Below are 48,790 nucleotides of genomic sequence, written 5' to 3'. Positions count from 1 at the left end.
TGGTGGGCGATGATGATCGACATCGAAGTGCATCGGCTGCGGGAACTGCGTGCGGGCCTGCAAGACGGAGAACGACGTTCCCCTCGGGCCGGAGTACTTCAGGACCTGGGTCGAGCGTTACCACGTGCCGGAAGGCGTCTCGGAGCACCCGGACGTCGACTCGCCGAACGGCGGCTACGACGGCTTCCCGGAGCGATACCGTTCGGGCGACGGAGCCAAGAGTTTCTTCGTGCCGAAGCTGTGCAATCATTGCGCGCATTCTCCGTGCACCCAGGTCTGTCCGGTCAGGCGACCTTCGACAGCCCCGACGGCGTCGTCCTCGTCGACCAGACCTACGCTCGGCTGCCGCTACTGCGTCCAGGCTTGCCCGTATGGCTGCCGCTTCATCGACCCGCGGATGAACACGGTCGGCAAATGCACCCTCTGCTACCACCGGATCACGAAGGGGCTCACGACGGCGTGCTGCGAGACGTGCCCGACCGGCTCGCGCAGCTGGGCGACCTGCAATCCCGAAGGACCCCATCCACGAGTTCTTCGACGCACGTTCAGGTGCTCAAACCCCAGATGGCCACAGGCTCGGAAGACCTGGTACGCGGTCTCGACGGGTCGCGTGGTGAGGGAGGCGGCCGTGCACGAAAGGTCTGACGAGCCTGATGGAAGGCTTCATGTATCCCAACGAGGTCGAAGCCCAGTGGAGCGTCCTCATCGTTCTCTACCCGTACATCACCGGTCCGTTGCCGGGGCGTTCATCCTCGCGTCCCTCGAAGGGGTCTTCCGCGTCGAGGCCGTGAAACCGACCCTACCGCCTCGCGCTCTGGCGGCGCTCGCCTTCCTCATCGTCCCGCCGCTGCCTCTCCAGCTCCACCTCCACCACCCGAGCGCTCGTTCTCGATGTACCCTACGCCAATCCGTCGTCGGCGATGGCGATGTTCGGATTCGTCTACCTCGGTAAACCTGATGGCCGTCCTCGTCCTCGAGATCTGGCTCAGCCTACCGGGCCGAGATCGTCCAGACGGCGAGGGAGTCGACCGGACTGAAGAGGCTTCTCTATCGCGCGATGGCCCTCTGGAGCGACGACCTGAGCGAGGAGTCGCGCCGCCTCGACGACAGGGTCGGGTACATCCTCACGATCATCGGCATTCCGTCGGCGTTCCTCCTCCACGGCTACGTCGGGTTCATCTTCGGTTCGATCAAGGCGAACCCCTGGTGTCGACGCCCCCTCATGCGCGATCGGGTCTTCCTCTCCTCGGCGATCGTCTCGGGGATCGCGCTCGTTCTCCTGATGTACATGGCGACCTGCGCCGCGAAGCGGATCTCCATCGACATGCGCTGCGTCGACACGCTCGCCAGGTACCTCTTCTACGCCTTCATCATCGACTTCCTGCGGAGGGATCGATCCTCCACCGGATGTACGAGGCGGACGAGTCTTTCAAGAGCCTCGACTTCATGGTGAAGACCAAGCTCTTCGTCTCGCAGATCGTCCTGCAGATCGTCCTCGGAGGACTGGTCCCGATCGTTCTCCTCGCCGTGACCCAGGTCGTCAAGCTCTCGGACCAGGCACGGAAGGGGATCTACGCCCTCTCGGCGGCGCTCACGCTCGTCGGTATCCTCGCGATGCGCTGGAACGTCGTGATCGGGGGCCAGCTCTTCTCGAAGAGCTTCCTCGGCTACACGACCTACAAGATGGACTTCGCCACCGCGAGGGCTTCTCCCGGCGATCCTCCTGATGATCCTGCCGTTCGTCATCCTGGCGATCCTGGTGAAGCTCCTTCCGCCCTGGCACGACCCGGAGGCGGAATTACGGCCTGGCTGACTCCCGAAGGAAACGCGGAGGTGACGAGATGACGGACCGCGTCGACCTCCTGGAAGAGCGGGTGGCTTCTCTGGCGTCTGCTGTCGCGAGGCTCGAGGCCCGCCTCGCGCGTTTCGAAGGCCCGGTTGAAGCTGTCGGGAAGGCCGGCGCGGAGTGGGAGGAAGGGGCCGCGCCTGGAGGCAGGTCCGACGCCACTCCGGCGCCCGCCGAGGCCGTGGGCTCCCTTCCTGCGGCTCTGGCCGGCCGGGTCTTCCTCGGCATCGGCGGCGCATTCCTCTTCCGCGCGCTCACGGAGGCCGGGACCCTGCCGCACCTCGTCGGTGTTGCTCTCGGTCTGGCGTACGCGGGGGCGTGGGTCCTCGCGGCGGAATGGAGCGGAAGGTCCGGACGCCGGACGGACGCCGCCGTTCACGGGCTCCTCTCCCTCGCGGTCTCTCTCCCGCTCCTCTGGGAAACGACGGTGCGGATGCGGGCGGTGCCGCCGCTCGCGGCGGCCGGGCTCCTCGGCGCGGTCGGGGTGGCCGTGTTCGTCGTCGCGTGGCGGCACGACCTTGCGAGCGTGGCGTGGGCGGCCACCCTGGGCGCCGCCGGGACCGCCTGGGGCCTCCTCCTGGCCACGACGCGGATCGAGCTCTTCACGATCCTCCTCATCGCGTTCGGTGCCGCCACGCTCTGGGCGACGTACGGCCGCCGCTGGCACGGCCTGCGCTGGCCGGCCGCGCTCGCGGCCGACCTGGCGGTCCTGACGCTCGTCCACCTCGCAGGCCGTCCGGGCGGGCCGCCCGAGGCGTACGCCGGCCTCTCTGCCGGGGAGGCCGTGTTCGTCGCTCTCCTCCTCTTCGTCGTCTATGCCGGGAGCTTCGCGGCGAGGACCCTGGCGCGGCGACGGGACGTGAATGTCTTCGAGGTCTTCCAGACGGCAGCGGGTTCTCGCGGCCGGGTACGGAGGGGGCGGTGCGCCTCTCGAATGCGGCCGGAACGGGAGAAGGCCCCTCGGAGTGGCGGCACTCGTGCTCTCCGCTCTCGGCTACGCCGCGGCTTTCGGCTTCGTGGAGCGCGATGCGGCCGGCGGCAGGAACTTCCTCTTCTTCTCGTCGCTCGGCCTCGTCCTCGCGCTGACCGGCGGGGGGCTGCTCGCCTCCGGACCTGCTCTCGCGTTCGCATGGATCCTGTTCGGGCTCGCCGCGGGCATTCTCGGAGCGAAGTCCGGCCGGCGTTCCCTCGTCGCGCACGGTGCGCTCTACCTCGTCGCGGCGTGCTTCCCATCCGGGCTCCTCCAGGTCGCCGCATCGGCGTTCGCTCGGTCCGACGGAGCCGATCCCGCTCGGATGAGCGCCGCCGCCGCGTCGGTCGCGCTCGTCGCCGGAATCTCGTGGATCCTGACGGTACGCTGGCGGGGTTACGAGCCGGCGGGCTCGCGGTCACGTCTCGCGGCGCTGGCCCTCCTGGCAGTCGCAGCTGCCGGGGCAGGGGTCTGCGGCGGTCGAGACCCTCGTGGCGGTTCTCCCGGCCGGCTCGGCGGTCCCGGTGCGGACGGCGGTCCTGGCGGCAGCCGCCGTGGGACTGGCGGCTCTTCGCGTCCGGACGGGCGTGGAGGAGGTGGGCTGGCTGGCCTGGGGCGTCCTCGTCGGAACGGCCATCAAGCTCTTCCTGCAGGACCTTCCGCAGGGACGGCCCGCTTCGCTCTTTGCGGCGTTCGTTCTCTGCGGGCTGGCGCTCCTCGCCGTGTCGAGGCTCGGGAGGCGGGTCGTCGCCCTGAACCCCTGACCGGCTGAGAGACGGGATTGAGAGTTGAATGGGGTGGCTCTTCGCTGCCGCATTGCGGCAAAATTCGCTGTGGTCGCAGGGAGCACCTGCAACCGAACGTACAGACAGGAGGACGTTCGATGAGTCTCTGGAAACGGACTTCGGCTCTGGCCCTGACCGCGTTCGTCGCAATGAACCTCACGGGATGTGGTGGCAAGAAGGGGCGCCTGCCGGGGGAAGCGAACCGGCCCCGGCCGTGGGAGCGCCCGCAGAAGCCGCGGCCCCGCGGCGAAGAGCAGATCAGCCTCCCGAAGGGCTGGGCGATGCTGGACGCCATCTCGGCCGCTGACGTCGGCGCCATCACCGGCGAGACGATGACCTACTTCCCGGAGGCCGGGAGCAAGGCCCAGGAGGGGAGACCGTCGGCCGGCTTCACCGTGGCCGGGAAGGACTTCTCAAGATCACCTTTACGCCGTCGTCGGAGGAGGCGAGAAGGAGTTCGAGGCACGAATGGCTTCGCCGCTCCCGGCTCGGTCGTCGACGTCCCAGGATCGGCGACAGGGCCTACATGTGCGACTTCGTCACGGGGGCGACCGTCATCGTCGTCCTGAGGGGCCAGGACGTCGTTCGCGTCGACTGGCAACCGAAGACGTACGACAAGCACGACAAGGTCGAGCTCGGCAAGAAGCTCGCCGGAAAGCTCCTCGAGAACCTGTACAAGTAGAGCCGCGGCGCAGAGAAGGCGCTCCCCGAGGGTGGCATCGGGCCGTCCTCGGGGCCGGCCGTCTCGTGAGTTGGTGGAATCCGAGAAGGCCCCGGAGAAGCCGAGTCCGGACGGATCGTCGGTGCTACTCCCTCAGGCTCTCGGCGATCGCCGAGATCGCCGCCTCGGCCTCCATCGCGAAAGAGGCAGGGAAGACGAAGGAGAGAACGACCTTGTCGCCGGCCTTCTTCGTCGCAACGTAGACCTCGGCGATCGAAGGCGACGGGATCTTCTTCTCGAGCGCCCGCCCTTGGCCTTCTTCCCGAGGAGCGTCCGCTCTACGGGCTTCCCGGTGTCCGACGTCGCGAGAAAAGTCGTCGTCACGTAGTCGAGGAGCTCCGTGTCGGCCATGCCAGAGTCCTTCGGGAAAGCGACCGCGGTGAGGCTCAGCTTCTCCCCCCCGGCCTTCGCGTCGGCAGGGTGGACGACGAGAAGGGCGCCCTGGGCCGGCGTTCTCCGGGGCGGAGAAGGGACAGGGAGCGGCTTTCAGACCGTGGAGCTCGATCGCCGCGGGCGTGGCGGCGACGGTCGGCCAGGCCGCGGCGGCGAGGACGGCGAGGGTCGAGAGGAGAAGGGCACCATCCGACTCGGCATCTTCTTTCCCTCCGTCGGGTAGATCTCGGGTCGCGATGTCACTTCACCACCGTTGCGACGAACGAGCCCTTGAACGGGCCGTCCTGGCCGGTGACGTCGAAGGTCCCGCAGACGCGTGCGTCGGTCACCTCGACGAGCGTCGCCCTGCCGGACTTCAGCCCGGGCCGTAGACGACGGGCGTCCCGTCGTCCTTTCCGAAGCCGAGGTCCCCGCGGACGTTCATCGGGTCCCAGACGTTCGCGCGGACCGCGTACTCGCCCGCGACGATCGGCTTCGACGCGTTCACGAACGTGATCGCCAGGGAGACCTGCCCCTTCCCCTTCACGGGGGACGTGTCGAGGCGCGCGGCCGCCGCCTTCGCGTCGAACTCGGCGTTCGTGACGAAGACAGTGAGGCCGAAGGCGCTCTTCGTCGCCTTCGCCTTCGTCAGGGCCTTCAGCTCGAAGGGGGCCACGGGCTTGTAGGCCGTGTTCCTCGACAGCTTCTCGACGGTGGTCGCCTTCGGGCAGTCCGCGGCGGACCCCGGGAGGGGGGCGAGCGCGAGACCGAGGACGAGGGGGACAAACGCCTTCTTCATGTCTACTTCTCCTCCCGGCACTCGAGCGCGTCGCGCTCGAGGAGGCCGGCCGTGGTCTCTTCTTCCCGACGTACCGCACGAGGGAGCCATCCCGGCGTCCCTTCGTTCACGAGGCCGACGGCCTCTACGACGTTCCCCTTCACGACGTACCCCTTCCGCTGCTCGGGCGAAGGTGCCGCGGTGAGGAAGTGCGCCTTCGGGGCGACGACCGTGCAATTGAACGCGGGCTTCCATCCGTCCTTCGTGAATGTCACCGGGCCAGTTGGCGCCGCAGAATGAGGCGATCCGTTCGTCGTCTGCATGGTCACCTTTCCGCCCTTCGTCGTGAAGGTGACAGTTCCCTGTTCATCTGCGTGCTCCCACGTCCCGTCGCCGGCGAATCCCGCGACGCCGATCCCGTCGCAGATGTGGGCGGTCGCGCCGAAGACGCCGGAGTAGGAGAAGGTGAGCGTGTCGCCGGCCCGCATCAAGGCGAGCGGGCCGTGCTGGCCGTACCAGACGCCGGTCGGGTCGAAGCCGCGGCCGTCCGGCGTCTGGGCTCCTGCAGAGCTGCAGGCGAGCAGGGCGAGGAGGAGCAGGGCCCACGGGGGCTTCATCGATGCCTCCTTCTGTCTGGCCTCACCAGAGCAGGAAGTCGTAGGTCTCGCCGGCGTTGAGGTGGTAGGTCCCTTCGATTCGCCAACTGCCATCTGCATCGCTCGCCTTCGCGTACTCCCTCTCCGTTCGCCCGGGATAAGTGAGCTCGTAGAGGAGATGGAGCTCGCGAGTCTTCGAAAAGAGGTTGCGGGTGAGGGTCGGCGCGAAGGAGCCGGCAGCCGCCGAGCGCGCCCACCTCCGCCGCTTCTCGTGCGCCGCTGCGAACTTCTCACGCGGCACCTCGTCCCGGTAGCTCGCGGAAAGGCATTTCTCCCACGCCTCCGCGTAGAGGCCCTCGCCGACGAGGCGGCAGTAGTCGGTCATCACGCCCCGGTCGATCTCGGTGGCGACCTCCCAATCCTTCCCCTGGCCCCGGATCGCCGCCCAGACGACGACGCCGATCACGGCAGCGATTGCGAGACCGACGAGGGGCCCGCCGGCGGAGTCGTCTTCCACGTTCCCTCCTTCCCGGCCGGGGCACAATTGCCGACGCCGCCCCGCGAGACCGTGTCACCGCGCCCCGCTCCGCACGGCCGGATCCGCATCGAACAGGATACCTCCCGACGTCGGGGATTGGCGAACTCGGGAATCGGGACGGGCCGGGTCCCGATCGCCCCACCGGGACGGCGTGCGGTGTAACGTAGCAAGAGCGTCGCCCCCAGGCCAAGGAGGTCCGCCTTGAGGAGAGCGATCCCCGCCGCCCTGCTCGTCCCGTTGCTCCTCCCGCGCGCCGAGGCGGCGGGAGGGCGGAGATGAACCCGGCCGCGGCCGGGGAGGCCCGAAGGGAGGGCGCCGCATCGCCGGCGGGGCGCAACCCGGTGCGTACCGTCGCCACCGTGATTGCGATCGTGGGCGCGCTCACGGGGCCGGTCTCCTTCCTCTCCTTCCCCGGCTTCGGCGCCTGGAAGGGCGAGGACCTGCAGGGCGCCTGGGTCCTCCTGCTCGCATCTCTCTTCATGGCGAGCCCGTTCGCGCCGTTCCTCTCGCGGCCCGCCTCTCGAAGACGAAGGCCGGCGCGGCCGTCGTCGCCGCCCTCGCCCTCGTGGCCGTCCTCTTCGGGGCGCTCATCGACGTCGACGCGGCGCTCCGGAAGGACTTCGTCCTCCTCGTCGTGTCGGTCGGGGTCCCCGGGGTCCAGTGGCTCATGGCGCTGCCGGCCGTCGTCGCGGCGCTCGTCCTGCGGCCGAAGAAGACCTCCGCGCCTCGCTGAGGGCCCGCCCGCCCGCTCGAGCCGTTACCATGGGTCGGTCGGGCCCGGGCAGGCAGGATAGGGCTGCTGGAACGCCATGCTCCGGCCCGGCTTCCGCCGGCTCTCGGACTGCATCCCGAACGACTTCGAGCCCCAGAACCGGTCGCACGGGCCGCCGAGGAAGACGGTGACCGTGCTCCCCTTCCGGTCGACCATCCCCGCGTGCTGGGCCGCGTCGCAGACGCTCGAGCCGATGTAGTAGACGCGCGTACCCCAGAGCGACCCCTCCCGGTACCGGGTGTACTCACAGGTGCAGTCGAATGTGGACCCCTCGGGCATCGCCTCGAGCTCCTTGCTGAAGAGCGTCGGGCAGGGCTTGAGGTCCGCGGTCGCGCTCGGTGGCGGCGGGCACGGGGGCGGCTCGGCCGTGAAAGAGAAGGTCGCCGTCGGCGAGGCCCCGTTCTTCGAGACGACGTCGTTCGCCGCGGAGCCCCAGAGGCGTGGGCAGTCGGGCTGACGCCAGAAGGTCACGACGTCGCCCGGGCGGCTGAGGACGCCGGCGTGTCGGGCCGCCACGCAGAGGTCCGACGACGGCGAGTAGCGCCCCGACCCGAAGATGTTGAGGCCGGTCATGTCGGTGCAGACGCAGGACCGCGACTCTCCGACCGCCATCTCGCCGGCCTTCTCGAAAGAGGAAGGGCACACCGGGAGCATCCCGGAGGAGGTCGGCGCCGACGGCGCAACCGGCCCGTCGCGGTACGCTGCGATCCGGCTGATCGGTCCGCCGGCCTTTCCCTCGAACTGGACCCGAACCCGGACCGGCCACCGCGCCCCGTCGGCCTTCCTCGGCGTCGCGAGCCCGAGGACGGCCTTCGGCTCGCCGGAGGCCGGGGAGAGCTCGAGCTTCCCGAGCTGCTGCTCGACCACGGACGTCTTCGCGGAGAGCGGCGGGTCGAAGAGCCACTCGACCTCGCGCGCCGCCCCCGTGCCCGGGCTCTTGGCGACGACGATCCGCGCCCCCTTCGGGACCTTCGCGACGGCGCGAAGGCTCGTGTCGTCCTCGGACTCGACCGAGCCGAGGTACCCCGTGAAGCCAAACAGGTCGAGTGTGCTCGCGGCCGGCAGCTCGGCGACCTGGAGGTTCTGCGCGGTGACGTCGACGTGGTGGAGCACCTCGCGCACCTCGGCGACGCTCCCGGGACCCCGGCTCGGCCGGCACGACTTCTGCGCGACGACGATGACCCCCGCGATCGCGGCAATCACGAGGGACGTGACGAGCATCGTGCCGAGGGCGAGGGCGCCGGGATTGACGGCGAAGCCCATGCGCCGCACCGAGTCGACCTGCTGCTCGAGGCGGGTCGGGGCAACGGGCTTCTCCGGCGGAGGCACGCGCTCGGCGACCTCGGCAATCGCGACGAGCGCGTCGGCCCAGTCCTTCACCTGCGCCTGCGAGGGGATCCAGTTCATGAAGGCCGTCGAGAGGTGGAACGTGACGTTGAGCGCCCCGGGTCGCAGGACGAGCTGCCTGCGGGCGAACGGCCCCTTGAACCTCAGGAGCCTTCCGAGGAGCGCCGGGACGCCGGGTTCGGCAAGGACGCGGCGCACCCACGCCTCCTCCTCGCCAAAGACGTCGAGCCCGTCGAAAGCGGCGACGGCGAACCGGATCGGCTTCTCGCCCGCCAGCGCCGCGAGGAGCTTCGTGTCGCCCGAGCCCGCCGTTATGCCGAACCTCGTCCAGACGGCCAGGTCGGCCTCGAGGGCGAGGCGCGGGCCGCGCGAGAAGAAGCCCTGGAGGCGGCGTCCTCCGTACGCCCCTTCGTACCGGCGGTACTGGACCGCGTACGGGAAGGCGGCAAGGCCGAGGGAGCCGAACAACCTGTCGAACGTCGCGTTGCGCGAGCGCGTGGCGAAGTACGCGAGGATCGCCGGCAGGACCATCAGGAAGAAGGCCCCGATCCCGATCGGCAGAAAGATCTCCTTCGGATCGGAGCCCGGCGTGCGATGCATCCTCCCGAGCGGGAGCAGGAAGGACCCGATGAAGATCGCGAAGACGTAGATCGCGGCGAGGCCGCTGACGAGGCAGCCGCGGACGTACGACATCGCGACGGACTGGACGATTCGACCCATCACGGCCTCCACGGGACGGCGACGTGCAAAAGGGGCGGACGTTCCGCCAAAGAGCAATTTTACGCCGCGCTTCGCGGCTTCTTTCCGTTCGGATCGCGCTACGATGCCCGGCCGTGACCGACTTCACATTCCTCTGCAACGAATGCGGCACCCGGTACCCCGAGGATCGCGCCCTCTACGTCTGTACCTCCTGCGCCCGTCTCCAGGCGCCGGGAGGGTTCACTCGGGGCGTCCTCAGGGTCGAGCTGGCGGAGAGGGAGCTCCCGCGCCGCTGGCCGGACGCCCCGCTCGCTTCGCCGGTTGGCCTCTCGCCCTTTCTCCCGGTACGGGGGCCCTCCTCGTTCTTCTCCTTCGCCGCCGGAGGAACGCCGCTCCTTCCGGTGCCGCGCCTGCGAGAGGCGCTCGGCATGCCGCGCCTTTGGCTGAAGGACGACACCCGGAACCCCTCGGGCTCCACGAAAGACCGTGCCTCGCACCTGGTCGTCGCCAAGGCGATCGAGTACGGGTACGAGACGGTCGCCGCGGCCTCGACCGGAAACGCCGCGACGGCGCTCTCGGCAGCTGGCGCGGCCGCGGGGATCAAGACGGTCGTCTTCGTCCCGGCCTCGGCTCCTCCGGCCAAGCTGGTCCAGATGGCGAGCTACGGGGCGACGCTCGTCCCGGTCGCTGGGACGTACGACCAGGCTTTCGAGCTTTCGCTCGCGGCCTGTGCGCGCTTCGGCTGGTACAACCGGAATACCGCTCTCAACCCCTTCACGGTCGAGGGGAAGAAGACGGCCGCGCTCGAGATCGCGCGGGACCTCGCGCCCGAGGCGCCGGACGCCGTCGTCGTCCCGACGGGGGACGGCGTGATCATCGCGGGGATCGCGAAGGGTTTCGCCGATCTCGTCCGCTGCGGTCTCCTGCCGCGCGTGCCCCGCCTCGTCGCCGTCCAGCCGGAGCGGTCGGGAGCCATCGCGCGTGCCCTCCGCTCGGGCGCGGCGGAGATCACGCCCGAGCCGGACGCGGGGAGCGTCGCCGACAGCCTCACGGTGTCGGCCCCCCGCAACGCGGTGATGGCGCTGAAGGACATCCGCGCCTCGGGCGGCAGCGGCATCCTCGTCTCCGAGGAGGCCATCCTCGACGCGATCCCGCGCCTCGCGATCGCGACGGCTGTCTTCGCCGAGCCCGCGGCGGCGATCGCACTCGCCGGGCTCGAGATCGCGGTCGCCGAGGGCTCGTTTCCCGGTCGAGCGCGTCGTCCTCCTCGTCACGGGGACGGGACTGAGGACGTTCCCTCGGCGGCGCGCCGAGTGACCGTGCCGGTGCCGGTGGCCCCGACGCTCGAGGCGGTGGAGGCTCTCCTCGCCGGGTGACGAGGCCGGTCAGGGCCTCGTACCTCGTCTCGAGCGCGAGACGAGGTGGCCGGTCAGGTCCGTGAGGGTGTGGAAGGGGTTGGGGATGCGTTCGCGCGTGCGGCGCCGACCGTGACATCGAGGCTCACGGGCGGGTGCGCGGACTCCGGGCTCGCCGACGTGGGCGTCAACGTGACTCGAGCCGTTCCGGGCTTCGACGCTTCGAGCTCGTAGTGATGGGTCGTCACCCCGCCGTCGACATCGGGGGGCGGCTTCTCGATCTGCAGCCGGAGAAAACGAACGGCGTCGCCGTGGATCGCCGGAGAGGCAGGCCACTCGAACTGGTGCTCGCGCGGAACCGCGACCGGTCGCGTGACGACGAGGTCGATCACCGTCCCGGGAGCGACTTCAACGGCTTTCTGATTTCGTACGACGAGCATGGCTGGTCGGCCTTTCCTTTCCGCTCGGGCGCCACTCTCCGCAGGGTTCGTAGGAGGGCCCGCGGCGCCGCCCGCGCGGGCGCAGCCGGCGGCCGTCAGCAGGAAAAGGGACGGCGAAAGGGCCTCGAAGAACCTTCCGGGTCTTCTCACGCCGGGGAAAGCTATCACCGCGTGTGCCGCATTGCCGCCGGCAGTGACGTGCCCCCGGGCGCACAGTACGGGATCAGGGGTCCCACCCTGCCTGCCGCGATATCCTCTCGCCGCCCGTCCTCGCGGCGCGGCGGGAGGTTCTCGATGCCCGAAGTCGACGTCAAGCAGAAGGTCCTCGCGGCCAACCAGGCGGCTGCGGCGGCGCTCCGCGAGTCGTTCCGCGACCAGCGGACGCTCGTCGTGAACCTCATCTCCTCGCCCGGATCCGGGAAGACGACTCTCCTCGAGGCGACGGTGGCGCGGCTCTCCGGGAAGCTGAAGATGGGCGGCCTCGACGGCGACATCGCGACCGAGCGGGACGCCGACCGACTGCGGAAGGCCGGAATCCCGGCGCGGCAGATCCTGACAGGTGGCGCCTGCCATCTCGACGCACGGCAGGTCGACGCGGCGCTCGGGGAGGAAGGGGAGAAGCTCCGCGGTCTCGACATTCTGTTCATCGAGAACGTCGGGAACCTCATCTGTCCGACCTCCTACGACCTCGGGGAGGACTTCAAGATCGTCCTCCTCTCGACGGCGGAGGGGGACGACAAGCCGTTCAAGTACCCGGCAATCTTCTCGAGAGCGAAGGTGACGGTCCTGACGAAGGTCGATCTCCTTCCGTACGTCGATTTCGACGTCGCGGCCGTGAAGCGGCAGGTCGCGACACTGAACCCCGGCGCGCGGCTGCTCGAGGTCTCGGCGCGCAAGGGAGACGGCATGGACGACTGGTGCGCCCTGCTCGAGGGCGCGCTGGCGAGCAAGAGGGCGTCGTGAACCGCAACCAGATCCTCTGGCTCATCGCGATCGCGGGCGTGGCCATCTGGCTCTGGAAGAGCGGGAAGATCTCGAAGGACCCTGGCTCGTCGACGGCGCCGGCCGCGCCGGTCGCGTCCAGCGGCACCGCCCCGGGCTTTGCCGGCGAAGCGTGCCTGACGGCCGTGGAACAGGCGAGCCGGCGCGTGCAGGAGGCGGCGACGGTCTTTGCGCGAGCCCCGATCGATCCGGCCGCGTTCTCTTCGGAGGCGGAGGGCGCCTCGTCCGCGATCTCCGCGGCCGATGGGAAGTGCGGCGGGGGGGGCTCGACGGCCGAGCAGAGGGCGATGGAGGAGGCAAGGGGAGCGCTCTCCGAGATGCGTGCGCTCCTGTCGGACTTCTCGGGCGCCTTGTCTGGTAACGGAAGCGCCTCGGACGCCCCGCGGAGGCAGGAGTCGATCGAGAGGCACCTGGGCGCCGCGCGACTGGCGCTCCGGGGCTGAGGCCGGGTCCTCAGTCCGGCGCGTCGCCGAGCAGTCTCGACTGGTAGCGGCGGCTGACGCGCACCTGGATGCCGTTGCGCAGGACGGCGACGTAGTCGCCGTGCGACCAGGGAGGAGCTCGCGGACCGCCTCGATGGCGAGGATCTCGGACCGGTGGACCCGTGCGAAACGCCGGGGATCCAGGCGCTCCTCGAGGCGGGCGAGGGTCTCGCGCACGAGGTGACTCCCCTCGCCCGTGTGAACGCGGACGTAGTTCCCCTCCGCCTCGAGGCGAAGGACGGAACGCGCCGGCACGAGGAGGACCTTCTCGCCGTCGCGGACGACGAAGCGGTCGAGGTGGCGGGGGCGGAGCGCAGCGACGAGCCGCTCGAGCGACGCCGCCGGGCCTGGTCCGGCGAGGCGCCGGCGGGCGCGTTCCATCGCCGTCCGGAATCTCTCGGCGTCGTAGGGCTTCAGGAGGTAGTCGACGGCCTCGAGGTCGAACGCGCGGACGGCGTACTCGTCGTACGCGGTGACGAAGACGACTGGCGGCATCGCGGCGGGGCCGACCGTCTCGACAACGTCGATTCCGGTGAGGCCGGGCATCTGAATGTCGAGGAAGACCAGGTCGGGAGAGAGGCTCCCGATCTTCTCGACCGCTTCGAGGCCGTTCGCCGCCTCGCCCGCGATCTCGACTCCGGGCTCCTCGCCCAGGTGGGCCGCGAGCTTGCGCCGCGCGGGGGGCTCGTCGTCGGCCAGGAGGACGCGGATCGTCACGCCGCCTCCCTCCACGGCACCTCGACCGTGACGACAAGGCCGCCGTCGGGGCCGGCCGAGAGGTCGAGCCGCTGGTCGTCGGCGTGAAGGGCGCGCAGGCGCTGCACGGTGTTCGAGAGGCCGGTCCCGCGCGCCAGGGCGTCGGCGGGCGAGCCGTCGAGGCCCGGCCCCGAGTCGGAGACGACGAGCCGGAGGCGCTCGCCGCACCTCTCGGCCCTCACGCGGACGCGCATCGGCCCGAGGCCCGCGCCGTGCCGTACGGCATTCTCGACGAGCGGCTGGAGGACGAGGTGCGGGACGAGGACGCCGAGCGCCTCGGGCGGGACGTCGACCGCCACGTCGAGGCGGTCCTCGAAGCGGGCCTTCATGATCGCGAGCCACGACGAGAGGAACTCCAGCTCCCTGCCGAGGGGGACCTCGACGGCGTCGGCGTGGCGGAGGGTCTCTCGGAGGAAGGCGCTCAGGTGGCCGATCATCGCTTCCGCCCGCGCGGGGTCCTCGCGGACGAACGCCGAAACGGTGTTGAGCGCGTTGAAGAGGAAGTGGGGCGCGAGCTGCCGCTTCAATGCGGCAAGCCGAGCCTCGGTCAGCTGGCGCGAGAGCTCCGAGGCGCGCAGCTCCGACTCGCGGCTCCGCCTGAGCCAGGCGACGAAGCGGACGAGCCCGTAGACGAGGACGTAGACGGCGGCCTGCTTCAGGTACTCCATGGGGAAGCGGAAGCGCATGTCCCCGTAGTCGTACGGGCCCCAGCCGAGAAGGGGGAAGACCGCGCTCCGGACCCCCCACATAAGGAGCGTATGCGCGGCCCCGACGGCGAGGGAGAGCCCCGCGTGCAGGAGGAGCCGCGCCGGCCACCGGGCGCCCTCGACGGGCCGGCGCCTCATGAAGGGGATCGCCGGGAGGAGGGCGAGGAGGATCGTCCAGGCGCCCGTCAGCTCGGTCACCACCGCCTTCGCGACGTCGGCGCGGTGGCCCTCGGCGAGATCCGCCGTGACGACGATTCCCGCGCTCAGGAGCCCGGCGACGGTCACGGCGAGGAAGAGGAGACCGGTCCTGGCGGGGAAGGCCTCTGTGGGGTTAGGCGCGGAAGGCTTCTCGGCCATGACCCGGCAATGATGGGGCCGAAGGGGCCTCGAGACGAGGCTGGCGGGACGGGCGGGCCGCCGGCGGGATGGGCGGGGCGTGGCATCGGCGGCGGCCTCGCGCTCGTCGCAGTCGTGAAGCTCCTCGCGCACCTCCTGACGACCGGCGCTTTCGGCTACGGCTTCTTCGTCGACGAGCTCTACTACCTCGCCCTGTCGAAGCACCTTGCCTTCGGTTTCGTCGACATGCCGCCCCTCTTCCCGGCCCTCACGGCGGGCGTCCGGGCCCTCCTCGGCGAGTCGCTCCTCGCCGTCCGGCTGGTGCCGGCGCTCGCCGGTGCGGCGCTCGTGGTGATGACCGGCCTTTTCGCCAGGGAGCTCGGTGGGGGGCGGCTGGCGTCCTTTCTCGCCGGGCTCGCCGTCCTCGTGGCGCCGATCTACCTGCTGATGAGCAGCCTCCACACGATGAACGCGCTCGACCCGCTCTTCTGGACGGGCGCGGCGTGGCTTCTCCTGAGGCTCGTGAAAGGAGGCGGGCCGCGCGCCGCCCTGGCGCTCGGCCTCGTCGCGGGGCTGGCGCTCCTGAACAAGCACGCCTTCGCCTTCCAGGGACTCGCGCTCCTCGCGGGCCTCATCGCGACGACCGAGCGGCGGCTCCTGGGGCGCCGCGAGGCCTGGATCGCGGCGGGGACGGCCTTCCTCGTCTTCCTTCCCAACCTCGCCTGGAACGTCGCTCACGGCTTCCCTCACCTCGCGCACCTGGCAGCAGGTCCGGGCCGACGGGCGCGACGTGGCGCTCTCTCCCATCTCGTTCCTCGGCCAGCAGGTCCAGATGCTCCATCCGCTCGCCGTCCTCCTCTGGGGGGGCGGGCTCATCTTCCTCCTCCTCCACCCGTCCGTCCGGAGGGCGCGCTTCCTCGGCGTGGCTTTCCTCGTCCTGATCGGCCTGATGCTCCTCCTGAACGGCCGGGCCTATTACCCGGCTCCGGCGTACCCGGTCCTCCTCGCCGCGGGCGGCGTGGCGGCGGAGCGATTCGCTTCGACGGTCTGGCGGCTCAGGACCGTCGCGGCGTACACCGCGCTCCTCCTCGTGACCGGGATGGTGCTCGCACCGCTGTTTCTGCCCTGCCTGCCGCCCGAGGTCTTCATGCGCTACGCCGCAGTGACGGGCCTGGAGCAGCCGCGCATCGAGACCCATCGGCTCGGTCCGCTTCCTCAGCTCCATGCGGACCGCTTCGGCTGGGAGGAGATGGCGCGCGAGGTGGCGCGCGTCTACGACGCGCTCCCGCCCGTGGACCGGGCTCGCGCGGGCGTCTTCGGCCAGAACTACGGCCAGGCAGGAGCGATCGACCTCTACGGCCCGGCGCTGGGCCTTCCGCCGGCTCTGAGCGGCCACCTCGCGTACCACGACTGGGGGCCCCGCGGCTTCACCGGCGAGGTCCTCATCGTTCTCGACGACGACAAGGCCACTCTCGAGAGCCACTTCGAGAGCGTCGAGTGGGCGGGACACGTCGAGCACCGCTGGTCGATGCCGCACCAGCACTTCGACGTCTGGGTCTGCCGCGGCATGAAGCGGCCGCTCGCGAAGGTCTGGCCGGGGTTGAGGAAGCTCGGGTGAGGCGGAGCCCGGTTCGGGCGTCGCGGCGGGGGGCGGCAGGTTGCCGCCGTGCCGGGTTGTTCCTATCCTCGGCCGGGAGCGGCCGCTTCCGAGGAGCTGAAAGTTGAGCGAAGAGAAGAAGCCCGGCGAAGGTCTGAAGGTCGTCATCCGTCTGCGCATGTCGAGCCACGACGCGCACTACGGCGGGAATCTCGTCGACGGGGCGCGGATGCTCGGCCTCTTCGGCGACGTGGCGACCGAGCTGCTGATCCGCCTCGACGGCGACGAGGGGCTCTTCCGCGCCTACGACTCGGTCGACTTCCTCGCGCCCGTCTACGCCGGCGACTACATCGAGGCCGAGGGCGTGATCACGGCCGTCGGAAACACGAGCCGGAAGATGGCGTTCGAGGCGCGCAAGGTCGTCCGCTCGGCGCCGGAGATCAACGACTCCGCCGCCGAGGTTCTCGACCCGCCGGTCGTGGTCTGCCGCGCGACGGGGACCTGCGTGACGCCGAAGGACAGGCAGCGGAAGAGCTGAACACCGGGAGGACCGGCCGCCGCATCGGGAATGCGAGGACCGGTCGCGGCGATCAGTGGCAGTTCCGGCAGAGCTGACCCTTCTCGTTCCGCATTGCGAGGTAGTAGGTCCGATGCTCCGAGGGCCTGCGCGCGATGCGCTCGAACAGGCTCGTCGAGGCCCACGGCGCACGGTCTGCGCGCGGCCGCGTGGTGTCGTGGCACGTGACGCAGGTGTTCGTCCCGGCCTTCGTCAGGAGGAGGGGTTCCGGCACCGCGCGCGGGATCGACACGCCGACCGGGTGGTGCCCGTCGCGGAACTCGTGGCAGGAGGCGCAGAGCGTCCGGCAGGGCCGGCGGACGCGCAGGAGATCGCGGACGCCTCCTCCGCGCGGTGGCAAGAGAGGCAGCTCTCGGCGGTCCAGGAGGGGTGACCGCCGGCGGCGCGGTTCCCCTCGGATGCGAGGGCGGCGCCAGGAGCGGCGCGTACGCAGAGGGAGAGAAGCAGCGCAGCGGTTCTTACCTTCGGCATGGAGGTTCTCCTGGGCTTTCCGGGGCCCCGCGGCCCCGACCCATAGGCTGGTCTTGCGCATCGGCCCCTAGAAAGAGACGACGACCTGGGCGAGGAACGAGTCCCGGTGGAACTCCTCCTCCGCCTCGACGGCGGGCGGCGCGGAGAGGGTCCGCTGGTATTCGAGCTTCAGGGACACGATGTCGAAGAAGAGGCCGTTCAGGCCTGCCGAAAGACGCTCCGTGCGGCCCCACGCCTCCTCGCCCAGGGAGTTCCTGCGCCCCGAGGGTTCCTCCTGGCCGTGTCGTAGCGCGCGTACGGCGTCAGCGGGACGCCAGCCGGCGCGCCGGCGTCGAACGTCGCCGTCACGTGGAAGCCCGAGCGGACCAGGCGCTCCTCACGTCCCTCGACGGGGCGCAGGTCCCGCCGCAGGTATTCCGCTCGGAGCCGGCCGCGCGGGCCGCGGAGCTCGGAGTCGACGGCGAAGGAGGTCGATTCGGTCCCGCCGCCGCCGTCGAAGTCGTGGAGTGCGGAGACGCCGAGCTCGACCGCCCGCACCCGCCCGCGGAGCCGGTAGGGGTTGTCGAACGGCATGAGGCCGAGACGTCCGCCAACGAGCGTGCCTTTTCCTCCGCCGCGCAGCCAGTACGCCGACCAGGAGAGGCTCCCGGTCCCACCGAGGAGGCGGAGGCCGACGTCGTTGTAGCCGCCGTCCATCACGATCTCGGTCGTGAGCGGGGCGGAGAGCTCGGGCCGGTCTTTCGCGGCGAAGTACTGCCAGTCGCCCCCGAACGGGACGTCGAACCGGCCGATCTGGAAACGGAAGCCCTTCTCGACGGGGAGGCGGCCGCGCGGCGCGACCGGAGCCCCGAGTACGTGGACGTCGACGAAGCCGACCGCGAGCTCGGCCCCCTCGTCGTTCACGACGAGGGCCGCGGCGATCTGGACTTTCCTGCCGATCTCGCGGGCGAGGTCGAGCTCGAAGTCACCCATCGAGAAGACGTTCGGGTCGGTCCGCGTGTCGGCGGCGCGGACGTCGAAGAAGCCGGAAAGGCCGAGCCCCTCGCGGATCTCCTCGAGTGTGGCCTTGAGGCTTTCGAGCTCGGACGGGTGAGCGGCCACAGGGTCGGGCGTCTCCTCCGCGACGGACGGGCGGGACGGGAACGCGACGGCAGTGGCCGCCATGGCGATGCGGAGAACGAGGCTCCCGAGTCGCGCAGGGATGCCAAGAGAGAGCGGCATCGCTTCAGCCTCTCCTCTCGGAGCGGGAAGGGAGAGGGATCCCGGTGGCGGCTCCGGCCCGCGGGATGGCCGCGTCCGAGCCCTCCGGACAGGAAGAGGCCGCCGGACGAAGGTCGCGGCTCCCGGCGCAGCCGGCACAGCTTCCCGCGCAGGAGGCCGCCTTCGCGGTTGCGCGGCGCCAGGCCCGCAGGCCCGCCCAGGCGGCGGCGGCGGCAACGATGGCGATCGTGATGAGCGTGTCCAAGGGGCGGTTCTCCTTCAGGCGACGAGCCGGCCGCCCTGGTAGACGAGGAACGAGACGAGCCAGGCGATGGCCGTCAGGCCGAAGAGCTGCAGGAGCGCCCAGCGCCAGCGGCCCGACTCGCGCTTCGTCACGGCGATCGTCGCCATGCAGGGGGCGGAGATGAGGAGGAAGAGAATCAGGCTGACGCCGACGAGAGGTGAGTAGTCGCGGGCGAGGCGGGCGCGGAGCCCTTCCGCGCCCTCCTCCGGGTCGGCGATGGAGTAGACGATCCCCATCTGCGCGACGAAGACCTCCTTCGCCGCGAAGGCGCCGATCATGGCCGTCACCATCTTCCAGTCGAAGCCGAGAGGAGCGAACGCCGGCTCCAGGAACCGTCCGGCCCGGCCCGCGACGGAGAACTCGAGCTCTTCGGCAGCGCGCGCGGCGGCGACGTCGGTCGCTGCGACGGCCTCGCCGGCGGCGACGCGCCCGTCGATGAGGTACGACGACGGTTTCGGGAACGACGTCGCGGCCCAGAGGAGGATCGAGATCCCGAGGATCACCGTTCCCGCCTTGCTCAGGTAGAGGCGGGCGCGGTCGAGCATCTTGAGGACGACGCTCCGGAACGTGGGCATGCGATACGGGGGCAGCTCCATGACGAACGGCGCGTCCTCGCCCTTCAGGAGCGTCCGGCGGAGGAGGAGCGCGAGGCCGAGCGCGAGGGCGACGCCCGCCGCGTAGATGAGCCAGAGCGCGGGCGCCCGCCAGGCGGGCGGGAAGAACGCGGGGACGAGGAGCATCCAGATCGGCAGGCGCGCCCCGCACGACATGAGCGGCAGGACGAGCATCGTCGTCAGCCGGTCGCGCTCGTTCTCGAGGGTCCGTGTCGCGAGGATCCCGGGGACCGAGCAGCCGAAGCCGGTCATCATCGGGAGGAAGCTCTTGCCGTGAAGGCCGAAGCGGTGCATCGCCCGGTCGGTCAGGAAGGCGGCGCGGGCCATGTACCCGGAGTCCTCGAGGAGGGCGAGGCCGAGGAAGAGAAGGAGGATGTTCGGGAGGAAGACGAGGACGCCTCCGACCCCGGCGATGATTCCGTCGACGAGGAGCGACCTCAGAAGCGACTCCGAGCCCGCTGGCCAGAAGCCCGTCACGAGCTCCCCGAGCGACCCGACGCCCGCCTCGATCCATCCCATCGGAGCCTCGCCGACGGTGAAGGTGAGCCAGAAGATCCCGTAGAGGACGGCGCCGAAGATCGGCAGGCCGAGGTACCGGTGGGCGATCACGTCGTCGAGCCGGTCGGAGAGGACGCGAGTGTCGATCCGCGGCGGCGGCGTCCGGGTTTCCCGCAGCAGGCCGTCGACGAAGCCGAACGTCCTCTCCGCCACGAAGACCGAGATCGCCCTGCCGGTCTCGGATTCGAGGCGAGTCCGCTGGCGGCGGGCCTCGGCGACGGCGGTCTCGCCCGTAGGAACTGCCGCGAGCCGGCTGGCGACGGCGTCGTCGTCGAGGAGGAGTCGCAGGGCTGTCCACTCGCGGCTGAGCCCGGAACGCGGTCCCAGCGGAAGCCGGGCCGCGATGGCACCGAGCGCGCCGTCCAGCTGTTCGCCGAGTACGACGCGGTGCCCGGTGAGAGGGGCCTCGGCCGCGCGGCGGAGGGCGTCGAGGAGCTCCGGGAGACCCTGGCCGCGGCTCGCCACCGTCTCGACGACTGGGATCCCGAGGAGCTTCTCCATCATCGGGACGTCGAGCTTCTGGCCCGCCGCGCGCGCTTCGTCGGCCATGTTCAGGCAGAGGACCGGGTTCGCTCCGGCGAGGAGGACCTGCGCGAGGAGGACGAGGTTCCTCTGGAGCTGCATCGAGTCGGCGACGACGACGACGACGTCGGGGCCGCTCGCGAGCTCGTCCTCGGCGACGCGCTCCTCGGGAGAAAAGGCGCTCAGGCTGTACGTCCCGGGGAGGTCGACGACGTCTGCCATCTCTCCGTCGATCTCGAACGCCCCGGTCCGCTTCTCGACGGTCACGCCGGGGTAGTTCGCGACGTGCTGCCGGGCGCCGGTGAGGGCGTTGAAGAGGGAGGTCTTCCCGCAGTTGGGGTTCCCCGCGAGGGCGACTCGGAGGCGCCGGGGTTTCGCCGCGGAGTCGGTTGTCGTTGCGGGCGCTATCGACGTTAGAGTCATCTAATACTCCGGCGAAAAAAGGGGACGCGATCAGGCGGGCCGACGGACGAGGATGCTCGACGCCTCGGCGCGCCGGAGGGCGAGCCGTGCGCCCTGGCAGCGGATCCAGAGCGGGTGGCCGCCGGGGCCAGAACGCTCGACGTCGATCGGAGTCTCGGGGAGGATCCCCATGTCGAGGAGCCGCTGGCGCAGGGCGCCCGTCGCCGTGATCTGGGTGACGATCGCGCTCTGCCCGGGCTTCATGCTGGCGATGCTCATGGAGCTCTCCTGGAGGTTGAGGCTGCAACGGGCGCAGTCGGGGGAGGAGGTGCCGCAGGGGTGCTCGTCGCCGGGACGGGCCCCTGCCGGGCACTGCCCGAAGGCCTTCACGACCGAAGGGCAGGTCCCGAGGAACTCGAAGAAGCGGACCATCCGGTCCATCGCCTCGTCGGTGAGGACGTGCTCCATGGCGCACGCCTGCTCGCTCGCGGCGTGTGCCGACATGCCGAGGACCTCCTCGAAGAAACGCGTCAGGAGGCGGTGCCGGGTCAGTACGCGGCGCGCGGCCTCCTCGCCCTTCTCCGTCAGGCCGATGTACTCGCGTCGGACGTAGTTCACGAGCTCGGCCTCGGCGAGCTTTCGCAGCGCGATCGAGACGGTCGCGGCCTTGACGTCGCGGGCTTTCGCGATGTCCTTCACCCGGGCGAAGCCGTGCTCCTGGACGAGGAGGTAGATGGTCTCGAGGTAGTCCTCGAGGGGCTCGCTCATGGGGACCGGAGGAGCGTTTGGAACGAGCATCATCGTTAGAGCAGTCTAACAAACGGCGGGGCGGCGTCAACGCCGGTTCTTCTCGCGCCGTTCACCTCTCGGGAGCGGCGTCGCACCGGGAGCCAGCCGGTCGCGGAGGCGGGCCGGGGCGTAGTAAGATTTCTGCGGACGTAATAACGGAGGCGGCATGGAGCTCGAACGGATCAGCCTCGCGATCGAACCGGACCTCCTCCGGAAGTTCGACCGGATTCTCGCCGAGAGCGGCGTCGCGAACCGCTCGGAGGCGGTGCGGGACCTCATCCGCAAGCGGCTCGTCGAAGAGGAGGAGGACCCGAAGGCCGAGTCGGCGGCGACCCTCACCCTCGTCTACGACCACGACACGCGGGAGCTGGCGGACAGGCTCGTCGAGATCGGGCACGAGCACCACGCGAGCATTCTCTCGACGCTTCACGTTCACCTCGACCACGACCTCTGCCTCGAGGTGATGGCGCTGCGGGGGAGACGCCGCGACCTGCGGCGGCTCGCCGGACAGGTCCTCGGCCTGAAGGGCGTCCTCCACGGGGGCCTCGTTCTCAGCTCGCTCGACGTGCTGACCGAGGTGACACGGTGATCCGGAGGGCGGCTCTTCTCGGTGCGTTTCTTCTGACTCTCCCTGCTGCCGCCGTCCGGGCCGCGGAGACCGTCCCACCCGACGTTCCGGCCTCCACGGCGGCCGGAGAGGCGGCGGAGTCGCCGGCGCCCCCCGTCGCCGCGAAGGTGACGGTCACGGCGCATCCCGTCCTCGAGGAGATCCGTTACGACCCGATCGCGGGCGCGGTGACGACGATGGGCGCGCAGCAGATCGAGGACCTCAACGCCGGCGACCCGGCGGCGGCGCTCCGGCGCGTGCCGGGGCTCGTCGTCTCGCGTTACAACATCGTCGGGAGCTACGGGGGAGGAGACGGGGGGGCGGTCTTCGCCCGCGGCCAGGGACCGGGCGGCCCGGCTCCGAGATCGCGTTCTCGGTCGACGGCATCCCGAAGTTCAACGGGGTCTTCTCGCACCCGCTCCTCGACAACGTCTCGGTCGACCTTGCCGAGGAGATCGACGTCTACAAGGGGTCTCAGCCCGTTCTCTTCGGAAACATGGCCTTCGCCTCGATCGACGTCATCAGCCGCAGGAGGGCCGATGAGGGGTTCGGCGGGCGAGCGAGCGCCGCGTACGGGAGCTTCTCGAACTCCGCCCTGACGGCGGAAGCGAGCGGGCGGACAGGGGCGTTCGACGTCCTCGTCTCCGCGAGCCAGAGGCAGAGCGACGGGCACCGCGAGGGCTCGGACGGGCGAACGCGGGCCTTCTTCGCCCGCGCCGGGTACGACCTCGGCGGCGGCTGGGCGCTCGGTCTCACGGGAGACTTCACGTCCGGCCGGGCGAGCGATCCGGGAATCGCCGGAGCGCCGCGACCGCCCGTGACGCCGCAGTTCGAGACGGACGACGCGATGGGAGTGCTGACCCTCTCTCGGGCGCACGGCGGGAAGACGGGCTTCGTGAAGCTCTACGTCGACGACGGCGCCATCGACTGGCTCCAGTGGGACGGCGCGAGAAGAGTCGTTCAGGACTCTCACCGACTGGACGAACTGGGGACTGAAGGCCCGCGACTCCTTCGCGGTCCTGGGCCGCGGCGAGCTGACGGTCGGACTCGACGTCGACAGCTACGGCGGGACGTCGCGGGAGGAGCGGCCGGCGGGCGAGGTGCCGCTCGGCGACTTCCAGTTCGGCAACGTCGCTCCCTACGCGGCCGTCTCTTACACCTTCGGCGACGCGGTGAAGGTGACCCCGTCCGCCGGGGTCCGCTACAACGACTCGAAGGACTTCGGAGGAGTCTGGGGCGCGCAGGCCGGCGTCATCGTGTCGACACCGCTCGGCGAAGCGCACGCGCGCTACGCGCGGGCCTTCAACCTTCCCGGCGTCTGGGCGGCCGTCTTCTACCAGGGCTACGGCCGGGGCGACCAGTGGAAGAGCCTCGAGCCCGAGCTGATGGACCACTACGAAGTGGGCTTCGCGCCGAGGCTCGGCTCGAAGGTCAGGCTCGACGTGACGTTCTTCTACGACGACGTGAAGGACGCCCTTCGCTTCGTTCCGCCGCCGCCGCCTCCGCCGAGCTGGCGCAACACCGGCGCCTACGAGGCGCGCGGTGCCGAGGTCTCGGTCTCGGTCGCGCCGATCCCGGCCCTCGGCCTCTACGCGGGGGCGGCGTACACCGAGACGACGCCCGACGCGATTCCCTTCACGCCGAAGTGGACCTTCTCGGGTGGCGCCGTGGCGACCGTCTCGCTCTTCCGGATCTCCCTCGACGCGCAGTGGGTGGACGACCGGGTCGCCGGCAACCTCCGCTTTCCGGGGGCCCTTACGACCGTGGACGCCTACTTCCTCCTGAACGGAAAGGTCTCGGCGAGGCTCGAGCGTCTCGTCCCGGGTCTCGAAGTCTTCGTCGCGGGAGAGAACCTGACGGATTCCGACTACGCCTACCGGCCCGGGTACCCGATGCCGGGAGCCTCCGCGAGCTTCGGCGCGAGCGTGAGGTTCTGAGGGTGGGGGACGAGGCCGCGACCGCCCCGGCCCTCGACCTGAAGGCGATCAGCCGCGCAGCGCTCGTCACGGCGCTCGCGATTGCGCTTCCGCCCGTGTTCCACGCGGTGAAGCTCGGTTCGGTCTTCCTCCCGATGTACCTGCCGATCCTGGCGGGGGCGTTCTTCCTCCCGCCGCGCTGGGCGGCGATCGCCGGTGCGGCGGCACCCCTGATCTCGGCAGCCCTCACCGGGATGCCCCCGTTCTACCCGCCCGTGGCTCTCTGGATGACGGGAGAGCTGGCGGCTGCCGGAGCGGTCGTCGCGCTCGTCGCCGGGTCCCGCCGCCGGCACCCGATCGTCGCCGTCGCCGCGGGCCTCGTCGCCGCGCGCCTCGTCCAGGCGGTCCTCGTCTTCGGAAGCGCCACGATCATGGAGCTGCCGCCGCGCGTCCTCACGATCGCGACGTTCGTCTCCTCGTGGCCCGGAATGATCCTCGCCCTCGTCGCCGTTCCGGCGGCGGTCACACTCCTGCGAAGGGAACGCTGCCTGATGCCGGATCTCGCGCCATCGACCTGCCCGAAACGCCGGGCCTTCGACGCCCTCGCTCCCCGGTGGGACTCGCTCAAGCCGGACGAGGCGGTCGCCGCCGGGGCCCGGAGAGGTCTCGCTCCTCGGCGAGCTTTCCGGCCGCGACGTCGTCGACCTCGGCTGTGGGACGGGACGTCTCGAGGAGGTCCTCCTCCCGCAGCTGGGCGAAGGATCGGTCGTCGCCGTCGACTTCTCGCCAGGGATGATCGAGCAGGCCTCCCGGCGCTGCGGCGACCCGCGCGTCACGTGGCTCTGCCGCGACGTGCTGGAGACGGGCCTCGCGTCCGGGTCGGCCGATATCGTCCTCTGCTTCGACGCGTTCCCCCACTTTCCCGACGGCGCCGCCGTCCTTCGCGAGGCCGCCCGCTGGCTTCGCCCGGGGGGCACGTTCCTCCTCTGGCACGACGTCGGCCGCGAGCAGCTCGCCCGGGTCCACCGCCGGGCCGGGCCCGCCGTCGAGAACGACCTCCTGCCCCCGGTGGCCGACCTCGTCGCGCTGGCCGCCGCGGCCGGGCTCGAGGTCGAGATCGCTGAAGAAGACGAGATCTCGTACACCCTCCTCGCGCGGCGCGTGGGCTGAGGGGGGCGTGACACGACCCGACGCCCGGACCGCGCTGCTCTTCGGTGTCACCGCCGCGGCGTCCGCCCTCACGGGGCCGGTTCCGGCGGCAGGCGTCATCCTTCTCAGCGGGGGCCTCGCTGCGTTGACGGGCCTCTCCTGGAAGCGTCTCCTCCCCCTCGCTGGTTCCTTCGCGTTCTTCCTCGTCCTCGTTCCCTTCGCTCCGGGGCCGGTCGCGAGGGCCGTCCTCCAGGGGCTCGGGGTCTCCCTGGCTGTCGTCGTCTCGGTCTCCGCAGCAAGATGGGACCGTCTCGTCGCAGCCCTCCAGGCGCTGGGGGCGGGGCGCGTCGCGGTGGCCTTCGTCGCGATCACCCTTTCGCACCTCGAAGCCGCGGGCCGTGATGCGCGCGTGGCCTTCGACGCGCTCCTCCTTCGCGGCGGATTTCGCGGGGCGCGCGGGCTCGGCCGTTCGACGTCCCTTCACCTGGCGCGGACGCTGCGGCGCGCGTTCGAGAGGGCCGACCGGACGGCCGAGGCTCTCGAGCTGCGCGGCTTCGCGGGCCGGGTCCCTCCGCCTCCGGCGTTTCGCGGGGGTCTCGTGGACCTCGCCACGGGAGCGGCGTCGCTTCTGGCCGTCGCCCTCGCCGTCGGGAGCCGCCTGTCGTGGATCCGGTGAAGCTCGTCCTCGAGGGCGTGAGCCATCGCTACCCGGGTGCACGGGCGGATTCGCCCGCGCCCGTCTCCGCCGTCCTTCACGCCGGGGAGAAGGCGCTCCTCGAAGGGCCCGTCGGCACAGGCAAGACGACTCTCCTCCTCAGGATCGCCGGCCTGAGGAAGGGGCCGGGGCGCGTACTCGCGGGCGAGCAGGAGGTCACCCGCCGCTCCGCCGCGGCGATCCGTCGCGCCGTCGGGTTCCTCTGGCAGAACCCGGACGACGGGCTCTTCCTCCCTGGAGTCCTCGACGACGTCGCGCTCGGTCCTCTGAACGACGGCCTTTCCCCGGACGAAGCGCTGGGGCGCGCACGCCTCCACCTCGAGGAGGTCGGAGTCGCGCACCTCACGGACCGGGAGATCGCGACGCTCTCGCGTGGGGAGCGCCAGCTCGTTGCGCTCGCCGGGCTCCTCGCCCGGGAGCCCGGGCTCCTCCTCCTCGACGAGCCGCTCTCGGCCCTCGACGCGCCGTCCCGCGAACGGGTCCTCGCACTCCTCGCGTCGTCCCGGGCGACGGTGCTCCTCGCGACTCACGAGGGTTCGGAGGCGGCGCGCCACGCCGGGTTCCGGCGCGCGATACGACTCCTGGCCGGTGAACTCGCGCCCGTGTCCGAAGGCGGTTGATCCGGCGTCGGTCCCCCGAAGCGTGGACCGTACCCGCTCAGGCGGGGTGACGGCAGGGAACGATCTCGACCGTGACGTGAGTGAGGCCGAGGTCGACCGGCAGGAGGCTTCGATACCCGTCCGGCGTCAGCGGCTCGGCGCTGACGACGGTGACGATGGCCGCCCAGCCGCCGGGAGCGACCTGCCAGACGTGGAGGTCCGCTACCCGGTCGCCGGGCCGGGACTCGACGGCCTGCCGGATCCGGTCGCACACCGACGAAGGAGCTTGCCGGTCGAGGAGCACGCGGCCGCTCTCCACGAGGAGCCCCGCGGACCAGCGCGTGACGATGACGGCGCCCACGAGGCCCATCGCCGGATCGAGGAACGCCCAGCCGAAGAACGCGCCCCCGGCGAGGGCCACGATGGCCAGGAGCGACGTGAGGGCATCGGCGAGGACGTGGAGGTAGGCCGAACGCAGGTTGTGGTCGTGGTGGTGGTCGTGACCGTGCGCGTGGTCGGCTTCCTGCCCCCGCACGAGGATCCCGGCGCTGACGGCGTTCACGCCGAGGCCGAGGACGGCGACCGCGATCGCCTGGGTGAAGGCGACCGGAACGGGCTGGAAGAGCCGCTCCACGCTCTCCCAGGCCATCAGCACGGCGAAGCCGGCCAGGAGAATGGCTCCGGAGAAGCCCGCCAGGGCGTTCATCTTTCCGGCGCCGAAGCTGTAGAGCGGGTCCCCGGCATGGCGCCGGACCCACGCGTACGCGAACGCGGAGACGCCGAGGGCCGCGGCGTGCGAGGCCATGTGGAGGCCGTCGGCCAGGAGCGCCATCGAGCCGAACACGAGCCCGGCCCCGATCTCCACGACCATCGTCACGGCCGTCAGGGCGATGACGATGCGGGTCTTCCGCTCGCCCGGCCGGGACCGATCCTGGCCGAAGACGTGATCGTGGCGGCTCGCCTCGTCGCACGCGTCGTGCACGATGTCTCCGCGGGCTACTTCACCCGCACCCGGACGACGACCGGGTCGTGGTCGCTCACGCGCTTGTCGTCGGCGCAGTCGGAGTTGACGTGGAGGATCTCGACGGCCGCGCCGGGCGCGAGGGCGGGGGAGACGACGACGTGGTCGAGGACCTGCGAGGCCCCCTCGAAGTTGAACGTGTAACGGCTCGCGGGCGGGACGCGCACGACGAGGTTCTCGAGCGGCGCGGCGCCGAGGAGCCGGACGGGTTCCGAGTGCTCGAAGTCGTTCAGGTCGCCGAGAACGACGACCCGGGCCTTCGGGTCGGCCGCGAGGAGGCGCTCCACGAACGCGCGGATCTCCCGCGCCTGTGCGAGCCGGCGGGGAGCCGTCGGTGTCCGCGGGGGCTGCGTCGCGCCGAAGGCGCGATCGTCGTCCGACTTCGAGGACCAGTGATTCGCGACGACGAACAGGGGCTTTCCGCGGAAGCGGAGCTCGACGGCGAGGGAGCGCCGCACTCCTTCGCCCTCGGTGAGAGTGAAGGCGGCCGAGCGTGGCGCGACGCGGCCGGGGCTGAGCGTGAGGTGCATCTTCCGTCCGCGCCCTTCCGGCTCCGTCGCGTCGAGCGGGCCGGCCTCGCCCCGTTTCACGAGCGTCACGCGCGCCGGGTTCAGGAGAAGGGCGACGCGGATGTTCCCTCCCGGCTGTCCCCCTTCACGCCCCTCGACAGGGTCGATCCAGACCGCCTCGTAACGCGGGCCTCCCGCCGCTACGATGCCGGCCACCAGCGCATCGAGCGTCTTTCGCGACGTGACGACGCCGTCGCCCTTGCCGGCCGGGCCGCTGTCGTCCTGCACTTCCTCCAGCGCCACGACGTCGGGGCCGCCGACCCGGCGGGCGATGGCTTCGCCGATCCGGGTGAAGCGCTCGGCGGGGCCGGCGGCGGAGAGATTCTCGACGTTGAAGGACGCGAGCGTCAGGTGGCGATCGTCCCCGCCCAGCGTCGTCGTCCCGTCGCAGCCGCGTCCTCGGATTCCACGGCGAGAGGGGCGAGCGGCCAGAACCGGTAGTTCGAGAAGGCGTAGTCGACGATGCCCGCGATCGGGCCGCCCACGCGCGCGCCGACGTCGGCACGCGGCATCTCGCCCGCAATCCTGCGTCCCGCGATCACGCGGTCGAGCGACGGGCCTGCCTCGCCCAGGAGGACGCCGTCCGCGGCGGTCCGCGGCACGGCCGGGGCGCCGTCCGGGCGCAGGACGAGGTCACCGCGGCCCGACGCCGGGCCGACGACCGTACCGGCGGGCATTTCCGCGCGCATCCCCTCGAGGCTCTCCCAGAAGTCGATCGCGTCGGAGGCGGGCTCGAACAGGGCGAGGCCGTCGTCGTCGATTCCGGACGGCACCCGGCGCTCGGTGAAGAGCTTCACCGGCGGAGGGAGGGGAGGCTCTCCCGCGAGGGGAACCGCTTCGGACGCCTTCAGCCGCGTCACCGAGAGACCCTTCGGAAGGGAGAACTCCTCGACGCGCCCCGAGACGGAGACCGCCTGGCCCGGCGAGAGCGCGGCTGCGGCGGAAGAGAGAACGAAGAGCCCCTCGGACGTCGCGGGGTCGCCGTCGGGCCGCGCCGACTCGAGCCAGAAACCGGGATACCGGGCGTCCCGGTCGATCGCCGTCACGAAGCCCGGAACGCCGAAGGCCCAGCTTCCTTCGAGAGGAGAGCGGTGGCCTGCGCCCTGGATACGGGCGACGGTCATGGGACCCTTCTCGACCGCGAAGACGAGGAAGGTCGTCGCCTCCTGAACGGGGTTGAAGTTATCGTCGCTGACGAGGACGAGGGTTCCGCGACCGTCCGGAAGCTGCGGGCCGAAGGCCATTCCCTCGAAGTTCTCGAGCGGAATCCCGGTGTCGGCCAGGTCGAGGAGAAGGGTCTTCTTCACCCAGCGCAGGCTCTCCGTGCCGGAAAGGGAATCCCGGCTCGAGACGTCCTCGGCCCCTTCGAGCGAAACCGCGAAGATGCGCGCCGCGTTGCCGACGCCCTCCACGAACTGGCGCTCGAGGACGAGAAGCCGGTTCTCGTCGAGAGGGAGGAGGTCCGACAGGCCGTTGACGCTGAACGTCTTCCCGGTCGTAGGAGCGGTCGAGACGGCGTCGACCCGGTAGGCGAACTCCGCGGGGGGCCCCTTCTTCTCGAGGTCGAACCGCAGGATGCGCGCCGGGCTCGGGACGCCGGCGCCGGCGACCGGACCATCCTGGGCGAGGGCGTTCTCGATGCCGGCGAAGAGGAACCGGCCGTTGCGGCTCGTGGCGAGCCCCTCGAAGCCGAGGTTCTCGCGGATGCCGCGGCCCGGGGAGAGGCCGTATCGGGGCGGAAGGGAGAGCTCGCGGCGGAGGCGGCCGTCCGGCCCGTGCTCGCCGATCACCGCAGCGACACCACGGTGGACGATCGCTTCCGTCGAGACGAAGAACGCGCCCTTCGCGAGCGCGATCCCCTCCGTGTCGATCGACGCCGGCGGGAAGGGCCCGCCCTTCGCGTCGGTGAGCGCGAGCATCCCGTCCACCATCACTGCGGGAGGCGTCGCGGTGCCAGGCGCGGCGAGGTCGATGCGAAACCGGTAGGCACGGACGGGTCCGTGCTGTCCCCGGTCGTCCGAGATCGCCCAGAAGCGGTTCGACTCTTCGTCCCAGGCGAGACCCGACAGGCCGCCGACACGCGTCCCCTCGAACTCGAGGCCTCGCGGCAGGACGGTTCGGCCCACGAAGGAAAGGCCGGTAACGGGAGACTCCTGCGGATCGGAGCCTGCCGCGGGAGTGGCGAGAAGTGCCGTGAGGACGGCGAAGTGCAGGAGGCGGGCCGGGATGCGCGGGAGAGCGCTGCTGTTCATCGGAAGGAGCGAGGATAGGAGCATCGCGCCGGTGCCGCAATACAGGGACTCCCATGGCGGCGGCCTGGCGTCCTCTTCTTCGTCTCGCGTGCGCGAGGGATGAAAAGCGGGCACTGCGCGGTAGCATGACCACGGTGAGGAATAGCCACGAGTCGGGCCGTCGGGTCAGAGCAGTCGGAGTCGTGGCGAGGTCCATCGTCCTGTCCTGTTTCCTCCTGGCGAATCCGGGAGCGCGATCGGCTTCCGCCCAGTCTCCCGTTCAGATCCCGCGGGTGACGGGTTCCGTCGAGCTGTCTCTCGTCAACGTCGACGTGGTCGTGACCGGAAGGGACGGCAAGCCGGTCGAAGGGCTGACGGCGGCAGACTTCACGGTCCTCCACGAGAAGAAGCCCGTCGCGGTCACGAACTTCCGCGAGGAGAAGGCCGCCCTCCCGGTGGCCCAGGCGTCCGCAGCCGCGGACCCGTCTCGCGGAGAGCCTGTCCCGGCGGCGACGGCAGTTCCGGCGTCCGAAGCGGTCGCGGAGGAGCGCCGGGTCCGGCGTCACGTCGCGATCTTCATCGATCACCTCGCCCTCCCGGACGTCAAGGAACGCGAGCAGGTCTTCGGTTCCCTCAAGTCGCTCCTTCGGCGGACGCTCCAGCCCGGTGACGCGGCGATGATCGCGTCGTGGCGTGGAGGGGTTCAGGTCGTCTACCCCTTCACCGGCGACGTGGCGCTTCTGGAACGGCAGCTCGACGCGGTGGCGACGGGCGCCATCCGCCTGGGCCGCGACGTCCAGGAGGAGCTCGACCGGCTCGCGGGGGACGACTGGGCCTACGCCTGGGCCGGCGCCGGCGACTCGTCGCTGTCAAGGAACCTCAACGTCCAGCAGGCCTATTCGGAGGTCAAGGGAAAGGCGACGGCGCTGAAGGGCCTCATCGCGACGATGGCCGGCATGGAGGGCCGCAAGGTCCTCGTCTTCGTCTCGCGGAGCTTCTCCAGGAGACCCGGCGCGGAGTTCTTCGGCACGACGATGGACACCGTCAGCCTGATCGACTCGGTCACGGAGAAGGCCAACGCAGCGGGCGTGACGATTCACTCGCTCTACGCCGCGGCGTGGGAGTCGGAGTCGCCGAACGTCGCGAACTCGCCCCTGTCGGATCCGCGCTCCATCGGCCGTGCCGGACTCACCCGGTCCGAGTCGAAACGGGTCAACGAGATGGCGAGCCTCGAGAAGCTCGCGGACCGGACCGGGGGAGTCGTCGTCACCACCACGATGGAGGCCCCGGCTTTCGCCAGTCTCGTCGCCTCCGACCTCCTGCACTGGTACTCCCTCGGCTACCCGGCGCCGGCCGGCGCCTCCGGGGCGGGCGAGGTCTCGGTGCGCGTGAACCGGCCGGGGCTCACGGTGCGGACGCGTCGTTCCGTCGTGGAGCGAGGGCCCGAGGAGCGGATCGAAGACCGGGTCCTGGCGAACCTCTTCCGGATGGACCAGAACGCCCGTCTCCCGATCGCCGTCTCGACGGGAACGGCGAAGAAAGAGAAGAAGGGCCGGTTCCTCACACCCACCCTCGTCCGCGTCCCCGTTCGCCACCTCGTTCTTCTCCCGACGGCGACCGGGACGATGAGCGGCGCGGTGTCGGTCTTCACCGTCTCCGCGGGACCGGGAGGGGAGTTCTCCGACGTCCGCCGGGAGCGGCGCGAGATCGAGCTTCCAGCGGCGTCGGCAGGTCCGGCGTCGACGACGGTGCTGAGCTACGACCTCGAGATCCCGACCAGTGACCCGGCGGCCCGCATCTCGATCGGCGTCTGGGACGAAACCGGCGGAGAGGCGGGCTTCCGGATCATCCGGCCCGGGAGCCGCTGAGGCGTCCGGCGGGACGGCGTCAGTCGCGGTCCCCGAGGATGGCGTCCAGCCGGTTCTCCACGACGTCGTCGACGGAGAAGCCGAACACCTGGAGGTAGTGCTGGGCGGAGTCGAGCATCGCCTGCTGTGGCACGAGCCCGACCATCTCGACCCGGCTCACGCCGGTGCCGAAGCGGCGCAGCTCGGTCTTCACGGCCTCGAGGATCCGGTAGAGCGGCGTCGACTGGAAGTTGCCGACGGTGATGTTCAGGAGGGCTTCGTTCCGCGTCCGGTCGAGCGCGGGGTAGAAGTGGACGCCGCTGAAGCCCGTCGCCGGGTCCGAGAGGACCTTCGCCACCCACTCGGCCGCCTCCTCGTTCGGGGTCGTCAGGTAGGCCTTGAAGTTCACGATCGGCAGGCGCGCGCCGATGATCGTCGCCCCCTTGTCCGGCGGGAAGCGGTCGGGGCCGAAGTCGGGCTTCCAGGCCGGGTCGTCCATCTTCGCGGCGAAACCCTCGTACTCCCCCTCGCGGATGTGCTCGATGTCGCGGCGCACCTTCGTTCGTGCCGACTCGGCGAAGAGGTAGACCGGGAGGTCGAAACGCCTCGCGACCTCTTCCGCGAACTGCATCGACCACGAGACGGCGGTCGCGATCGGGGCATCGCGCAGGGCGACGAAGGGGAAGACGTCGACGGCTCCGATGCGCGGGTACTCGCCCTGGTGGTTGCGCATGTCGATGTGGCCGAGAGCGGCGTCGTAGAGGAGGAACCCTCCTTCGAAGATCGCCTCCTTTCGTCCCGTGAAGGAGAAGATCGTCCGGTTGCGGACCTGGTCCATCGAGACGTCCAGGAGGACGAGGCCGGGGACCGCCTCGAGCTTCTCCTGGACCTTCTCGATGAAGGCTTCGTCCCGGCCCTCGCAGATGTTCGGAACGACGGAAATGATCTGGGACATCGTCTCCTCCTCAGGAGAGCGCCGCGGATCGCGGCGCTCGAGGCTCGTTGTTCGCGAAGTTCGTGGTCATGTCAGAACAGGCCGAGGAAGACGCCGGCCGCGATCGCCGAGCCGATGACGCCGGCGACGTTGGGTCCCATCGCGTGCTGGAGGAGGAAGTTCCCCGGGTCCTCGGCCTGGCCCACCATGTGGGCGACGCGGGCCGAGTCGGGAACCGCAGAGACGCCGGCGGCGCCGATGAGGGGATTCACCTTGTCCTTCACGAAGAGGTTCATCAGCTTGGCGAAGAGGACCCCGCCCGCCGTCGCCGTCCCGAACGCGACGCAGCCGAGGACGAAGATCAGGACCGACTGCTTCGTGATGAAGACGCCGGCCGAGGTCGAAGCGCCGACGGCGATGCCGAGGAGGATCGTGCAGATGTCGAGGAGGGCGCTGGCGGCCGTCTTCGCGAGGCGGGTCGTGACGCCCGACTCCTTCAGGAGGTTCCCGAAGAAGAGCATGCCGAGGAGGGGGAGGCCGCCCGGGGCGAGAAGCGTCGTCACGAGAAGCCCCATGATCGGGAAGGCGATCTTCTCGAGCTTCGAGACCTTCCGGCCCGGCTTCATCCGGATGAGGCGCTCCTCGCGGGACGTCAGGAGCTTCATGATCGGCGGTTGGATGATCGGCACCATCGCCATGTAGCTGTAGGCCGAGATGGCGATGGGACCGATGAGGGCAGGCGCGAGCCGGCTCGCGGTGAAGATGGCCGTGGGGCCGTCGGCCCCTCCGATGATCCCGATGGCCGCGGCGCTCTGGGGCGAGAAGTCGAGCCAGAGTGCGCCGATGAACGTCAGGAAGATGCCGACCTGCGCCGCGGCTCCGAGGAGGAGGCTCTTCGGGTTCGAGAGGAGCGCCGAGAAGTCGGTCATTGCCCCGATGCCGAGGAAGATCAGGGGAGGGAAGACGCCTGCGCGGACCCCGTAATAGATGATCCCGAGGACGCTGTTGCCCCCGTGTTGAAGACGTACTCGTGGGAGACGGGGTCGATCATGTACAGCGAGACGCTGTTGAAGATCGAGAGCGGCATCGGGATGTTCCCGACGAGGATCCCGAAGCCGATCGGCACGAGCAGGAGCGGCTCGTAGTCCTTCGCGATCGCGAGGTAGATGAAGAGCAGGCCGATCAGGACCATGACGACGTTGCCGACCGTCAGGTTCGCGATACCGCTCCCCTGGACGACCTGGTCGAGGAACCCCGTGATGTCGCCCGTCTTCACGTCCTTGGCGAAGAAGCCCTGCTCGAACTGGGTGACGTACCCGAGGCTCTCCGACTTCCCGACGGTGATCACGGTGTAGATCCCGGCGAGCTGGCCGCCAGCGTCGTAGAGGTTTCCCTTGGCGGCGCGTTTGAGCGTGTGAGGGTCGACGTGATCGTGGCCCTTGTCGATCCGGAAATAGGTGCCGGCCGGCTCGACCTTGAAGGGGAGGAACCCGATCTTCAGCGCCGGGATCGCGACGTGGTCCACGTCGGCGAGCGCCTTCCCGTCGGCGTACGAGGCGACGCGGACGATGGTCTCGAAGTCGTCGGCGTGGACGGTGACGAAGGTGCCGACTTCCCGCTCGAGCGCGTCGCGCAGGACGCCCGTGGTCGCGCCGGGTCCCATGTAGTCGTTCTTCACGTCGTCCTGCGTCCCCTTGTGGATCCGCAGGTAGGTCGCGCCGGGCTCGAACGTGACGCCGAACGTCGGCCGCCCGGCCGCGGACGCGGCCGGACCGGCGAGCAGCAGGAGAGCGATCGCGAGGAATCGGAGCCTCTTCAACGTCCGGTCCTCACAGCGTCGTCATCTTCGGACGCGCCACCTCGACCAGCAGGTCGCCCTCGCCGATGGAATCGCCCTCGCGGACGTAGACCTTCGCGACCGTCCCGGCGTAGGGCGACGAGATGGCGTTCTCCATCTTCATCGCCTCCATGACGAGGAGGGTCTGGCCCGCCGCGACGGTGTCCCCTTCCTTGGCGCGGATCGAGAGGACGAGCCCGGGCATCGGCGCCACGATGCCGCCCTCGCCGCGCGCGAGGGGTGCGGGTCTCACGCCGCTGCCCGATGGGGCGGACGGTGCGGACGCAGGCGCGGGCCTCGGCCCGGCAGCGGGCGTGGGGGCCGAGGGGGGGGCGGCGTGCCCCGCCTCCGCCGTGATCTTCCGCCGGCCCAGCTGCACGATGTCGACGGCGTACTCCTTGCCGTCGACGACGATCGTCGCGTGCTCGGGGGTGAGCTCCTTGACCTCGGCCTGGTACTCCCGGCCTCCGATGCGAAGGACGTGCTGGCTCATGGAATCCTCTTCCTGGTCGGGTTCACGAAAGGGGTGTCGAGCGCCGGATGGTGACGCGCGAGCCGGGCCTGTTGAGGTAGAGCTTCCGCTCCACCTGCAGGACCGCCGTGATCACCGCCAGGACGTCGGCGGGGACCGGCTCGGACGGGGCGAGGTCGGGAGCCGCCGGGGCGGGCACGGGCGCAGGGGCGGTGCCGTGGCCGTGCCCCTCTTCACCCCACCGGATGTTCCGCGAAACGCGGCTGAAGAGCTGGATGAACGCGATGCACGCCACCAGGCCGATGAACACGACCGCCATGCCGAGAGCCGTGACGGTCCACGCTTCCCACTGCGACATCAGCTCACCTCACAGGGGGATGTTCGTGTGGCGGCGGGCGGGATTGGCGTCGTTCTTGCCCGCCAGCATCTCCAGGGCCTTGATGATCCGGAACCGGGTGGTGGCCGGCTTGATGACGTCGTCGATGTAGCCCTTCTTCGCCGCCGCGTAGGGTGTCGCGAAGAGCGTCGCGTACTTCTCCTTGAGCTCGGCGGCCTTCGCCGCGACGTCCTCGGCGGCGTCGAGCTCCTTCTTGTAGATGATCTCGACCGCGCCGTCGGGCCCCATGACGGCGATCTCCGCCGTCGGCCAGGCGTAGTTCACGTCGCCGCGCAGGTGCTTGGAGCTCATGACGCAGTAGGCGCCGCCGTAGGCCTTGCGAAGGATGACGGTGACCTTGGGGACCGTCGCCTCGGCGAAGGCGAAGAGGAGCTTGGCGCCGTTGCGGATGATGCCGCCGTACTCCTGCGTCGTGCCCGGCATGAACCCCGGAACGTCCTCGAGGGTCACGAGCGGGATGTTGAAGGCGTCGCAGAAGCGGACGAAGCGGGCGCCCTTGATGGACGACGCGTTGTCGAGGACGCCGGCGAGGACCTTCGGCTGGTTCGCGACGATGCCGACGGAGCGGCCGTTGAAGCGGGCGAAGCCGACGACGAGGTTCGCGGCCCACGCCTCGTGCACCTCGAGGAACTCGCCGCAGTCGACGATCGCCCGGATGACCTCCTTGACGTCGTAAGGCTGGTTCGCGCTGTCCGGAAGGACCGCGTTCAGCTCGGGGACCGCGCGGTCGACGGGGTCGTCGCACGTCACGAGCGGCGGTTTCTCCTGGTAGTTCTGTGGGAAGTACGCGAGCATCCGGCGAACGAGGGCGAGCGCCTCGTCCTCGTTCTCGGCGACGAAGTGGGCGACGCCGCTCTTGGACGCGTGGACGTCGGCGCCGCCCAGCTGCTCGGTCGTCACCGTCTCCCGCGTCACCTGCTTCACGACCTTGGGGCCCGTCAGGAACATGTAGCTCGTGCCGCGGGTCATGGCGACGAAGTCGGTGATGGCGGGGCTGTAGACCGCGCCCCCGGCGCAGGGGCCGAGGACGAGGCTGATCTGCGGGACCACGCCGGAGGCGAGGACGTTGCGCAGGAAGATGTCGGAGTAGCCCGCGAGGGCGTCGACCCCTTCCTGGATCCGCGCGCCGCCCGAGTCGTTCAGGCCGATGACGGGCGCACCCACCTTCACGGCGAGGTCCATGATCTTGCAGATCTTCTCTGCGAAGGCCTTCGAGAGGCTCCCGCCGAAGATCGTGAAGTCCTGGCTGAAGACGAAGACGAGGCGTCCGCCAATCGTCCCGTGGCCCGTGATGACGCCGTCGGTCAGCGGCTGGTCCTTCTCCATGCCGAAGTCGGTGCAGCGGTGGGTCACGAACGTGTCGAACTCCTCGAAGCTCCCCTCGTCGAGGAGCTTCTCGATCCGCTCGCGGGCCGTGTACTTGCCCTGGTCGTGCTGCTTCTGGATGCGCTTCTCGCCGCCCGCGAGATAGGCGGTCTCGCGAAGGTGGGCGAGCTCGAGGATCTTGTGTTCGATGCTCATGCGGGGCTCCGCGCGGCGGCGCTTCGAGTCCCGGACGGGTCGGCCCGGGGACGCGGCCAGCGACTGGGCATCGTATCACCGGCGTCGCTCGAAACGCCCGTCGGAGACCTCCGTCCTCCGGGCGGTCCGTGGTGCGCCGACGCGGTGGCGGTGCTGCTTCCGGACCGTTTCCGTCCGGATTCCGGGGACGCGCGGCGCGTATCATCACCGGCCGGAGTCGATTCGATGAAAAGAGCTCTTCCCGTTCTCGTCCTCGCTGTGCTCGTCCTGTCCGTCCCGGCCTTCGCGACCACGGTCGACGCGGACGTGGAGGCGCGAGTCCCTGCGTTGTCGGCGTTTCATGAGGTCGTCTATCCGCTCTGGCACGACGCGTGGCCGAAGAAGGACGTCGACGCCCTCGTCGCGCTCGCGCCGAAAGTGAGCTCCGGGGTCGAGGCGATCGTCAAGGCCGAGCTGCCCGGGATCCTGCGCGACAAGAAATCGGCGTGGGATGCGGGCGTGTCCCGCCTCACGGCGATCGCGGGCGAGTACGCCGTCGCGGCGGGAAAGAAGGACGGCCCGGCCCTTCTCGGCGCGGCTGAGAACCTCCACTCCCAGTTCGAGAGGATGGTCCGGATCATCCGGCCGGTCCTGAAGGAGCTCGAGGCGTTTCACGCGACTCTCTACGTTCTCTACCACCGCCAGCTCGACCCGTTCGCCCTCGAGGGCGTGTCGCAGTCGGTGAGGACGCTGAAGGAGAAGATGGGACCGCTCTCGGCCGCGACCCTGCCGGAACGGCTGAAGGCGAAAGAGGAGACGTTCGTCGCCGCGCGGGCTCAGCTCGCCACGGCAGTCGATGCGGCCGTCGCCTCGCTCGAGGGAAAAGACGAAAAGGCGATCCGGGTCGCCGTCGACCTTCTCCACACCCGCTACCAGGAGGTCGAGAAGGTCTTCGACTGAAGGCCGCCGCCCCGCGGAGACGGCGTCAGGCGCTGCCGCTCCCCATGAGTCTCGACACCTCGCCCGGCTCCGGGAAACGTCCCGTGTCGCGCTTCGAGTAGACGAGCGTCCCGTCGACGACGACGTCGAAGACGCCGCCGGAGCCCTTCTTCAGCGTCGCGTCGACACCGAACGCCCTTTTCAGCTCGGCCGCCAGACCGGCGGCCCTCGGCTCGTAGTTTCAAACCGTGCAGTACGTTATCTCGACGTTCATCGCGGCCTCCCGGGCCGGATTCTATTGGGGCGCGCCGCCAGGGACCGGCTGGCGCCGGAGGACCCGCGCCTGGAGCAGCAGGAAGGTCAGCGTGGTGACGACGCCCGCGAGCATCACGAACAGCTCGATCCCCGGTCCCCTGGAGCCCGGGGTGGCACGCAGAAGGGCCACCACGAGGGGCGCGACGAACTGGTTGGCGAAGAGCCCCGCGAAGACGAAGCGGTTGGTCCAGCTGGTGGCGAGGAAACGCCACAGGAACAGTCGCGGGTTCGAGATGACCGCACTGGCCGCGTAGAGCGCCATGAACGCCATCTCGAGGAGCGAGATGCCCACCCGCTGGTCCGCGTGGACGCTCAGGTAGGTGGCGTTGCCCAGGAGATAGCCGAGCAGGCTCAGGCCTCCCGGAACGAGCGCCAGGTGGATGAGCAGGTCGTCCAGGATGAAGGCGGACTGCGGCGTGTCGCGCAGGGCGATCACGAGGTCGTACGCGCAGAAGAGCACCAGCCCGATGGAGGTCATGGTCGAGGTCAGAACGATCCCCGGGAAGCTCGCCCAGAGCTCGGGCGGCGTCATCGCGAGCATGACGATCGACGACACGTTGCCGCCGAGGACGAGGCCCGTCATGGCGAGGCTCAACGCGATGGGCCACGTCGCGAGGTGGAGTCGGGCTTGCCGGACCAGGACCATGAGGAGCAGCGAGAAGGCCGTGAACGCCGACATCACGGGCGCGTTCGGGGCGTAGAAGACGGGGCGCCCGACGAGCCACGCCAGCATGACGCCGCAGGCTCCGACCGCGAGCACCAGGTCGATGGCTGTCGTCCATTGCCGCCTCGAGGCGCCGATGGGTACGTGATCGCTCGGAAAGTCGCCTTGCATCACCGGCCCGAATCGTACTCGGCCCGCCGGTGCGGCCGGGACCTATGATTCATCGTCCCCACCGCTCAGGAGCTGTTAAGAAATCGGGAGGAGAACCGTTTCATGGGTGACGACCCGACGAAGGAGGCTCCCGTGAGCGCGGTTCGACCGGTACCGAGATCCCATCCCCCGGAGGCCCTCGAGACGCTCTTTCGAGAGCACGGGCCGCTCGTCTTCCGGACGGCGTACCGGGTGACGGGGCGCGCCGCCGACGCGGAGGACGTCCTCCAGACGGTCTTCCTCAGGCTCGCCGGTCGCCCCGACCCCGGGAGCCTCGGGGGCGAGCCCCGGGCGTACCTCCACCGCGCTGCCGTGAACGGCGCGCTCGACCTCGTGAGGTCCCGGGCTTCCGCGGCGGGAACGGTGGCCCTCGAGGAGCACGGGGGCGACGTCGAGGCCCGAGGAGGCCTGCCCGACGCGGCGGCCGAGGCGCGGGAGCTTCGCGCCCGCCTCCGCCGGGCCCTTGCGCGCCTCGCCCCCCGCGTGGCGGAGGTCTTCGTCCTCCGGGCTCTCGAGGGAATTCCCAACAGGCAGATCGCCCGCCTCCTCGGGTCGTCCCCCGCGGTCGTCGCCGTCCAGTACTTCCGTGCCAGAACCCAGCTCCGGAAGGAGCTCCTCGCCGCAGGCGGAGGCCCGTCATGAAGAACGACATCCTCGACCAGGCCGTAACGGCCGTCCAGAACCAGGAACCCGATCCGTCCGCCGTCGATGCGGCGATCCATCGCGTCGGTGTCGCGATGGCGAGCCCCGTGGCGGCGTCGCCCGTCGACGAGTCACCGCTCGTCCTCCGCGGCTGCGCCGACATTCAGGCCCTCGTTCCCGCGTTCGTCGCCGGGCGGCTCTCGCCGGCGAGAGCCCTCCTCGTCGAAGACCACACCCGTTCCTGCGTCCCGTGCCGCCGCGCCCTGAAGGCCGTCCGCTCCGGGCTGCCGATGAACGCCTCGGCCGTGACCGACGCCGTCTCCGTACGGCAGAGGCCGGTGGCCGCGATGGCCCTCGCGGCGTCGCTCCTTCTCTGCGCGGCCCTCGGCACGCTCTGGTTCGTCCGTTCGTCCGCGGCCTCCGGTCCCGTCGCGCGCGTCGACGTCGTCGACGGGCTCCTCTTCGCCCCTTCCGCCGGGACCCGGATCCCGGCCGGCGCCGAGCTCGCGGGCGGGCAGGCCGTCCGGACCGGCCGCTCCGGCGGAGCCGTCCTCGTTCTCGCCGACGGCTCGCGCGTCGAGCTGGCGGAAAGGTCCCAGGTCTCGATCGCCCGCGGGTCGGGCGGCACGACGGTGGCCCTCGCGCGCGGCCGCGTCATCGTCCAGGCCGCGAAACAGCGCGGCGGCCACCTCTTCGTCAAGACGTCCGACTGCCTCGTCTCGGTCACCGGGACGGTCTTCTCCGTCGTGCAGGGAGCGAAGGGCTCGCGTGTCTCCGTCCTCGAGGGAGAAGTCCACGTCGACGACGGCCAGGGCGAGAAGGTCCTCCGCGGAGGCGATCAGGCGTCGACGAACGGCGCCTCGATGCGCGTCGCCCTCGAGGACGAGTTCGGCTGGAGCCGCGATCGCGTGGCGCTCCTCGAGCTCGCGGGCGAGGTGGCCCGCCTGCAGAAGGAGCTCGCCGCCGTGCCGGCCACGTGGTCGGGACGGACCTCGACGCGGCTCCTCGACGCGATGCCCGACGGAACGGTCGTCTTCGCGGCCGTCCCGAACGTCTCGGGAACCGTCGCCGACTTCTACGACGCCCTCGCGCCGCGCCTGGCGTCGAACCCGGCGCTGGCCTCCTGGTGGGGCGAGGGCCCGGGCGCGGCCCAGCGGCAGGCCGAGGTGAAGCGCCTGCTCGACGCCCTGCGGACCTGGGGCTCCTACCTCGGCGACGAGGTGGCGGTCGGCATCGGCGCGAAGGTGGACGGGCACCCCGGCGCGCCTCTCGTCCTGACGACCGTCGTGAAGCCGGGCTTCCGCGCGTTCCTCGAGGCCGAGCTCGCCCGGGATGGCGGCAACACCCACGTCCGGATCGTCGAGAGCGCTTCCGACGCCCCCTCGGGCGGAGGCGACGCTCTTCTTCTCTGGCTGCACGACGACCTCGTGGCCGCGGCCGTCGACGGCGCGACGCTCGCACGGCTCGAATCGGCCCTCGCCTCGCCGGGGGAGTTCCGCAGCGGGACGTTCCACGCGCGGCTCGCCGAGGCTTATCGCGACGGCATCGACCTCCTCGTCGGCGTCGACCTGAAGGCGTTCGTCGAGAAGGCGGCCTCCGCGGCGGGCGACGATCCGCGTGCGAGCGAGACGCTCCGGTTGACGGGCCTCCTCGACGCGGAGCACCTCATCGTGGAGCGTCGCTCTACGGGCAGCGTCTCGAGCGGCCGGGCAGCCCTCTCCTTCAGCGCCCAGCGCCGCGGCCTCGCCGCCTGGCTCGCCGCTCCGGCGCCGATGGGGTCCCTCTCGTTCATCTCCTCCGGCGCCGCCGGGGCGGTCGCTCTCGTGATGAAGGAGCCCGCGCTCCTCGTCGACGACCTCTTCGCGGCCTTCACCTCCGGGCACCCGGAGTTCCCCGCGAAGCTCGCCGCGTTCGAGGCGGAGCACGGCTTCCGCGTGAGAGCCGACCTCGCCGAGACCCTCGGCGGCGACGTGGCTCTCGCGGTCGACGGGCCGCTTCTCCCGACGCCGGCCTGGAAGGTCGTCGTCGAGGTCTACGACGCCCCGCGCCTCCAGGCGACGATCGAACGCCTCGTCTCCCTCGCCGACGCCGCGGCGCGCAAGGAAGGGAAGCCGGGAGCGAGGATCGTGTCGGAGGCCTCCGGCGGCCTCACGATCCACGCTCTCGTCCTGGGAGACGGAACGATTCCGCTACAGTACGCGTTCGTGGACGGCTACCTCGTCGCGGCCCCGCAGAAGGCTCTGCTCGTTCGCGCGGCCGAGAGCCATGCCACGGGGGACACGCTCCTCACCGCGCCGAAGCTCGTCGCCCTCCTTCCGAAGGACGGGCCGCTCGACTTCTCGATGCTCGCTTTCCAGGACGTCGGCGGAACGCTCGGGTCTCTCGCACGTTCCCTCGGCGCGGCGCCCGGATCGGCGGCCTCTGACCTCTCCTCCTCTGGCGCTTCTCTCGCCTGGGGCTGGGCCGAGCCCTCGCGCATCGTCTTCGGCTCCGCCGGGTCCGGGCTCTCCGACCTCGGCTCCCTCGTGGCGGCCGTCGCCGCGCTCCAGCCGCCCGCGAGCGGAGGCCGGTGACAGCTTTCCTCGAGCTCGACGGCCTCTCCGTGAGGCTCGGCCGGCGAGAGGTGCTCCGCGAGCTGCGGGGCACCCTCGCCGGCCGCTCCATCGGCCTTCTCGGGCCGAACGGGGCTGGGAAGACGACCCTGCTCCACACGCTCCTCGGCTTCTTCCCGCCGTCGGCGGGGAGGGCCCGGCTGGCGGGCTTCGACGTCGCGAAGGAGAGTCGCGAGGTGCGGCGCGCGGTCGGCTACATGCCCGAGAACGACTCCTTCATTGCCGGGATCTCGGGGGTCCGCTACGTGACCATGTTCGCCGAGCTCTCGGGCCTTCCTCGGGCCGAGGCGCTCGAACGCGCGCACGAGGCGCTCTTTGCCGTCGGTCTCGGCGAGGTCCGCTACCGGACCCTCGAGACCTATTCGCTCGGGATGAAGCAGCTCGCCAAGCTCGCGCAGGCGATCGCCCACGGGCCGCGGGTCCTCTTCCTCGACGAGCCGACGAACGGCCTCGACCCGCCGGCACGGCAGCGGATGCTCCGGCTGATCCGCGAGATCCGCGAGGCAGGGGAGATCCGGGTCATCCTCTCGTCGCACCTCCTGCGCGACGTGGAGGAATGCTGTGACGAGGTCCTCATCCTCAAGGACGGGCGCATCGCGGCCCTCTGCAACCTGGAGGAGGAGCGGCGGGCGAACCGAAGGCTCGTCGAGCTCGAGGTCGCGGGCGGCAACGGCGACTTCTCCGAAGCGCTCGTCGCCCTCGGCTGCAGCGTCGGCCCCGGGATCCGCCGCCGGCTGAAGGTCGTCCTCCCCGAGGGATTCGGCTCGCGGGAGCTCTACCGCCTCGCGGGCGAGAACGGGGTCCAGATCCGGCATCTGGCCTACCAGCGCGATTCCCTCGAGGAGATCTTCCTCAGGGCGATGGAGGTCGAGCCGTGACGGTTCGGACGCGCCGCTTCCGCCCCTTCGACGGGACACCGACGTCGACGCTCGCGCGGGTCCTCGTCCTGCCGCGCTACGCGTGGAAGGAGGCCTTCTCGGGGAAGCTCGTCACGGGGGCATTCACCGCCTCGTTCCTCGCGCCCATCGGCGCCCTCGTCGTCGTCTGGCTGAAGTACAACGTCGCCGCCCTGGTGCGGACGCCGTTCGCCGGGGGGATCCCGCTCGCGATCGACGCTGAGTTCTTCGGCTTCCTCCTCCTGACGCAGTCGTACTTCGCCTTCGCGCTGACGCTCTTCGTCGGCCCCTCCCTCGTCTCGCCCGACCTCGTGAACGGGGCCCTGCCGCTCTACTTCTCCCGGCCTCTCGAACGCTGGCAGTACGTGGCGGGCAAGCTCCTCGTCCTCGCCCTCCTTCTCTCGGCGATCACGTGGGCCCCGCTCCTCCTCGTCTTCGTCCTCCAGGCCTCGCTCGCGGAGGCGGGCTGGCTTGCCGCGAACGTCGGGATCGCCGGCTCCATCGTGCTCGCCTCGCTCCTGCTCGTCCTCTTCCTCTCGCTCGTCTCGATGGCCGCGTCCGCCTGGGTCAGGAACCGTGCCGTCGCGCGAGGCCTGCTCATCGCCCTCGGGGTCATTCCGGCCGCGTTCGGAGAGGCGATGAACGGGATACTCGACATCGAGTGGGGCGGCGTCCTCAACCTGGGTCTCGCGTGGGGCCGGGTCCTCGAGGGGCTCTTCGGCATCTCCGTGAGAGCGAGGATCCCCCTCGGCGGGGCCTGGGCGAGCCTCCTCGTCACGACGGCCATCGCGCTCCTCCTCCTCCGCCGGAAGCTCCGCGCCTTCGAGGTGGTGCGGTGAGCGCCGCGGCCCAGAAGGACCTCCTCGTCTTCGAGGACGTCTCGAAGTTCTACGGCGAGGTCCTCGGCGTGGACCGTGTGACCCTGTCGATCCCTCCCGGCATCACCGGCCTCGTCGGCCCGAACGGTTCCGGGAAGACGACCCTCATGAACCTCGCGACGGGCCTCATCCGGCCGACGCGGGGCCGGGTGAGCGTCCTCGGCATCCCGCCGGACGACCCGGAGCGGCTCTTCGCCGCCTGCGGCTACTGCACGGCGTTCGAGGCGTTCCCGCCCGGCGTCACGGGACGCGCCTTCCTCGAGGGGCTTGTCTCGCTCAGGGGAGACGGGATGGCGGCGGCGCGATCTCTCGCCGGGAAGGCGCTCGAGCGCGTGAACCTCGTCGACGCCGCGGGCCGCAAGGTCGCCGGCTACAGCAAGGGGATGAGGCAGCGGCTCCGCCTCGCCGCGGCGATCGCGCCCGACCCGCGCGTCCTCCTCCTCGACGAGCCGCTCAACGGCCTCGACCCCATGGCCCGCGCCGAAGTCCTGGAGCTGTTCCGGAGCCTCGCCGCCGAGGGCAAGCACGTCGTCGTCTCGAGCCACATCCTCCACGAGGTCGACCTCCTCGCGGACCGCGTCGTCCTCGTGAAGTCGGGGTACGTCGTGGCCGAAGGCGAGTCCCACGGCCTCCGCGAGGAGGTCGTCGAGCGGCCGATGCAGGTCCTCGTCCGCTGCGACCGTCCCGGCGCCCTCGCGGCGCGGCTCTTCGCAGAGGGGCTGGCAACCGAGGTGGAGCTCCACGAGGACGGCCTCGGCCTCCTCGCGAGGACCCGGACCCCGGACCGCTTCTTTCTCGCGCTCAACGGCGCCGTCCTCTCGGACGGGATCCAGATCGAGACGGTGACGCCGGCCGACGACGACGTGAAGGCGGTCTACCGGTACCTCATCGAGGGCGGGGAGGGGTCGTGAACGAGCGCAACGACGTTCGCTTCCGCCAGCTGAAGGCCGTCTTTTTTCTGGAGCTGAAGCGCCTCCTCCGGGGACGCGAGGCGCGGGCGGCCTTCTTCTTTGCCGCGGCCCCCTTCCTCCTCGCGCTCGTCGCCCACGCCGTGAGGGACCACGCGACCGTCCCGGGACGGGTCGAGAAGGAGTTCGCCTTCGTCTTCCAGAACCTCGTCCTGCAGGGGACGCTCTTCTTCGGCACGCTCTTCGTCTTCGGGGGGCTCCTTCGTGGCGAGCAGCTGGCGAAGACCCTCCACCACCTCTTCCTCGCGCCGGTCCGCCGCGAGGTCCTCCTCCTCGGGAAGTACCTCGCCGCGCTCGCGGTGACCTCGGCCGCGTTCGCGGGCTTCTCGGCCCTCGCCTACGTGACGCTCCTGACGGGCGCGGGAAGCGGCGCGGCGACGGCGCACCTGGCGTCGGGGGGCGCCGGGCGGCTCCTCGGCTACGCTCTCGTGGCGGTCCTGGCCTGCGCGGGCTACGGCGCCGTCTTCCTGGCCTTCGGCCAGTGGGTGAAGAACCCGGTCTTCCCCGCGCTCGCGTTCTGGGGCTGGGAACACCTCAACTTCCTCCTCCCCGAGGGGCTCAAGAGGCTGGGCCTGATCCACTACCTTCTCTCGCTCACGCCGGTGAAGGTGCCGGAGGGCTTCCTCGCCGTCCTCGGGGAGCCGCTCCCGCCCTGGATCGCGGTCCCCGTTCCTCTCCTCCTCTCCGCGGCGCTCCTCGCCCTCTCGGCGTGGAAGGTGCGGCGGATGGAAGTCGACTACGGGGTGGAGTGAGGGGGCCGCGGCCCGGCGCTTCAGCGCGAAAGGCCGTAGCGCTGGCGGAGGGCTCGATCCTCGTTCTGGAGCGCCTCGGCACGGGTGCGAAGGGTGTTGGCGCGGCTGGCGACGTTCGCGAGCGCGCCAGCGGGATCTGACGACTCCATCGCGCTCTTGAGCGACTTGAGCATCTCCAGGGCGTCGTCGAGGCTCCCGAGCGTCTCCCTGTGGTGGGCAGCGCACGCCTCGGGTGGCCTGAGAGCGGCGAGTCGCTGTCTCGCGGCCTCGGAGTCCCGAATCATTCCGTCGAGCCCCGAAGTATCGCCGCGAGCGAGGGCCGCCGCCATCTCACCCGCGATGCTCTCCGCTCCGCCGCTCACGTTCGCCGGCTGGATCTGGTCGACGGCATCGAGGTACTTCGCGACGGACGCGGAGGCCGGATCGATCGCGCCCGGGGAATTGCCCATGGCCGGGGCGTCGAGGGTGGCCGGCGGCATCGGAGCGAGAGGGGACTCCCGCGAAACGGTGCGATCCGCGGAGAGGACCGGGACGGTCTGCGAGGCCGGATACGCGCCGAGGGGGTCCGAGCCGAGCGCCGCCGCCGGTGTCGGCGCCAGGGTCGAGCCTCCTGCCGACCGCGTCTCGGGGCTGTAGGCAGCGGCCTCGCGGGCTCGCGCCGGTCCTTCCGGGGGCGTGCTCGGGGCGGAAGAGCGGCCGAGCAGGAACGCCACCGCGAGGAGAGACCCGGCGGAGACGGCGACGAGGCCGATCAGCAGACGCTTGCTCACGTGGACCTTCTCCATCGTTCCTCCGGCCCGCGCCGCTCAGCGTGCGGGGAGAGCGTCCGCGAGATCGACGTACGCGGCAGCACCCGGCGGCCTGGTCGTTCCGGCGAGCCAGAGGCGGACCGGGGTCCGGGGTCCCACGGTAACCCCGAAGCGGCCTTCGTCGTCGGCGATCTTCTCGGCGAGCCAGGACCGGAACTCGTCCAGGGCGGTGAGATCGGTCTCGTCCGGTGGCGAGTGGCGCGCGGAGGCGAGCGTCACGTGCGGGCGGAACGCCGCGTCGTACGCATCGGGCTTCTTCAGCTGGAGCCGGTTCAGCTCGCCCTTGGCGGCGACGAGGGACGTCGTCCAGCCCTGGGGAGCGCCGTGCATCTCGACGGCAACGACGTGGCCGGTCAGACCCATCCGGACGACCTCGGGCTGGAGCGAAACCGCCTCTCGCGGTCCAACCAGCGCGAGGGCCCGGATCGTCTCCAGGTCCTCCAGCTTCCAGCCTGCGCCGATGTAGACGATCGTGATGTGGAGGTCCTCCACCTGCGTGAGGCGCAGGCCTGGAAAGCGACTCCCGGCCTCGGCGAGGAGCTTCGACCACGCGGCCCCGAGCGGCGTCGCGGCGCAGGGGATCGTCGAGAAGAGAGACCCGCCCGGGTGCCTCACGACCGCGGGCGAGCCCACGGCCGGAGCGTCCCGTACGGAGCACGACGCCGCGAGCCCGAGCGAGGACGCGACGACGAGAATCGCCGTGGCCGTCCGGACGGCGACGCGGCCAGGGCTTCGATGGCTCATCGCGGCTCGTTCAGAAGACCGGACCGAACTCCCCGTCGCGCATGAGGGCGACGGCGGTGCCGTCGTCGAGGTGCAGGTCGACGCTCAGGGGCAGGACGTCGGGCTGCATCTCCGGCACGTAGACACGGTCGATGTGGACGACGGCCTCCGGGGATGAGAAGGCGTCGGGGCCCACCTGGCCGCCGAAGTGCTCGCTGCGGCCGAAGGCGATGTGCAGCCCGAGCTTCTCGTCGAGGAGGACGGAGCCGATCGGCTTGACGCCGAACGCGGCGAGGACGCCGAGGCCGAGCTCGGCGATGTTGGCGTAGGCCGGTTCCCTCGCGAGAAGAGCGGCCTCCCGGGCGGACTCCGGCCCTTCCGTGAGGACCCCGATCGCCTTGTTCTCGACGACGTGATAGCGCACGACTTCCGTGCCGAACTGCACTGGAAGCACACCTTCCGACCGGCTCGGGTCGCCCTCGCGCTCTCCCTCGTAGGGGACGATGTAGGACTCGCCGGACGGCAGGTTTCCCGCTACGCCACGCTTCGGGAGCAGGCCGCCGGAGGCGTGGCCGGTGCGGTGGCGGAGGTCGAGGTGAAGCTGGTCCTCTCCCTCGGGGTGGCGGAAGACGAAGTCGGCGCCGGTGGCCCGGTCGAGAAGGGCCTTCAGGATGTCCACGCGGCGGTTCACCTCGGTGTAGTCGAGCCGCAGGGCGGGAATCATGCCGGCGGTGAAGCCCGGCATCGTGGCGGCCCGCATCGGGTGTTTCCGCGCCGCCATTTTCAGGGGGGCGGTGGAGCTGAACTTCGTCACGGCCATGAGCATCGGGTGGGTGTCGAAGACCTCGGTCATCGGCACGGCGGCGGCCGGGTCGAGGCCGGCGGCGCTCGCCGGCACGGGGCCGCCCGCGTGGATCCAGCAGTGGCCGGGGAGGTCGCCGTTGTTCGTGTGGACGTTGGGATAGAGGAGGAGGTGCGTCTGGTATCCGACCGGCGCGGACTGCTGCCCGAGGAGCTCCGCCCACTCCGCCGCGATCCTGCGGCGGGCCGCC

The 48,790-nt window shown here is 70.6% G+C and carries 46 protein-coding genes and 5 pseudogenes (1 of these 51 only partly in view); 23 read left to right on the top strand and 28 right to left on the bottom strand.

From position 1 onward, the window contains the following. Positions 1–19: 19 nt before the first annotated feature. Together IPN03_23985 and nrfD are read left to right on the top strand one after the other, a co-directional pair. Positions 20–645, top strand: a pseudogene (locus IPN03_23985) (4Fe-4S dicluster domain-containing protein). Positions 646–653: 8 nt separating this feature from the next. Then, positions 654–1,813 (top strand): annotated as a pseudogene (gene nrfD, locus IPN03_23980) (polysulfide reductase NrfD). A gap of 408 nt (positions 1,814–2,221) precedes the next feature. On the opposite strand, the gene IPN03_23975 reads toward nrfD, so the two are convergent. Then, positions 2,222–2,452, bottom strand: coding sequence for a hypothetical protein (locus tag IPN03_23975; GenBank protein MBK9376690.1), 231 nt, complete (start codon positions 2,450–2,452; stop codon positions 2,222–2,224). A gap of 855 nt (positions 2,453–3,307) precedes the next feature. On the opposite strand from IPN03_23975, the gene IPN03_23970 reads away from it, so the two are divergent. Both IPN03_23970 and IPN03_23965 read left to right on the top strand, forming a co-directional pair. Then, positions 3,308–3,580 (top strand): hypothetical protein, encoded by a 273-nt coding sequence (locus IPN03_23970; protein MBK9376689.1) that lies wholly within the window; start codon positions 3,308–3,310, stop codon positions 3,578–3,580. 547 nt (positions 3,581–4,127) lie between these two features. Further along, positions 4,128–4,283: a hypothetical protein gene (locus IPN03_23965; GenBank protein ID MBK9376688.1), complete on the top strand. Its 156-nt coding sequence runs from the start codon at positions 4,128–4,130 to the stop codon at positions 4,281–4,283. Positions 4,284–5,070: 787 nt separating this feature from the next. Here the strand turns inward: IPN03_23965 and IPN03_23960 are convergent. The 3 genes from IPN03_23960 to IPN03_23950 are packed head-to-tail and all read right to left on the bottom strand — an operon-like array spanning position 5,071 to position 6,585. Next, positions 5,071–5,493: a hypothetical protein gene (locus IPN03_23960; protein MBK9376687.1), complete on the bottom strand. Its 423-nt coding sequence runs from the start codon at positions 5,491–5,493 to the stop codon at positions 5,071–5,073. Between the two features lie 2 nt (positions 5,494–5,495). Next, positions 5,496–6,089 carry a hypothetical protein gene (locus IPN03_23955; protein MBK9376686.1) on the bottom strand — a complete coding sequence of 198 codons (594 nt, stop codon included), beginning with the start codon at positions 6,087–6,089 and terminating at the stop codon, positions 5,496–5,498. Between the two features lie 22 nt (positions 6,090–6,111). Next, a complete protein-coding gene (locus tag IPN03_23950; GenBank protein MBK9376685.1) occupies positions 6,112–6,585 on the bottom strand; it encodes a hypothetical protein in 474 nt (157 codons plus the stop codon). A 586-nt stretch (positions 6,586–7,171) separates the two neighbouring features. Between IPN03_23950 and IPN03_23945 the strand changes: the two genes are divergently transcribed. Further along, positions 7,172–7,339 carry a hypothetical protein gene (locus tag IPN03_23945; GenBank protein MBK9376684.1) on the top strand — a complete coding sequence of 56 codons (168 nt, stop codon included), beginning with the start codon at positions 7,172–7,174 and terminating at the stop codon, positions 7,337–7,339. A 24-nt stretch (positions 7,340–7,363) separates the two neighbouring features. On the opposite strand, the gene IPN03_23940 is transcribed toward IPN03_23945, so the two are convergent. Beyond that, a complete protein-coding gene (locus IPN03_23940; protein ID MBK9376683.1) occupies positions 7,364–9,445 on the bottom strand; it encodes a hypothetical protein in 2,082 nt (693 codons plus the stop codon). A 113-nt stretch (positions 9,446–9,558) separates the two neighbouring features. On the opposite strand from IPN03_23940, the gene IPN03_23935 reads away from it, so the two are divergent. Further along, a complete protein-coding gene (locus IPN03_23935; GenBank protein MBK9376682.1) occupies positions 9,559–10,800 on the top strand; it encodes a pyridoxal-phosphate dependent enzyme in 1,242 nt (413 codons plus the stop codon). Positions 10,801–10,853: 53 nt separating this feature from the next. Here IPN03_23935 and IPN03_23930 read toward each other — a convergent pair whose 3' ends face one another. Beyond that, positions 10,854–11,171 (bottom strand): hypothetical protein, encoded by a 318-nt coding sequence (locus IPN03_23930; GenBank protein ID MBK9376681.1) that lies wholly within the window; start codon positions 11,169–11,171, stop codon positions 10,854–10,856. Between the two features lie 342 nt (positions 11,172–11,513). Between IPN03_23930 and hypB the strand changes: the two genes are divergently transcribed. After that, entirely contained in the window at positions 11,514–12,182 is a 669-nt protein-coding gene (gene hypB, locus IPN03_23925; protein MBK9376680.1) for a hydrogenase nickel incorporation protein HypB, read from the top strand. Beyond that, the gene (locus IPN03_23920; GenBank protein ID MBK9376679.1) at positions 12,179–12,664 is read left to right on the top strand and encodes a hypothetical protein; all 486 of its coding nucleotides are present in this window, start codon (positions 12,179–12,181) and stop codon (positions 12,662–12,664) included. Before hypB ends, IPN03_23920 begins: the two co-directional genes overlap by 4 nt. A 10-nt stretch (positions 12,665–12,674) precedes the next feature. Here the strand turns inward: IPN03_23920 and IPN03_23915 are convergent. Next, positions 12,675–13,420 (bottom strand): annotated as a pseudogene (locus IPN03_23915) (response regulator transcription factor). After that, the gene (locus IPN03_23910) at positions 13,417–14,523 is read right to left on the bottom strand and encodes a histidine kinase (protein ID MBK9376678.1); all 1,107 of its coding nucleotides are present in this window, start codon (positions 14,521–14,523) and stop codon (positions 13,417–13,419) included. The pseudogene IPN03_23915 and the gene IPN03_23910 overlap by 4 nt, the downstream one beginning before the upstream one ends. 769 nt (positions 14,524–15,292) lie before the next feature. Here IPN03_23910 and IPN03_23905 point away from each other — a divergent pair. After that, positions 15,293–16,120: a hypothetical protein gene (locus tag IPN03_23905; protein MBK9376677.1), complete on the top strand. Its 828-nt coding sequence runs from the start codon at positions 15,293–15,295 to the stop codon at positions 16,118–16,120. A gap of 133 nt (positions 16,121–16,253) precedes the next feature. Then, a complete protein-coding gene (locus tag IPN03_23900; GenBank protein ID MBK9376676.1) occupies positions 16,254–16,637 on the top strand; it encodes a 3-aminobutyryl-CoA ammonia lyase in 384 nt (127 codons plus the stop codon). Between the two features lie 52 nt (positions 16,638–16,689). Here the strand turns inward: IPN03_23900 and IPN03_23895 are convergent, their stop codons facing one another. The 5 genes from IPN03_23895 to IPN03_23875 form a co-directional block, all read right to left on the bottom strand. Beyond that, the gene (locus IPN03_23895) at positions 16,690–17,016 is read right to left on the bottom strand and encodes a hypothetical protein (GenBank protein MBK9376675.1); all 327 of its coding nucleotides are present in this window, start codon (positions 17,014–17,016) and stop codon (positions 16,690–16,692) included. A 329-nt stretch (positions 17,017–17,345) separates the two neighbouring features. Beyond that, positions 17,346–18,368 carry a hypothetical protein gene (locus tag IPN03_23890; protein ID MBK9376674.1) on the bottom strand — a complete coding sequence of 341 codons (1,023 nt, stop codon included), beginning with the start codon at positions 18,366–18,368 and terminating at the stop codon, positions 17,346–17,348. A 4-nt stretch (positions 18,369–18,372) separates the two neighbouring features. After that, positions 18,373–18,612: a FeoB-associated Cys-rich membrane protein gene (locus tag IPN03_23885; protein MBK9376673.1), complete on the bottom strand. Its 240-nt coding sequence runs from the start codon at positions 18,610–18,612 to the stop codon at positions 18,373–18,375. Positions 18,613–18,626: 14 nt separating this feature from the next. After that, positions 18,627–20,768: a ferrous iron transport protein B gene (gene feoB / locus IPN03_23880; protein ID MBK9376672.1), complete on the bottom strand. Its 2,142-nt coding sequence runs from the start codon at positions 20,766–20,768 to the stop codon at positions 18,627–18,629. Positions 20,769–20,798: 30 nt separating this feature from the next. Further along, complete coding sequence (locus IPN03_23875) at positions 20,799–21,515, bottom strand: metal-dependent transcriptional regulator (protein MBK9376671.1); 717 nt, start codon at positions 21,513–21,515, stop codon at positions 20,799–20,801. Between the two features lie 187 nt (positions 21,516–21,702). On the opposite strand from IPN03_23875, the gene nikR reads away from it, so the two are divergent. After that, complete coding sequence (nikR, locus tag IPN03_23870; GenBank protein ID MBK9376670.1) at positions 21,703–22,125, top strand: nickel-responsive transcriptional regulator NikR; 423 nt, start codon at positions 21,703–21,705, stop codon at positions 22,123–22,125. A 492-nt stretch (positions 22,126–22,617) separates the two neighbouring features. Here nikR and IPN03_23865 read toward each other — a convergent pair whose 3' ends face one another. Then, complete coding sequence (locus IPN03_23865; GenBank protein MBK9376669.1) at positions 22,618–22,899, bottom strand: hypothetical protein; 282 nt, start codon at positions 22,897–22,899, stop codon at positions 22,618–22,620. Between the two features lie 173 nt (positions 22,900–23,072). On the opposite strand from IPN03_23865, the pseudogene IPN03_23860 reads away from it, so the two are divergent. Then, a pseudogene (locus IPN03_23860) lies at positions 23,073–24,080 on the top strand (TonB-dependent receptor). 244 nt (positions 24,081–24,324) lie between these two features. Here the strand turns inward: IPN03_23860 and IPN03_23855 are convergent. After that, positions 24,325–24,585, bottom strand: a complete 261-nt coding sequence (locus tag IPN03_23855; protein ID MBK9376668.1) for a hypothetical protein — start codon at positions 24,583–24,585, stop codon at positions 24,325–24,327. Between the two features lie 32 nt (positions 24,586–24,617). Between IPN03_23855 and IPN03_23850 the strand changes: the two genes are divergently transcribed. Genes IPN03_23850 through IPN03_23840 form a run of 3 tightly spaced genes read left to right on the top strand, consistent with a single transcriptional unit; the run spans position 24,618 to position 26,543 of the window. After that, the gene (locus IPN03_23850; protein ID MBK9376667.1) at positions 24,618–25,229 is read left to right on the top strand and encodes a class I SAM-dependent methyltransferase; all 612 of its coding nucleotides are present in this window, start codon (positions 24,618–24,620) and stop codon (positions 25,227–25,229) included. A gap of 7 nt (positions 25,230–25,236) precedes the next feature. Then, positions 25,237–25,884 (top strand): hypothetical protein, encoded by a 648-nt coding sequence (locus IPN03_23845; protein ID MBK9376666.1) that lies wholly within the window; start codon positions 25,237–25,239, stop codon positions 25,882–25,884. Then, a complete protein-coding gene (locus IPN03_23840; protein ID MBK9376665.1) occupies positions 25,881–26,543 on the top strand; it encodes an ABC transporter ATP-binding protein in 663 nt (220 codons plus the stop codon). The genes IPN03_23845 and IPN03_23840 overlap by 4 nt, the downstream gene beginning before the upstream one ends. 37 nt (positions 26,544–26,580) lie before the next feature. On the opposite strand, the gene dmeF is transcribed toward IPN03_23840, so the two are convergent. From dmeF to IPN03_23825, 3 genes are read right to left on the bottom strand one after another with little or no spacing between them, the layout of a single operon-like run. Continuing rightward, positions 26,581–27,504: a CDF family Co(II)/Ni(II) efflux transporter DmeF gene (dmeF, locus tag IPN03_23835; protein MBK9376664.1), complete on the bottom strand. Its 924-nt coding sequence runs from the start codon at positions 27,502–27,504 to the stop codon at positions 26,581–26,583. Between the two features lie 14 nt (positions 27,505–27,518). Further along, positions 27,519–28,544, bottom strand: a complete 1,026-nt coding sequence (locus IPN03_23830) for an endonuclease/exonuclease/phosphatase family protein (protein ID MBK9376663.1) — start codon at positions 28,542–28,544, stop codon at positions 27,519–27,521. Beyond that, positions 28,460–30,364 carry an esterase-like activity of phytase family protein gene (locus tag IPN03_23825; protein ID MBK9376662.1) on the bottom strand — a complete coding sequence of 635 codons (1,905 nt, stop codon included), beginning with the start codon at positions 30,362–30,364 and terminating at the stop codon, positions 28,460–28,462. Before IPN03_23825 ends, IPN03_23830 begins: the two co-directional genes overlap by 85 nt. 182 nt (positions 30,365–30,546) lie before the next feature. Here IPN03_23825 and IPN03_23820 point away from each other — a divergent pair, with 182 nt between their 5' ends. After that, complete coding sequence (locus tag IPN03_23820; GenBank protein MBK9376661.1) at positions 30,547–32,211, top strand: VWA domain-containing protein; 1,665 nt, start codon at positions 30,547–30,549, stop codon at positions 32,209–32,211. 19 nt (positions 32,212–32,230) lie between these two features. Here the strand turns inward: IPN03_23820 and ftcD are convergent, their stop codons facing one another. The 5 genes and pseudogenes from ftcD to IPN03_23795 form a co-directional block, all read right to left on the bottom strand. Then, entirely contained in the window at positions 32,231–33,145 is a 915-nt protein-coding gene (gene ftcD / locus IPN03_23815) for a glutamate formimidoyltransferase (protein MBK9376660.1), read from the bottom strand. 71 nt (positions 33,146–33,216) lie between these two features. Then, positions 33,217–34,316, bottom strand: a pseudogene (locus IPN03_23810) (sodium ion-translocating decarboxylase subunit beta). A gap of 637 nt (positions 34,317–34,953) precedes the next feature. Then, a complete protein-coding gene (locus IPN03_23805) occupies positions 34,954–35,454 on the bottom strand; it encodes a biotin/lipoyl-binding protein (GenBank protein MBK9376659.1) in 501 nt (166 codons plus the stop codon). A gap of 22 nt (positions 35,455–35,476) precedes the next feature. Beyond that, entirely contained in the window at positions 35,477–35,791 is a 315-nt protein-coding gene (locus tag IPN03_23800) for an OadG family protein (protein ID MBK9376658.1), read from the bottom strand. Positions 35,792–35,800: 9 nt separating this feature from the next. Beyond that, on the bottom strand, positions 35,801–37,351 hold the full coding sequence (locus IPN03_23795; GenBank protein ID MBK9376657.1) for an acyl-CoA carboxylase subunit beta: 1,551 nt from the start codon (positions 37,349–37,351) through the stop codon (positions 35,801–35,803). Positions 37,352–37,576: 225 nt separating this feature from the next. Between IPN03_23795 and IPN03_23790 the strand changes: the two genes are divergently transcribed. Beyond that, complete coding sequence (locus IPN03_23790) at positions 37,577–38,290, top strand: hypothetical protein (GenBank protein ID MBK9376656.1); 714 nt, start codon at positions 37,577–37,579, stop codon at positions 38,288–38,290. 25 nt (positions 38,291–38,315) lie between these two features. Here the strand turns inward: IPN03_23790 and IPN03_23785 are convergent, their stop codons facing one another. Together IPN03_23785 and IPN03_23780 are read right to left on the bottom strand one after the other, a co-directional pair. Beyond that, complete coding sequence (locus tag IPN03_23785) at positions 38,316–38,486, bottom strand: Rdx family protein (GenBank protein MBK9376655.1); 171 nt, start codon at positions 38,484–38,486, stop codon at positions 38,316–38,318. A 78-nt stretch (positions 38,487–38,564) separates the two neighbouring features. Continuing rightward, on the bottom strand, positions 38,565–39,386 hold the full coding sequence (locus IPN03_23780; GenBank protein MBK9376654.1) for a hypothetical protein: 822 nt from the start codon (positions 39,384–39,386) through the stop codon (positions 38,565–38,567). A 165-nt stretch (positions 39,387–39,551) separates the two neighbouring features. Between IPN03_23780 and IPN03_23775 the strand changes: the two genes are divergently transcribed. From IPN03_23775 to IPN03_23750, 6 genes are read left to right on the top strand one after another with little or no spacing between them, the layout of a single operon-like run. After that, complete coding sequence (locus IPN03_23775) at positions 39,552–40,100, top strand: sigma-70 family RNA polymerase sigma factor (protein MBK9376653.1); 549 nt, start codon at positions 39,552–39,554, stop codon at positions 40,098–40,100. Beyond that, positions 40,097–42,673 carry a FecR domain-containing protein gene (locus IPN03_23770; GenBank protein ID MBK9376652.1) on the top strand — a complete coding sequence of 859 codons (2,577 nt, stop codon included), beginning with the start codon at positions 40,097–40,099 and terminating at the stop codon, positions 42,671–42,673. The genes IPN03_23775 and IPN03_23770 overlap by 4 nt, the downstream gene beginning before the upstream one ends. Next, positions 42,670–43,590, top strand: a complete 921-nt coding sequence (locus tag IPN03_23765; protein ID MBK9376651.1) for an ABC transporter ATP-binding protein — start codon at positions 42,670–42,672, stop codon at positions 43,588–43,590. Before IPN03_23770 ends, IPN03_23765 begins: the two co-directional genes overlap by 4 nt. Then, complete coding sequence (locus IPN03_23760) at positions 43,587–44,447, top strand: hypothetical protein (GenBank protein ID MBK9376650.1); 861 nt, start codon at positions 43,587–43,589, stop codon at positions 44,445–44,447. Before IPN03_23765 ends, IPN03_23760 begins: the two co-directional genes overlap by 4 nt. Further along, positions 44,444–45,397, top strand: a complete 954-nt coding sequence (locus IPN03_23755) for an ABC transporter ATP-binding protein (GenBank protein ID MBK9376649.1) — start codon at positions 44,444–44,446, stop codon at positions 45,395–45,397. The genes IPN03_23760 and IPN03_23755 overlap by 4 nt, the downstream gene beginning before the upstream one ends. After that, a complete protein-coding gene (locus IPN03_23750) occupies positions 45,394–46,206 on the top strand; it encodes a hypothetical protein (protein ID MBK9376648.1) in 813 nt (270 codons plus the stop codon). Before IPN03_23755 ends, IPN03_23750 begins: the two co-directional genes overlap by 4 nt. Positions 46,207–46,226: 20 nt before the next feature. Here IPN03_23750 and IPN03_23745 read toward each other — a convergent pair whose 3' ends face one another. The 3 genes in view from IPN03_23745 to IPN03_23735 are tightly spaced (at most 36 nt apart) and all read right to left on the bottom strand, a layout consistent with a single transcriptional unit that may run on beyond the window. Further along, on the bottom strand, positions 46,227–46,976 hold the full coding sequence (locus tag IPN03_23745; GenBank protein MBK9376647.1) for a hypothetical protein: 750 nt from the start codon (positions 46,974–46,976) through the stop codon (positions 46,227–46,229). Between the two features lie 36 nt (positions 46,977–47,012). Further along, entirely contained in the window at positions 47,013–47,759 is a 747-nt protein-coding gene (locus IPN03_23740) for a hypothetical protein (GenBank protein MBK9376646.1), read from the bottom strand. A 10-nt stretch (positions 47,760–47,769) separates the two neighbouring features. Continuing rightward, positions 47,770–48,790, bottom strand: partial view of a hypothetical protein gene (locus IPN03_23735; GenBank protein ID MBK9376645.1) — the 3' portion only. Its footprint extends 131 nt past the window's final position; the window shows 1,021 of its 1,152 coding nt (coding positions 132–1,152); its start codon lies beyond the right edge, outside the window — the gene reads right to left on this strand; its stop codon occupies positions 47,770–47,772.

This window comes from Holophagales bacterium (assembly GCA_016719485.1).
In the GTDB taxonomy this organism is placed as follows: Bacteria; Acidobacteriota; Thermoanaerobaculia; order UBA5066; family UBA5066; genus UBA5066.
This window is presented reverse-complemented; position numbering and strand designations above follow the sequence as displayed.

Excerpts from the sequence above, each read along its gene's own strand:
- IPN03_23965 (MBK9376688.1), top strand. The coding sequence starts at position 4,128 with ATGTGCGACTTCGTCACGGGGGCGACCGTCATCGTCGTCCTGAGGGGC.
- IPN03_23960 (MBK9376687.1), bottom strand. The coding sequence starts at position 5,493 with ATGAAGAAGGCGTTTGTCCCCCTCGTCCTCGGTCTCGCGCTCGCCCCC.
- IPN03_23955 (MBK9376686.1), bottom strand. The coding sequence starts at position 6,089 with ATGAAGCCCCCGTGGGCCCTGCTCCTCCTCGCCCTGCTCGCCTGCAGC.
- IPN03_23940 (MBK9376683.1), bottom strand. The coding sequence starts at position 9,445 with ATGGGTCGAATCGTCCAGTCCGTCGCGATGTCGTACGTCCGCGGCTGC.
- hypB (MBK9376680.1), top strand. The coding sequence starts at position 11,514 with ATGCCCGAAGTCGACGTCAAGCAGAAGGTCCTCGCGGCCAACCAGGCG.
- IPN03_23910 (MBK9376678.1), bottom strand. The coding sequence starts at position 14,523 with ATGGCCGAGAAGCCTTCCGCGCCTAACCCCACAGAGGCCTTCCCCGCC.
- IPN03_23890 (MBK9376674.1), bottom strand. The coding sequence starts at position 18,368 with ATGCCGCTCTCTCTTGGCATCCCTGCGCGACTCGGGAGCCTCGTTCTC.
- feoB (MBK9376672.1), bottom strand. The coding sequence starts at position 20,768 with ATGACTCTAACGTCGATAGCGCCCGCAACGACAACCGACTCCGCGGCG.
- IPN03_23875 (MBK9376671.1), bottom strand. The coding sequence starts at position 21,515 with ATGAGCGAGCCCCTCGAGGACTACCTCGAGACCATCTACCTCCTCGTC.
- nikR (MBK9376670.1), top strand. The coding sequence starts at position 21,703 with ATGGAGCTCGAACGGATCAGCCTCGCGATCGAACCGGACCTCCTCCGG.
- IPN03_23825 (MBK9376662.1), bottom strand. The coding sequence starts at position 30,364 with ATGAACAGCAGCGCTCTCCCGCGCATCCCGGCCCGCCTCCTGCACTTC.
- ftcD (MBK9376660.1), bottom strand. The coding sequence starts at position 33,145 with ATGTCCCAGATCATTTCCGTCGTTCCGAACATCTGCGAGGGCCGGGAC.
- IPN03_23805 (MBK9376659.1), bottom strand. The coding sequence starts at position 35,454 with ATGAGCCAGCACGTCCTTCGCATCGGAGGCCGGGAGTACCAGGCCGAG.
- IPN03_23800 (MBK9376658.1), bottom strand. The coding sequence starts at position 35,791 with ATGTCGCAGTGGGAAGCGTGGACCGTCACGGCTCTCGGCATGGCGGTC.
- IPN03_23795 (MBK9376657.1), bottom strand. The coding sequence starts at position 37,351 with ATGAGCATCGAACACAAGATCCTCGAGCTCGCCCACCTTCGCGAGACC.
- IPN03_23790 (MBK9376656.1), top strand. The coding sequence starts at position 37,577 with ATGAAAAGAGCTCTTCCCGTTCTCGTCCTCGCTGTGCTCGTCCTGTCC.
- IPN03_23770 (MBK9376652.1), top strand. The coding sequence starts at position 40,097 with ATGAAGAACGACATCCTCGACCAGGCCGTAACGGCCGTCCAGAACCAG.
- IPN03_23740 (MBK9376646.1), bottom strand. The coding sequence starts at position 47,759 with ATGAGCCATCGAAGCCCTGGCCGCGTCGCCGTCCGGACGGCCACGGCG.